54 protein-coding genes (1 of these 54 running past the window's edge) are annotated in these 54,539 nt (G+C 73.5%); 22 read left to right on the top strand and 32 right to left on the bottom strand.

Annotation, left to right across the window (positions count from 1 at the left end):
* Positions 1-1,628, bottom strand: partial view of a discoidin domain-containing protein gene (locus tag ACBI99_RS36530; RefSeq protein WP_375074550.1) — the 5' portion only. It extends 163 nt beyond the left edge of the window; the window shows 1,628 of its 1,791 coding nt (coding positions 1-1,628); the start codon lies at positions 1,626-1,628; the stop codon falls past the left edge of the window.
* A 288-nt stretch (positions 1,629-1,916) separates the two neighbouring features.
* On the opposite strand from ACBI99_RS36530, the gene ACBI99_RS36525 reads away from it, so the two are divergent.
* Both ACBI99_RS36525 and ACBI99_RS36520 read left to right on the top strand, forming a co-directional pair.
* Positions 1,917-2,300 (top strand): hypothetical protein, encoded by a 384-nt coding sequence (locus ACBI99_RS36525; RefSeq protein ID WP_219514840.1) that lies wholly within the window; start codon positions 1,917-1,919, stop codon positions 2,298-2,300.
* Between the two features lie 68 nt (positions 2,301-2,368).
* A complete protein-coding gene (locus tag ACBI99_RS36520; RefSeq protein ID WP_357585827.1) occupies positions 2,369-4,615 on the top strand; it encodes an Orn/Lys/Arg decarboxylase N-terminal domain-containing protein in 2,247 nt (748 codons plus the stop codon).
* Here the strand turns inward: ACBI99_RS36520 and aspT are convergent.
* Positions 4,605-6,299, bottom strand: a complete 1,695-nt coding sequence (gene aspT, locus ACBI99_RS36515; protein ID WP_375074549.1) for an aspartate-alanine antiporter — start codon at positions 6,297-6,299, stop codon at positions 4,605-4,607. The two genes, ACBI99_RS36520 and aspT, sit on opposite strands and share 11 nt — an antisense overlap.
* Complete coding sequence (locus ACBI99_RS36510) at positions 6,296-7,909, bottom strand: bifunctional aspartate transaminase/aspartate 4-decarboxylase (protein WP_375074548.1); 1,614 nt, start codon at positions 7,907-7,909, stop codon at positions 6,296-6,298. The genes aspT and ACBI99_RS36510 overlap by 4 nt, the downstream gene beginning before the upstream one ends.
* A gap of 165 nt (positions 7,910-8,074) precedes the next feature.
* Between ACBI99_RS36510 and ACBI99_RS36505 the strand changes: the two genes are divergently transcribed.
* A complete protein-coding gene (locus ACBI99_RS36505) occupies positions 8,075-9,202 on the top strand; it encodes an alpha/beta hydrolase family protein (protein ID WP_375074547.1) in 1,128 nt (375 codons plus the stop codon).
* Positions 9,203-9,356: 154 nt separating this feature from the next.
* Complete coding sequence (locus tag ACBI99_RS36500) at positions 9,357-10,127, top strand: SAM-dependent methyltransferase (RefSeq protein WP_375074546.1); 771 nt, start codon at positions 9,357-9,359, stop codon at positions 10,125-10,127.
* Between the two features lie 54 nt (positions 10,128-10,181).
* Here ACBI99_RS36500 and ACBI99_RS36495 read toward each other — a convergent pair whose 3' ends face one another.
* The 15 genes from ACBI99_RS36495 to ACBI99_RS36425 all read right to left on the bottom strand — a co-directional run bounded on the left by ACBI99_RS36495 (position 10,182) and on the right by ACBI99_RS36425 (position 26,747).
* Complete coding sequence (locus ACBI99_RS36495; RefSeq protein ID WP_375074545.1) at positions 10,182-11,864, bottom strand: ABC transporter ATP-binding protein; 1,683 nt, start codon at positions 11,862-11,864, stop codon at positions 10,182-10,184.
* Positions 11,865-11,874: 10 nt separating this feature from the next.
* The gene (locus ACBI99_RS36490; protein ID WP_375074544.1) at positions 11,875-13,545 is read right to left on the bottom strand and encodes an ABC transporter ATP-binding protein; all 1,671 of its coding nucleotides are present in this window, start codon (positions 13,543-13,545) and stop codon (positions 11,875-11,877) included.
* Positions 13,546-13,670: 125 nt separating this feature from the next.
* A complete protein-coding gene (locus tag ACBI99_RS36485) occupies positions 13,671-14,444 on the bottom strand; it encodes an ABC transporter ATP-binding protein (protein ID WP_219510630.1) in 774 nt (257 codons plus the stop codon).
* On the bottom strand, positions 14,441-15,484 hold the full coding sequence (locus tag ACBI99_RS36480) for a FecCD family ABC transporter permease (protein ID WP_375074543.1): 1,044 nt from the start codon (positions 15,482-15,484) through the stop codon (positions 14,441-14,443). The genes ACBI99_RS36485 and ACBI99_RS36480 overlap by 4 nt, the downstream gene beginning before the upstream one ends.
* A gap of 2 nt (positions 15,485-15,486) precedes the next feature.
* Positions 15,487-16,515, bottom strand: a complete 1,029-nt coding sequence (locus tag ACBI99_RS36475) for an iron ABC transporter permease (protein ID WP_219510627.1) — start codon at positions 16,513-16,515, stop codon at positions 15,487-15,489.
* Positions 16,516-16,524: 9 nt separating this feature from the next.
* Positions 16,525-17,556, bottom strand: coding sequence for an ABC transporter substrate-binding protein (locus ACBI99_RS36470; RefSeq protein ID WP_375074542.1), 1,032 nt, complete (start codon positions 17,554-17,556; stop codon positions 16,525-16,527).
* 212 nt (positions 17,557-17,768) lie between these two features.
* Positions 17,769-18,740, bottom strand: a complete 972-nt coding sequence (locus ACBI99_RS36465; protein ID WP_375074541.1) for a hypothetical protein — start codon at positions 18,738-18,740, stop codon at positions 17,769-17,771.
* A 46-nt stretch (positions 18,741-18,786) separates the two neighbouring features.
* Positions 18,787-19,380 carry a DNA-binding response regulator gene (locus ACBI99_RS36460; RefSeq protein WP_219510621.1) on the bottom strand — a complete coding sequence of 198 codons (594 nt, stop codon included), beginning with the start codon at positions 19,378-19,380 and terminating at the stop codon, positions 18,787-18,789.
* Positions 19,377-20,459 (bottom strand): sensor histidine kinase, encoded by a 1,083-nt coding sequence (locus ACBI99_RS36455; protein ID WP_375074540.1) that lies wholly within the window; start codon positions 20,457-20,459, stop codon positions 19,377-19,379. The genes ACBI99_RS36460 and ACBI99_RS36455 overlap by 4 nt, the downstream gene beginning before the upstream one ends.
* Before the next feature lie 90 nt (positions 20,460-20,549).
* The gene (locus tag ACBI99_RS36450; protein WP_375074539.1) at positions 20,550-21,830 is read right to left on the bottom strand and encodes a PQQ-binding-like beta-propeller repeat protein; all 1,281 of its coding nucleotides are present in this window, start codon (positions 21,828-21,830) and stop codon (positions 20,550-20,552) included.
* A 100-nt stretch (positions 21,831-21,930) separates the two neighbouring features.
* Positions 21,931-22,965 (bottom strand): hypothetical protein, encoded by a 1,035-nt coding sequence (locus ACBI99_RS36445; protein WP_375074538.1) that lies wholly within the window; start codon positions 22,963-22,965, stop codon positions 21,931-21,933.
* Entirely contained in the window at positions 22,962-23,489 is a 528-nt protein-coding gene (locus tag ACBI99_RS36440) for a SigE family RNA polymerase sigma factor (protein WP_375074537.1), read from the bottom strand. The genes ACBI99_RS36445 and ACBI99_RS36440 overlap by 4 nt, the downstream gene beginning before the upstream one ends.
* Positions 23,490-23,503: 14 nt before the next feature.
* Positions 23,504-25,069 (bottom strand): phosphodiester glycosidase family protein, encoded by a 1,566-nt coding sequence (locus tag ACBI99_RS36435; RefSeq protein ID WP_357585805.1) that lies wholly within the window; start codon positions 25,067-25,069, stop codon positions 23,504-23,506.
* Between the two features lie 133 nt (positions 25,070-25,202).
* Entirely contained in the window at positions 25,203-25,490 is a 288-nt protein-coding gene (locus ACBI99_RS36430; RefSeq protein WP_375074536.1) for an antibiotic biosynthesis monooxygenase family protein, read from the bottom strand.
* Between the two features lie 45 nt (positions 25,491-25,535).
* Positions 25,536-26,747: an MFS transporter gene (locus ACBI99_RS36425; RefSeq protein WP_375074535.1), complete on the bottom strand. Its 1,212-nt coding sequence runs from the start codon at positions 26,745-26,747 to the stop codon at positions 25,536-25,538.
* A 98-nt stretch (positions 26,748-26,845) separates the two neighbouring features.
* Here ACBI99_RS36425 and ACBI99_RS36420 point away from each other — a divergent pair, with 98 nt between their 5' ends.
* Entirely contained in the window at positions 26,846-27,802 is a 957-nt protein-coding gene (locus ACBI99_RS36420) for a GlxA family transcriptional regulator (RefSeq protein WP_375074534.1), read from the top strand.
* A gap of 69 nt (positions 27,803-27,871) precedes the next feature.
* The gene (locus ACBI99_RS36415; RefSeq protein WP_219510612.1) at positions 27,872-28,582 is read left to right on the top strand and encodes a DJ-1/PfpI family protein; all 711 of its coding nucleotides are present in this window, start codon (positions 27,872-27,874) and stop codon (positions 28,580-28,582) included.
* A 9-nt stretch (positions 28,583-28,591) separates the two neighbouring features.
* Here ACBI99_RS36415 and ACBI99_RS36410 read toward each other — a convergent pair whose 3' ends face one another.
* Positions 28,592-29,431, bottom strand: coding sequence for an alpha/beta fold hydrolase (locus ACBI99_RS36410; protein WP_375074533.1), 840 nt, complete (start codon positions 29,429-29,431; stop codon positions 28,592-28,594).
* Positions 29,432-29,548: 117 nt separating this feature from the next.
* On the opposite strand from ACBI99_RS36410, the gene ACBI99_RS36405 reads away from it, so the two are divergent.
* Positions 29,549-30,070: a GNAT family N-acetyltransferase gene (locus tag ACBI99_RS36405; protein ID WP_375074532.1), complete on the top strand. Its 522-nt coding sequence runs from the start codon at positions 29,549-29,551 to the stop codon at positions 30,068-30,070.
* Between the two features lie 28 nt (positions 30,071-30,098).
* Here the strand turns inward: ACBI99_RS36405 and ACBI99_RS36400 are convergent, their stop codons facing one another.
* The gene (locus ACBI99_RS36400; RefSeq protein WP_219510609.1) at positions 30,099-30,677 is read right to left on the bottom strand and encodes a TetR family transcriptional regulator; all 579 of its coding nucleotides are present in this window, start codon (positions 30,675-30,677) and stop codon (positions 30,099-30,101) included.
* A gap of 77 nt (positions 30,678-30,754) precedes the next feature.
* On the opposite strand from ACBI99_RS36400, the gene ACBI99_RS36395 reads away from it, so the two are divergent.
* Positions 30,755-31,687 (top strand): VOC family protein, encoded by a 933-nt coding sequence (locus tag ACBI99_RS36395; protein WP_375074531.1) that lies wholly within the window; start codon positions 30,755-30,757, stop codon positions 31,685-31,687.
* A gap of 7 nt (positions 31,688-31,694) precedes the next feature.
* On the opposite strand, the gene ACBI99_RS36390 is transcribed toward ACBI99_RS36395, so the two are convergent.
* Positions 31,695-32,123: a MerR family transcriptional regulator gene (locus ACBI99_RS36390; RefSeq protein WP_246646204.1), complete on the bottom strand. Its 429-nt coding sequence runs from the start codon at positions 32,121-32,123 to the stop codon at positions 31,695-31,697.
* Positions 32,124-32,205: 82 nt separating this feature from the next.
* On the opposite strand from ACBI99_RS36390, the gene ACBI99_RS36385 reads away from it, so the two are divergent.
* The 3 genes from ACBI99_RS36385 to ACBI99_RS36375 all read left to right on the top strand — a co-directional run bounded on the left by ACBI99_RS36385 (position 32,206) and on the right by ACBI99_RS36375 (position 33,319).
* A complete protein-coding gene (locus ACBI99_RS36385; protein ID WP_219510607.1) occupies positions 32,206-32,601 on the top strand; it encodes a hypothetical protein in 396 nt (131 codons plus the stop codon).
* Positions 32,602-32,661: 60 nt separating this feature from the next.
* Complete coding sequence (locus ACBI99_RS36380; protein ID WP_357585792.1) at positions 32,662-32,790, top strand: hypothetical protein; 129 nt, start codon at positions 32,662-32,664, stop codon at positions 32,788-32,790.
* Positions 32,791-32,872: 82 nt separating this feature from the next.
* On the top strand, positions 32,873-33,319 hold the full coding sequence (locus ACBI99_RS36375; RefSeq protein WP_219510605.1) for a DUF6463 family protein: 447 nt from the start codon (positions 32,873-32,875) through the stop codon (positions 33,317-33,319).
* Here ACBI99_RS36375 and ACBI99_RS36370 read toward each other — a convergent pair.
* The 5 genes from ACBI99_RS36370 to ACBI99_RS36350 form a co-directional block, all read right to left on the bottom strand.
* On the bottom strand, positions 33,285-34,472 hold the full coding sequence (locus tag ACBI99_RS36370) for an MFS transporter (protein WP_375074530.1): 1,188 nt from the start codon (positions 34,470-34,472) through the stop codon (positions 33,285-33,287). The genes ACBI99_RS36375 and ACBI99_RS36370 overlap by 35 nt on opposite strands.
* Positions 34,473-34,525: 53 nt before the next feature.
* Complete coding sequence (locus ACBI99_RS36365; RefSeq protein WP_219510602.1) at positions 34,526-35,293, bottom strand: isocitrate lyase/phosphoenolpyruvate mutase family protein; 768 nt, start codon at positions 35,291-35,293, stop codon at positions 34,526-34,528.
* A gap of 18 nt (positions 35,294-35,311) precedes the next feature.
* Positions 35,312-36,709: a DHA2 family efflux MFS transporter permease subunit gene (locus ACBI99_RS36360; protein WP_375074529.1), complete on the bottom strand. Its 1,398-nt coding sequence runs from the start codon at positions 36,707-36,709 to the stop codon at positions 35,312-35,314.
* Between the two features lie 52 nt (positions 36,710-36,761).
* Positions 36,762-37,787, bottom strand: a complete 1,026-nt coding sequence (locus tag ACBI99_RS36355) for a sigma-70 family RNA polymerase sigma factor (RefSeq protein WP_375074528.1) — start codon at positions 37,785-37,787, stop codon at positions 36,762-36,764.
* Between the two features lie 103 nt (positions 37,788-37,890).
* Positions 37,891-38,535 (bottom strand): TetR/AcrR family transcriptional regulator, encoded by a 645-nt coding sequence (locus ACBI99_RS36350; protein WP_219510637.1) that lies wholly within the window; start codon positions 38,533-38,535, stop codon positions 37,891-37,893.
* A 169-nt stretch (positions 38,536-38,704) separates the two neighbouring features.
* Here ACBI99_RS36350 and ACBI99_RS36345 point away from each other — a divergent pair, with 169 nt between their 5' ends.
* The 4 genes from ACBI99_RS36345 to ACBI99_RS36330 all read left to right on the top strand — a co-directional run bounded on the left by ACBI99_RS36345 (position 38,705) and on the right by ACBI99_RS36330 (position 43,942).
* Positions 38,705-39,928 carry an oxygenase MpaB family protein gene (locus tag ACBI99_RS36345; protein ID WP_364174701.1) on the top strand — a complete coding sequence of 408 codons (1,224 nt, stop codon included), beginning with the start codon at positions 38,705-38,707 and terminating at the stop codon, positions 39,926-39,928.
* Between the two features lie 61 nt (positions 39,929-39,989).
* Entirely contained in the window at positions 39,990-41,204 is a 1,215-nt protein-coding gene (locus ACBI99_RS36340; protein WP_375074527.1) for an oxygenase MpaB family protein, read from the top strand.
* Positions 41,201-43,450: a molybdopterin cofactor-binding domain-containing protein gene (locus tag ACBI99_RS36335; protein ID WP_375074526.1), complete on the top strand. Its 2,250-nt coding sequence runs from the start codon at positions 41,201-41,203 to the stop codon at positions 43,448-43,450. Before ACBI99_RS36340 ends, ACBI99_RS36335 begins: the two co-directional genes overlap by 4 nt.
* Before the next feature lie 12 nt (positions 43,451-43,462).
* Positions 43,463-43,942, top strand: coding sequence for a (2Fe-2S)-binding protein (locus ACBI99_RS36330; protein WP_219510595.1), 480 nt, complete (start codon positions 43,463-43,465; stop codon positions 43,940-43,942).
* A gap of 58 nt (positions 43,943-44,000) precedes the next feature.
* On the opposite strand, the gene ACBI99_RS36325 is transcribed toward ACBI99_RS36330, so the two are convergent.
* The 3 genes from ACBI99_RS36325 to ACBI99_RS36315 form a co-directional block, all read right to left on the bottom strand.
* Positions 44,001-45,731, bottom strand: a complete 1,731-nt coding sequence (locus ACBI99_RS36325; RefSeq protein WP_375074525.1) for an L-aspartate oxidase — start codon at positions 45,729-45,731, stop codon at positions 44,001-44,003.
* Between the two features lie 67 nt (positions 45,732-45,798).
* On the bottom strand, positions 45,799-46,608 hold the full coding sequence (locus ACBI99_RS36320; protein WP_357585776.1) for a glutamate ABC transporter substrate-binding protein: 810 nt from the start codon (positions 46,606-46,608) through the stop codon (positions 45,799-45,801).
* Between the two features lie 53 nt (positions 46,609-46,661).
* Positions 46,662-47,495 (bottom strand): helix-turn-helix transcriptional regulator, encoded by an 834-nt coding sequence (locus ACBI99_RS36315; protein WP_364174691.1) that lies wholly within the window; start codon positions 47,493-47,495, stop codon positions 46,662-46,664.
* Positions 47,496-47,557: 62 nt separating this feature from the next.
* On the opposite strand from ACBI99_RS36315, the gene ACBI99_RS36310 reads away from it, so the two are divergent.
* From ACBI99_RS36310 to ACBI99_RS36295, 4 genes are read left to right on the top strand one after another with little or no spacing between them, the layout of a single operon-like run.
* A complete protein-coding gene (locus ACBI99_RS36310; RefSeq protein WP_375074524.1) occupies positions 47,558-48,559 on the top strand; it encodes an ABC transporter substrate-binding protein in 1,002 nt (333 codons plus the stop codon).
* Positions 48,556-49,371 (top strand): siderophore-interacting protein, encoded by an 816-nt coding sequence (locus ACBI99_RS36305; protein WP_375074523.1) that lies wholly within the window; start codon positions 48,556-48,558, stop codon positions 49,369-49,371. The genes ACBI99_RS36310 and ACBI99_RS36305 overlap by 4 nt, the downstream gene beginning before the upstream one ends.
* The gene (locus tag ACBI99_RS36300; RefSeq protein WP_375074522.1) at positions 49,361-50,344 is read left to right on the top strand and encodes a FecCD family ABC transporter permease; all 984 of its coding nucleotides are present in this window, start codon (positions 49,361-49,363) and stop codon (positions 50,342-50,344) included. Before ACBI99_RS36305 ends, ACBI99_RS36300 begins: the two co-directional genes overlap by 11 nt.
* Positions 50,341-51,390 (top strand): FecCD family ABC transporter permease, encoded by a 1,050-nt coding sequence (locus tag ACBI99_RS36295; protein ID WP_375074521.1) that lies wholly within the window; start codon positions 50,341-50,343, stop codon positions 51,388-51,390. Before ACBI99_RS36300 ends, ACBI99_RS36295 begins: the two co-directional genes overlap by 4 nt.
* A 13-nt stretch (positions 51,391-51,403) precedes the next feature.
* Here the strand turns inward: ACBI99_RS36295 and ACBI99_RS36290 are convergent, their stop codons facing one another.
* A complete protein-coding gene (locus tag ACBI99_RS36290; protein WP_219510593.1) occupies positions 51,404-52,132 on the bottom strand; it encodes a glyoxalase in 729 nt (242 codons plus the stop codon).
* 50 nt (positions 52,133-52,182) lie between these two features.
* On the bottom strand, positions 52,183-52,755 hold the full coding sequence (locus ACBI99_RS36285) for a TetR/AcrR family transcriptional regulator (RefSeq protein ID WP_219510591.1): 573 nt from the start codon (positions 52,753-52,755) through the stop codon (positions 52,183-52,185).
* Between the two features lie 72 nt (positions 52,756-52,827).
* Here ACBI99_RS36285 and ACBI99_RS36280 point away from each other — a divergent pair, with 72 nt between their 5' ends.
* Positions 52,828-53,400, top strand: a complete 573-nt coding sequence (locus ACBI99_RS36280) for a dihydrofolate reductase family protein (protein ID WP_219510589.1) — start codon at positions 52,828-52,830, stop codon at positions 53,398-53,400.
* 12 nt (positions 53,401-53,412) lie between these two features.
* Entirely contained in the window at positions 53,413-53,571 is a 159-nt protein-coding gene (locus ACBI99_RS36275) for a hypothetical protein (protein ID WP_219510587.1), read from the top strand.
* Positions 53,572-53,631: 60 nt separating this feature from the next.
* On the opposite strand, the gene ACBI99_RS36270 is transcribed toward ACBI99_RS36275, so the two are convergent.
* A complete protein-coding gene (locus ACBI99_RS36270; protein ID WP_219510585.1) occupies positions 53,632-53,985 on the bottom strand; it encodes a hypothetical protein in 354 nt (117 codons plus the stop codon).
* A 201-nt stretch (positions 53,986-54,186) separates the two neighbouring features.
* Here ACBI99_RS36270 and ACBI99_RS36265 point away from each other — a divergent pair.
* The coding region (locus tag ACBI99_RS36265; RefSeq protein WP_375074520.1) for a hypothetical protein at positions 54,187-54,539 on the top strand (353 nt) is incomplete at its 3' end.

Below are 54,539 nucleotides of genomic sequence, written 5' to 3'. Positions count from 1 at the left end.
TCGCCGTCGTCGCTCACCTGGACCATGCCCTCCAGCACGGTGCCGTTCATGTTGACGCGCAGCTTCGGCTGGAAGCGTACGGCGGACAGCTCGCGCACCCTGCCCAGGTCCACGGTGATGTGGTGGGGCTGCGGGGGCGGGCCGGGGTAGTAGGAGTGGAAGTCCGTGGTCAGGTTGCCGTCGACCGCGCGGACCGGGTCGCCGGCGCCGGGCTTGAACGTGCTCGCCGTGGCGCTGAGCTCGGCCGGCGGGATGCGGGTGCCGGCCGGCGGGGCGGGCCAGATCTCGCGGCCCTTGCCCGGCTCCTCGCTGACGATGGGCCGGTCGGGGCCGGTGCCCTTGCCCCGGATCACCACGTCGGTGATCACCGCGCCGTGGTCGGAGTAGAACGGGTACGGCCGGTCGAGCCAGCTGTCGCGGTGGCGCGGGAGCCGCCGCACGTCGGAGCGGGAGCCGAGGATGCGCACGTCCTCGCCCTTGGCGAAGACGTAGTCGATGCGGGCGGGCACGGCGCCGAAGCCGCTCAGCGGGCTCCAGGTGCGGCCCGGGTACAGGCCGGCGTCGGGGTTGGCGTGGCGGAAGGTGTCGACGAAGCCCGCCTCGGTGTACATCTTCGTGTACGGCCACGGGAGCACGACGCCGCCGTGGCCGGGCGCGTCGGCGAACTGGTCGGTCCAGTCCAGGTACGACTGGGCGTTGAGGTCGCCGCCCATGAGCACGGGGGCGTCGTCGTCGCCGACGAACGACGGGATCGCCTTCTCCAGGATGGACTTGCCCATGGCGACGCGGCGCAGCCGGTCGGCGTCGAGGATCTGCTCGGTCGTCTTGGTGCGGGGCAGGCCGTGGGTGTTCTGCACGGCCGCGTCGTGGGTGTCGCCGAAGGCGTAGCCGTCGTGCCAGGTCCACACGCTGAACGCGTGCACGTGCTGCCCGTTGGGCAGGCCGAGGCGGGCGCCGCCCAGGTTGAAGGAGGAGATCTCCTCGTCGGCGTAACGCGGGTAGACCTTCTGGATGTCCAGCTTCGTGTAGATCCACAGGTTGTCGCCGTTGACGCTGTAGTCCTCGGGGTGCGTGAGCTGCGCCGCGGAGAACCGGTCGTCCTCGGCCCGGCCGGCGTTCAGGCCCTCCAGGATCTTCTGGCCCGAGCCGTACCCCTCGACCACGAACAGGATGTCCGGGTTGACCTCGTTGAGGTATTCGATCATCTGCTTGAGGTTGTCGCCGGTCGTCTCCTGGCGGTTGATCGTGCCGCCGACGAAGAGGTTCCAGGCCATCAGGCGCAGTGGCGTGCCGGCCTTCTTCTCCGGCATGGAGGTGACCGAGACGTCGACGGTCACGTTCCCGGCGGGCAGGGGGAAGGGGCGGGTGCGGGCCTGGCCCTCGCGCGTGTAGATGGTGTCGCGGGCCCACACCTGCTCGCCGGTCCTGACCGTGGCGACGAACTCCTGCACGTGGTTCGGGCGGCTCTTGCCGCTCGCCACGACCGTGCACGAGCTGCCGGGAGCCTGACCGTCACAGTCGAGGCGGTACGCGGCGGGCCTGGCGCCGGGGTCGGCCGAGGCCGGGCTGGGCACGGTCAGAGCGGCGAGGGCCAGGGCGGCCACCATCGGGGGGATCAGTCTGCGCATGGGGGGTCCTTCCGCGCGGTCACTAAAAATGGTCTGCACGATATCTCGGCCCGGCTCAGCCGCCGCCACCTGGATCATCCGATATCGAGATCATCACCGCAAGAGGAAGAACGATGACTATTTATGGACTCCGAGATAAATAGCGGACGACCTGGGCTCGAACGAGATTTCCCATCGACACGCTCCGTAGTTGCGCCAATACTGCACGTGTACCCTCGAACGCCGTCCCCGGTCCCCCATCCCGCACCATGCGCGTGCGCCGAGGACGCAAACCCGAACGGAGCCCGTATGAAGCTCAACCGAGTGGCACTCACCGGCCTCGCCGCCCTCGCCACCACCGCCTGCCTGGCCTCCGCCGCCCCGGCGACGGCCACCGTCACCGCGGCCACCGCCCAGACCGCCACCGCCCAGACCGCCGCCGCCGCGTCGGCGCTGCCGCCGGGCTACCAGCTCGTCACCCTGCCCAACGCGAACGTGCCCAACTTCCAGCGGCGCACCCTCTACTGCCCCGGCTCCAAGCGCGTTCTCGGCGGCGGCGCCGAGGCCCGCGGCAACCGGGCGATCCTCGTCGGCTCGTTCCCGACCGACGACGGACGCGGCTGGATCGGACTCGGCCGCCAGGACGGCTACAACGACGTCGGCATCAGCGTCTTCGCGATCTGCGCCGACTGACCCCGTGAGCGCTCCCGGCCGCCGCCCGGCGGCCGGGAGCCGCCGTCCGAGCCCCCTGGGAGTGCCACATGGAGCGAACCGTCCTCGCCGCCGTCACCGAACGCCCCGACGCCGACTCGGCGCTCGCCGAGCAGCTGCGCCGCGTGTGCGCCGCCATGGCCGAGGAGGGCCTCCAGGTGCGCTGGACCCACCGGGCCGCCGACGCCCTGGCGGTCGTCAGCTCGGACGCGTCGCTGACGGCGGTGCTCGCCGCCTGGGACGCGCCCGGCGCGGAGGAGCTGCTCGGCGCGGTGGGCAGGCGCTTCCGCGGCCTGCCGGTGTTCCTGATGACGCACGAGCAGGAGCTCCCCCTGTGGGTGTACGAGGTCATCCAGGGCTACGTGTTCCCGCTGGAGGACACGCCGCAGTTCATCGCCGGGCGCATCGCCCACGCAGCCGAGGAATACTCCGAGAAGATCCTGCCGCCGTTCTTCGCCGCCCTGCGCCGGCTGGAGGACCACCACCGCTACTCCTGGCACACCCCCGCCCACGCCGGCGGCGTCGCCTTCCTCAAGTCGCCCGTGGGACGGGCGTTCTTCGACTTCTACGGCGAACGGCTGCTGCGCACCGACCTGTCGATCTCCGTGGGCGAGCTGGGCTCACCGCTCGACCACACCGGCCCCATCGGCGAGGCGGAGCGCAACGCCGCCCGCGTCTTCGGCGCCGACCGCACGTTCTTCGTGGTCAACGGCAACTCCACCGCCAACCGCGTCGTCGGCCACCACGCGATGGCCCGCGACGACACCGTCCTGATCGACCGCAACTGCCACAAGTCGGTCCAGCACGCGCTCGCCATCAGCGGCGCCCGCCCGGTCTACCTCGTGCCCGAGCGCAACGGCCTCGGGCTGGCCGGCCCGATCCCGCCCGCCGCGCTGGAGCCGCCCGCGATCCGCGCCCGGATCACCGCCCACCCGCTCGCCGACGGCGACCCGGCCTACGCGGTGATCACGAACTCGACGTACGACGGGGTCTGCTACGACGCGGTCCGCGTCGGCGAACTGCTCGGCGCCGGCGTGCCCCGGCTGCACTTCGACGAGGCGTGGTTCGCCTACGCCCGGTTCCACCCGCTCTACGCCGGCCGCTACGGCATGGCGATTGACGAGCGCACGCTGCCCGGACCCGGCCGGCCCACCGTGTTCGCCACCCAGTCGACGCACAAGCTGCTGGCCGCGCTGTCGCAGGCGGCGATGGTGCACGTGCGCCCGTCGGAGCGCGCCCCGGTCGACTACGACGCGTTCAACGAGACGTACCTCATGCACGCCTCCACCTCGCCGCTCTACCCGCTGATCGCCTCGCTGGACGTGGCCGCGGCGATGATGGACGGCCCGGCGGGGCCGTTCCTCACCGGGGAGGCCATCGTCGAGGCGGTCCGGTTCCGGCAGGCGATGGTGCGGCTGGCCGACCGCATCCGCGAGGACGGGCAGCGCTCCGACTGGTTCTTCGGCGTCTGGCAGCCCTCCGCCGTCACCGACCCGCGCACCGGCCAGGTGCACTCCTTCGCCGACGCCGATCCGGCGCTGCTGTGCGCCGAGCCGTCCTGCTGGACGATGGAGGCGGGGGCGGCGTGGCACGGGTTCGACGGCATGTCGGCGGGCTACTCCCTGCTCGACCCGGTCAAGGTGACGATCACCTGCCCGGGCGCCGACGCCGTCACCGGCACGCTCGACTGGGGCATCCCGGCCCGGATCGTCGCCGCCTACCTGGCGCGGCGCGGCATCGTGGTGGAGAAGACCGGCGACCACACGCTGCTGGTGCTGTTCTCCATGGGGATCACCAAGGGCAAGTGGGGCACGCTCATCGACGCGCTCACCGACTTCAAGAACGCCTACGACGACGACCTGCCGCTGGCGGAGGTGCTGCCGGGCCTCGGGCCCGCGACGGTGTCGCTGCAGAAGTTCTGCACGCTGGTCCACGAGAAGCTGCGCGACTCCGGGGTGGGCAAGCTGCTGGACGAGGTGTTCACCAGGCTGCCCGAGCAGGTGATGACGCCGGCCGACTGCTACCAGGCGATGATCCGGTCCCGCACCGAGGCGGTGACGCTGGCCGAGCTGCCGGGCCGGATCGCGGCGGCCACGGTGGTGGTGACGCCGCCGGGCATCCCGATGCTGATGCCCGGCGAGGCGACCGGCCCCGCCGACGGCCCGCTGATGACGTACCTGCGCGCCCTGGAGGACTTCGACCGCGCCTTCCCCGCCCTGGCCACGGACATCCACGGCGCCCACCGCGACGCCGACGGCCACTACCGCGTCCAGGTCGTCAGGGCCGCTAGCCGGTGATGGCGTGGGCCAGGGCCACCACGATGGGGCCGAGCAGGGGCAGCACGACGTTCGACAGCGCGTAGACGATCGTGTACGACATCAGCGGCGTGCTGTTGCCGGCCTGCGCCTGCACGGCGGTGATCGCCGGGGTGGAGCACTGCTGACCGGCGACGGCGCCCAGGGCGAGCGGCGGCGCCAGCTTCATCACCTTGAACGCCACCAGCAGCGACACCGTCGCCGGGACGAGCGTGACGAGCACGCCCGCGATCGGCAGCGAGATGCCGTACTTGCCGACGAGCGCGACGGCCGCGGGCCCCGACGACAGGCCGACCGCGCAGATGAACGTGGCCAGCCCCAGGTTCTTGATCACCGTGGCGGCGGCGGAGTCGAACTGGCCGATGGTGGGCCGTCTGGCGCGGATCCAGCCGAACAGCAGCCCCGACAGCAGGCAGCCGCCGCCGGTGCCGAGCGACAGCGGGATGCCGCCCAGCGGCACCGTGATCTTCCCGATGAGCATGCCGAGGATGACGCCGAGCGCGATGAAGATGAAGTCGGCCTTGACGCTCTGGTCGAGCCGGACGCCGAAACGCCCGGCGAACGCGCGCACGTCCTTGCCGGCCCCCGTGACGCGGATGACGTCGCCGGGGTTGATCGTGGTGCCCGGCTGCACCGGCAGCCCCTGCTCCATGCGGGTGATGCCGGTGACGTAGACGCCGTGCCGCTGCTCGGCCGGGATCTCGCGCCGCAGGTCGCCGAGCGGGGCGGCGGCGAACTCCTTGCGCGTCAGCAGCACGTCGGCCTGGTCGAGCTCCAGATCGAGGGCGCCGGTGCCGGACACCTCCGGGCCGACCACGTCGTCGGCGCGCACCAGGTCCTCGCGCCGCCCGAACAGCACGAGCACGTCCCCGTCGGCGAGCACGGTGCCGGGCCGCAGGTCGATGCTCCGGTCGCCGCGCCGCACGCGTTCCACGGTGGCGCTGCCGCCGAGCGCGGTCTCCACCTCGGCGACGGTGCTGCCCGCGGCGGCGGTCACCCGCTGGGCACGGCCGACGACGCCGGGCAGCGCCGTCGTGGCGTCCTCGCCGGGCTGCCCGCCGCTGATGCGCCGCCACAGCTTGTCCGCCTCGTCCTTGAGGCTGAACCGCAGCACGGCGGGGGCGATCTGGCTGGTCAGCAGCACGATCGTGATCAGGCCGCAGATGTAGGAGATGGAGTAGGCGGTGCCGACGTTGGCCTGGAGCGCCCGGATCTCGGCAGCGGGGAGCGGCAGCCGCGAGATCGCGTCGGTGGCCGTGCCGACCACGGCCGACTCGGTGGCGCCGCCCGCCATCAGCCCGGCGGCGGTGCCGACGTCCAGGCGCAGCAGCAGGATCGCCAGCGTCGTCACCGTCAGCACGGCGACGACCTCGATCAGCGTGAACCAGCCGTAGCGCAGGCTCCGGCGGTTGAGGCTGGCGAAGAACGACGGGCCGCTCATGTAGCCGAGCGTGAAGATGAACAGGGCGAAGGCGATGTTCTTCACCTGGTCGCTCAGCGTGACGCCGCTGAACATGCCGACGAAGATGGCCACGATGAGCGTGCCGGCGATGCCGCCCAGCGAGAGCCCGCCCACTCTGACCTTGCCGATCGCGTACCCGAGCGCCAGCGACACGAACAGCGCCATCTCCGGCGTGCCGCGCAGCAGCTCCTTCAGCCAGGTCATGACGCGTCGAACTCGGCCTTGTAGCCGTCGACGATCTCCTTGAGCCAGCCGCCGATCTTCAGGTAGGCGTCGTGGTCCAGGTTGGCCAGGCTCACCCGGACGCTCCACTGCGGGCCGTCGAAGCCGCCGCCGTTCAGCAGCACCACCGAGCCCTTCTCGGCCAGGCGGAAGACCGGGTCGACCGGCTCGTACGTGAGCTGCAGCCAGTCGGCGAACTCGTTGCCGTACGTGCGCCGGACGAAGCTGAGGATGTCCAGCTCGACGTAGTAGTGGGCGGCGAGCGGGTCGTCGGGGATCGGCACGCCCATCCCCTCGGTGAGCGCGTCCAGCCGGCGGGCGATGACCGCGCGGCAGGTGTCCCGGTACGAGCCGTCGGCGTCGAGCAGCGACGACAGCGCGAACAGCGTCATCATCGTCTGCTGCGGCGTGGACAGGCCGGCGGTGTGGTTGAGCGCCACCTGGCGGGAGTCGGCCACCAGCCGGTCGATGAACCTGATGTCGCCGGGCCGCAGGCTGATGGTGCCGTAGCGGTCGGCCAGCCGGTCCAGATCCGGCCGGGGCAGCCGGGCGAGCCGTTCGTCGAAGACGTTGTCCTGGTTGACGGCGATGACGCCGAGCCGCCAGCCGGTGGCGCCGAAGTACTTGCTGAAGGAGTAGACGCCGATCGTGTTGCGCGGCACCGCCGACATCAGCGACCGGAACCCGGGCACGAACGTGCCGTAGACGTCGTCGGTGATGATCGCCAGCTCCGGGTTGGAGGTACGGACGATCTCCGCGATGCGCTCCAGCGACTCCTCGGCCAGCATCACCGAGGGCGGGTTGGACGGGTTGACGAGGAACAGCGCCTTCACCGACGGATCGGCGAGCTTGTCCAGCTCAGACCGGTCGTACTGCCAGGTGTGCAGGCCGGCGCGGTTGGTCTTGGCCGCCTGGATCTCGACGGTCTTGAACCGGTAGCGCTCCAGGTGCGGGATCTCCAGATAGGGCGAGAAGATCGGCGTCATCAGCGCGATCGTGTCCTCGGGGCGCAGCAGGCCGTTGATGACGCAGGTGTCGAAGACGTAGCACATCGCGGCGGTGCCACCCTCGACGGCGAACAGGTCGTACGGCCGCCGCGGGGTCCGGCCGCCGCACATCTCCTGGACCAGGTAGGCGTGCACGACCTGCTCGGCGTGCCGCAGCATGCGGGCGGGCTCGGGGTAGTGGTCGCCGGTGACGGCGTCGGTCAGCTCCCACACGAACGCGTCGGCGTCGAAGCCGAGCCGCCCGGTCCCGTACTCGACGCTGTCGCGCAGCAGGCTCGCGCCCGGCCGGTCGGCGTGCTCGCCGAGGAAGGCGGTGAGCCGGCCGGCGATGCCCTCGCGGCCCGGCAGGCCGCCCAGGCCGGGGAACTCCGACCAGGTGCGCCTGGACTCGGTGACGGCGAACTGGCCCAGCAGGAAGAACGCCTCGCGCGGCTCGGTGGCGGTCCAGTTGGGGTTGCCTCGGCCGGCGTTCAGCATCGTGACGGCGTTCTCGCGCTGGCTCTCGCCTGCCAGGGCGATGAGCTCGTCCTTCAGCTCGAACGGGCTCAGCGACTCCCAGCGTCGTTCCTCGTCGCGGCCGGTCATGACGCTCCCCCTTCGCGTGCGGTGGGGGATCGTGAGGTGTCTGCCCTGGCGGGAAACGGGTGAAACCGGCAGAGAGCGCGGCACGGCACCCCCTACGAAAGTCGTGGGCAGGCGAGGACTTTCGCCGGGGACGCCCCGGGGCGGTCACGCGGCACGGTTGATCCCATGAAGAAGACCGTCGCCGCGAGCGTCCTCGCGCTCTCCGCTTCCCTGACGACCCCGCTGATCGCTCCCCCGGCCGCAGCCGCCGCGCCGGTGACCTCGCTGCCCGCGCCGACCGGCGACCACCGGGTGGGCAAGCAGGACCTGCACCTGGTCGACACCTCCCGGCCCGACCCCTGGGTGCCGACCGCGAAGGCGCGGGAGCTGATGGTGTCGCTGTGGTACCCGGCACGCGCGGGCGGCGGAAAGCCGTCCCGCTACCTGACGCCGAAGGAGTCGGAGCTGCTCATCAGGAGCGAGCCCCGGCTCAAGGACGTGCCGCCCGGCACGCTGGCCGAGACCCCCACCCATTCCCGGACCGGGGCGCCCGCGCTGAAGCGGAAGGGCGGCTGGCCGCTGGTGGTGATGTCGCCCGGGATGACGATGCCCCGCGCGACGCTGACCTCGCTGGCCGAGGAGTTCGCCAGCCGCGGCTACCTGGTGGCGGGGATCGAGCACACGTACGAGTCGCTGGCGACCACGTTCCCCGACGGCCGCACCACCACGTTCGAGGCCGGGAAGGCCGGTCAGACGGAGGAGACCGGCCGGAAGGTGGCCCGGGTGCGGGCGGCCGACACCGAGTTCGTGCTGCGGCGGCTCGAAGCCGACAAGCGCTGGAACCGGCTGATCGACGAGAAGCGGATCGCGATGGTGGGCCACTCGGTCGGCGGCCAGAGCGCCGCGCACCTGCTGTCCGGGTCGCGCCGGGTCCGGGCGGCGGTCAACCTGGACGGCACCTACAACCCGAAGACGCCGGCCGAGCCGCTGGACAAGCCGTTCATGATGATCGGCAACCCCCGGCACCAGCCGGACTCCGGCGGCCGGGACGGCTCCTGGGACCAGTTCTGGCCGCACGTGAAGAGCGACTGGAAGCGCTGGCTGACCGTGACCGGCGCCGAGCACATGAGCTTCGTCGACTACGGGGTGCTGCTGCCGCAGCTCGGGCTGCCGGAGTTCCCGATCGACGGCGAGCGGGGGATCGCGATCACCCGGGCGTACGTCACGGCGTTCCTCGACACGCACCTCAAGGGGCGGCACCGGCCCCTGCTGGACCGGCCGTCGGCCGATTATCCCGAGGTGAGGTTCTGGTAGGCCGCCGGGGATCAGCAGATCTCCGACTGCCGTAGTCGCGCCACTTGGCGGCTTGATCGATCGCGCGACGCCGATATATGGCAGCATTTCCTGAAGAATCATGAAATGGCTGGGGGACTCAGTGCGAGAAGACGGACGCTCGGCTGTGCCTGGGGTGGACACCAGCATCCCCAACGGGGCGCGCATCTACGACTACCTGCTGGGCGGCAAGGACAACTTCGCGGCGGACCGCCAGGCCGCCGAGGCCATGCTGGCCCAGAACCCGCAGGCGTCGCAGACCGCCCGCGACAACCGGGCCTTCCTCGGCCGCGCGGTCCGCTACCTGGTCGAGGAGGCCGGCATCCGCCAGTTCGTCGACATCGGCGCCGGCCTGCCCACCCAGCAGAACGTGCACGAGGTGGCCCGCTCCGGCGCCCCCGGCACCCGCGTCGTCTACGTCGACTCCGACCCCACGGTGGCGATCCACGCCAGGGCGCTGCTGGCCACCGACGACGACGTCGCGGTGGTCGAGGCCGACCTGCGCAGCCCGGGCGACGTGCTCGGCCACCCGCTCACCCGCGAGCTGATCGACTTCGGGCAGCCGGTCGCGGTGCTCATGGCCGCGATCCTGCACTTCGTCTCCGACGAGGAGAACGCGGCCGGCATCGTCGCCGAGTACCGGCGGGCGCTGGCGCCCGGCAGCCACCTGCTCGTCTCGCACACCGCCGACGAGTCGCCGGAGCACGTCATGGCGACGGCCAAGCAGGGCTTCCGGATGGCGGGCACGGCGCTGACGCCGCGCAGCCGCACCCGGATCGGCGACTTCTTCGGCGATTTCGAGCTGGTCGAGCCCGGTCTCACCGACGTGCGGAGCTGGCGGTCCCCGCTGAACGGCCTGCCCGCCCTGCCGTGGGTGATCGTCGGCGGCCTGGCCCGCAAGCCGTAACGCGGCCCCCGGGTGAACGCGGGCCGAGTTGCGGGGCCGTAGCCCGGCCGCGGGTCACCGCGTCACGGCCTGGCGGTAGTGCTCGTCGGCGGCCAGCAGGTCGCGGTGGGCGCCCTCGGCGGTGACCATGCCGCCGTCGAGGACGAGCACCCGGTCGGCCGCGTCCAGGAACGCCGGGCTGCTGGTGATCACCACGGTGGTGCGGCCCCGCCGCAGGTCCGCGATGCCGCGGGCGATGAGCTGCTCGGTGACCGCGTCGACCGCCGTCGTCGGGTCGTGCAGGACGAGCACGTCGGTGTCGGCGGCCAGGGCGCGGGCCAGCGAGAGCCGCTGGCGCTGCCCGCCCGACAGGTTCGCGCCCCGGTCGCGCACGCCGTGGTCGAGGCCCTCGGCGTGCAGGGCGACGACGTCGGTCAGCATCGACGCCGCGACGGCCTCGGGCACCAGGCGGCCGCGTCCCGACGGGTCGATGTTGCTGCGCAGGGTCCCGGCGAAGATCTCCCCGTCGTACGGGTTCACGAGCAGGTGCTCGCGGACCGCCTCGACCGACAGGTCCGCCACCGCGCGCCCGCCGATCCGCACCACGCCCTCGTACGCGCCGGGCGGGACGCGGAGGGAGAGCACCGCGGCCAGGTCGGCGGCGGCGCGCGGCTCGTAGGCGGCGATCGCGACGAACTCGCCGGGCGCCACCCGGAACTTCAGCTTGCGCAGCGCCCCGTGGCGGACGCAGTCGACCTCCAGGTCCCCACCCGGCGCGGGGCGGTCCCGGCCGGGCGTCATGACCGGCGGCGCGGCCAGGACGAGCGCCATCCGATCGGCCGACGCGCGGGCGACCATCACGTACTTGGGCATCTCCGAGAACAGCTTGAGCGGTTCGATGATGAACTGGGCCAGCCCCACGGCCATGACGAGCTGCCCGATCGTGATCTGCCCCTGGAAGGCGAGCCAGCCGGCGGCGAGGGTGACGACGGCGGCGAGGATCGCGTTGAGCCCCAGCGCGGCGCCCGCGTACGCGCCGTTGGCGCGGGCGACGACGATCGACTGGTGGCGGGCCTCCCCGCTGACCTTCCGGTAGGACAGGAAGGCCGCGGCGTTGCCGCCGAAGCCGTGCAGCGGGCGCAGGCCGGTGATCAGGTCGGCGACCTTCGCGCCCGCCCGCGCGACCCGGGCCTGCTGCTCGCGGGTGCCGGCGCCGATCCGGCGCGACAGGACGCTGAGGGTCGTCAGGATCGCGACGGTCCCGACGATCACCAGCAGGCCGAGCCACACGCTGGCCAGCCCGAGCGCCACGGCGCTGATCAGCACCGCAACAAGGGAGCTGACCAGCAGCGGCACCACCTCGATGATGTCGGCGGTCTGGTCGGCGTCCTCGGTGGCGATGGTCAGCACCTCGCCGGACCTGAGGTCGGCGTCCCTGGCGACCGGCTGCAGCCCGCAGGCGGCGACCTCCACCCGCCAGCGGTGCGCCTCGGTGACGTTCGCCTTCTGCAGGATGCGCATCCCGAAGCGCCACGACAGCGACACGGTCGTGATGATCACGAGCAGCGCGGCGATCGACAGGCCGAGCGAGCCGAGCGTGCGGTCCCGCATGGTGTGCTCGACGATCAGGCCGAGCGCGATGGGGAACGCGGTCTCGCCCGCCTGGTAGAGGCCCATGAGAACGGTGCCCCCGGTCATGGCGCCGAGGTTGCGCCGCAGCGCGGTCCGCAGGATGACGGACCCCGTGAGGGACGACATGCGCTCGCTCCTAACTTCCCGCACGCCAGGCCCGCCACAGCCGCGCGTAGCGTCCGCCCAGGGCCACCAGCTCCTCGTGCGTGCCCTGCTCGACCACGCGCCCGGCGTCCAGGACGGCGATCCGGTCGGCGGTCATGGCCTGGGTCAGCCGGTGCGCCACGAGCAGCGTGGTGCGGCCCCGGCAGGCGGCCCGCACGGCCCGCTCCAGTTCGGCGGCGCCTTCGCTGCCCGCCTCGGCGGTCGACTCGTCCAGCACCACGACCGGCGAGCGGGCCAGCACCAGCCTGGCCAGCGCGATCCGGGCGACCGTGGTGCCGTCCAGACGCTCGCCGCCCTCGCCGACCTTGGTGGCGAGCCCGTCGGGCAGCGCCTCGGCCCAGCCGTCGGCGCCGGCGACCCGCAGCGCGGCCATCAGCTCCTCGTCGGTCGCGCCGGGCGCGGCCAGCCGCAGGTCCTCGGCGAGCGGGCCGGAGAACACGTGCGTCTCCTGCGTCAGGATGCTCACCAGGGCCCGCGCCCCGGCCTCGTCCAGGTCCGCGAGGTCGGCCGTACCGACGCGCACCGACCCGGCCTGCGGGGTCCCGATGCCCGCGACGAGCGCGGCGAGCGTGGTCTTGCCCGCGCCCGTCGCGCCCACCAGCGCGAGCGACCCGCCCGCCGGGATCGTCAGGCTCACGTCCCGCAGCACCGGCTCGCTCGCGCCGGGATAGCCGAACGTCAGCCCCTCGACCGTCACCGGGTACGGGGTGACGTCCGCCGATGCGGGGGCGGCGCTGCCCACGAGCCGGTCCTCGGCCGCCTCGCCCAGCACGCCGACGAGCCGCGTCAGGCTCGCGCCGGACTTCTGCGCCTCGTCGAAGGTGAACATGATGGAGCCCAGCGGGTTGAACAGCCGGTGGAACAGCAGCGGCGCGGCCGACACCTCGCCGAGCGTGGCGGCGTCGGCCTCCAGCAGGGCGTAGCCGACCACGATGATCAGGGTGAGGCCGATGAACTCGGCGCGGTTCTCCCGGCCGACGAACCTGCCGAAGAAGCGGAACACCTCGATGCCGAGGTCGCGCACCCGCCACGACTCGCGCGTGACCTGCTCGCGGAAGTCCTCCTCCAGGCGGTAGGCGCGTACGGTGTCGATGCCGTTGAGGCCGCTGATCAGCGCCTGCGCGCGGTCGGCCTGGGCTTCGCGCTGCCGCTTGTAGAGCGGGGCGGACCGGGGCAGATACCAGCGCAGCGCCAGCGCGTAGGCGGGCAGCGCGCCCGCGCCGGCGAGGCCGAGCCGCCAGTCCAGCCCGAACATGCCGGCGGTGGCGATGACGACCAGCACCCCGGCGGAGAACACGGTGGGCACGGCCGTGCGGATGCCCTTGGACAGCACGGCCACGTCGTCGCCGACCCTGGACAGCACGTCGCCGCGGCCGACCTGCTCGACCCGCGCGCTCGGCATCCCCAGCACGGCCCGTACTGCGGCCTCCCGCAGCCCGGCCAGCAGGTCCGCGCCGAGCCTGCCGATCAGGTACGTGGACGCGGCCGTGGCGGCGGCGCCCAGCAGCGCGGCGGCCACCATGAGCACGCCGATCGTGACCAGGATGGACTGCGGCTCTCCTCCGACGACGCCGTCGACCACCTGCCCGAGCAGGAGCACCGGGAGGACGGCGAGCCCGGCCCCGGCCACGGTGCTGAGCACGGCCCCGGCCGCGAGCCAGGGCGAGCGGCGGCAGTGCGCGGCGACCCAGCGGGTGGCCTCCCGGCCGGTCGCCGTGCGCAGCGCGGCCGCGGGGGCGGTCGCCGGTCCCGCCGTCGTCGTCGTGGTCAGGACGGCACCACCATCGGCGTGCCGGCGACCGGGTCGGGCACCACGACGCAGGACAGGCCGAAGACCTTCTCGACCAGCTCGGCGGTGATCACCGCGGTGGGCTCGCCCTCGGCGACGACGGACCCGTCGGCCATCGCGATCACGTGGTCGCAGAAGCGGCAGGCGAGGTTGAGGTCGTGCAGGACGACCACGATCGTCTTGCCGGACTCGGCGTTCAGCTTGCGCAGCAGCCGCAGCAGCTCCACCTGGTGGTTGATGTCCAGGTAGGTGGTGGGCTCGTCGAGGAGCAGCAGGTCGGTGTCCTGGGCGAGCGCCATCGCCACCCACACGCGCTGCCGCTGCCCGCCGGACAGCTGCCGGATCGGCCGGTCGACCAGGGCGGCGGTGCCGGTGGCCTCCAGGGCGCGGGTGACCGCGTCGTCGTCGCCGTCGGTCCAGCGGCGGAACCAGCCCTGGTGCGGGTAGCGTCCGCGCGAGACCAGGTCGGCGACGGTGATGCCGTCGGGGGCGACGGGCGTCTGCGGCAGCAGCCCGAGCGTCTTGGCGACCTCGTGCGTGCCCAGCTCGCTCATCGCCTTGCCGTCGAGGAAGACGGCGCCCGCCCGGGGCTTGAGCAGCCGGGCCAGGCCGCGCAGCAGCGTGGACTTGCCGCACGCGTTGGCCCCCACGATCGCGGTGACCTTGCCGTCGGGGATCCGGACGTCGAGGCCGGTCACGATCGGCTGGTCGTCGTATCCGAGGGTCACGCCCTCGGCGTGCAGTCGGGTCATCCACCCGCTCCTTGCCGGTTGGTGGTGGCCAGCAGCCACAGCAGGTAGGGCGCGCCGACCGCGCCGGTCACCACGCCGGTGGGCAGCGGCGTCGGCAACAGGTGGACGGCGACGAGGTCGGCGACGAGCACCAGCGTCGCGCCGACCAGCGCGGCGGGCACGATCCCGCCGGTGGCCGGGCCGAGCAGCCGGTTGGCGATCGGCCCGGCGACGAGCGCGACGAAGATCATCGGCCCGGCTACGGCGACGGCCAGCGCCGTCAGCACCACCGCGGTGGCGAGCAGCCCGGCGCGGCTGAGCTCGGTGCGGACGCCGAGCGCGCGGGCGGCGTCGTCGCCGAGTTCGAGCCCGCGCAACTGCCGCTGGAGCAGCAGCGCGACAGGCAGCAGCACGGCCACGGCGGCGAGCAGGAGCCGCAGCTCGGCGGCGTCGGCCTGGCCCACGGAGCCGGTCAGCCAGTGCATCGCCTGCTGGGCGTCGTTGAGCCGGGCCCGGGTCAGCATGTAGCCGATCAGCCCGTCGAAGAAGAGCGCGGCGCCGATGCCGATGAGGATGAACCGGTAGCCGGCCACGCCGTCGCGCCAGGCGAGCACGTACATGAGCAGGGCGGCGACGATCGCGCCGGCGAGCGCGAGTGCGCTCACGGCCAGGCCGCCGGCCTGGAGCAGCACGATCCCGGTGATGGCGGCGAGCCCGGCGCCCGAGTTGATGCCGACGAAGTCGGGCGAGGCGAGCGGGTTGCGCAGCAACTGCTGGAAGATCGTCCCGGCGGCGCCGAGGGCGAGGCCGACGGCCAGCGCCGCCGCCGCCGTGGGCAGCCGCAGCCCCCGCACGACGAAGTCGACGCTCGGGTCCTCGCGCAGGTGCAGCACCGAGGCGATGACCTCGCCCGCGGTGAGCTGGAAGCTGCCCACCATCATCGTGAGCACGAACAGCGCGCCGACGGCCAGGGTCAGCGCGCACGTCACCACCAGCGCGCGGGCGTTCCTGCGGCGGCGGATGGCGCGGAACGCGCCGGTGGTCGAGACGGTCGTGGTCATGCTCACGCCTCCGACATCCGGCCGTAGCGGACGATGGCCACGAACGCCGGCGCCCCGAGCACGCCCAGGACCACGCCGACCTGCAGCTCGTCGGGCGCCACCACCACCCGGCCGAGCACGTCGGCCAGCAGCAGCACGATGGGCGAGAGCAGCATGGAGTACGGCAGGATCCACCGGTAGTCAGGGCCGCACAGGAACCGGGCGACGTGCGGGACGACCAGCCCGACGAAGACGATCGGCCCGCAGGCCGCCGTGGCGGCTCCGGCCAGCACGGCGACCACGACGAACGCCGCCACCCGGGTCCGGGTGACGTGCTGGCCGAGGCCGCGGGCCAGGTCCTCGCCGAGCGCGAGCCCGTTGAGCGTGCGCCCGAACGCCAGCGACGCGATCAGGCCGAGGATGAGGAACGGCGCGACCCCGGCGAGGATCGGCGCGTAGCGGCCGGCGAGCGAGCCCACCTGCCAGAAGCGCAGCTCGTTGAGCGCGTCCACGTTGGTCATCACGACCCCGGTGGTGACCGAGGCCAGGCCCGCGGTGACGGCGGCCCCGGCCAGGGCGAGCTTGACCGGGGTGGCGCCCTCCCTGCCGAGCGACGCGATCGCGTACACGAGCACGAGGGCGGCGATCGCCCCGGCGAAGGCGAACCACACGTAGACGCCGGCGCCGCGCACGCCGAGCACCGTGATGGCGAAGACCACGCAGACGGCCGCGCCGGAGTTGATGCCCATGATCCCGGTGTCGGCCAGCGGGTTGCGGGTGACGCCCTGGAGGATGGCGCCGGCCACGCCGAGCGCGGCGCCCGCCAGGATGCCGATCAGCGTGCGGGGCACGCGCAGCTCCAGCGTCACCGTGCTGTTGAACGACGCGTCGGCGTCCATGCTGCCCAGCGCGCTCAGCACCTCGGGCAGGCCGATCGAGCGTGAGCCGAGCGTGACGCTGAGGAAGGCGATCAGGGCCAGGAGCACGCACAGCAGGGCGAGCCCCGGCCCGAGGGCCGAGGCTCGTCGTCCGAGAGAGGTCGAGCTGCTCATCGTCGGCGGTCAGTCGCCGATGTTCTCGTCCGCGGCCTTCACGGCCGCGGTCAGGCTCTCCAGCTCGGTGGCGAAGTCCTCGTACGTGTGCAGCCAGTACGCCGGCCACGACACGACGGCGCCCGCCTTGGCCGCCTTGACCTTGAACCAGGTGGGCTGCTTCTTGCCCCACTCCTCGTTGGAGGTCGGCTTGTAGCTGCGGCCGTCGTACAGGACGAGGTCGGGCTGGTACTTGTCGGCGTTCTCCCAGCTCAGGTTCTCCCAGTAGGGGAAGCCGGGGTCGGGGCTGTCGGGGTTGATCACCTTCAGGCCCCAGTTCTGGAAGTCCAGCAGCTCGGGCGCGTACTCGGGGTTGGCCACGTACAGCTTGTCGTCGGCGGGAAGCATGGCGGCCGCGGTGAGGCCGGGCTTGGCGGCGACGGCCTCCTTGAAGGCGGTCACCGCCTCCTCGAAGCGCTTCTTGTGCGCGACGATCTCCGGGGCGTCGACCTTGGCGCCGAGGCTCTTGGCCAGGTCCTCGTAGCCCTTGGCCAGGGCGACGATCGACTTGCCCTGGGCGACGCCGACGATGGGGGCGAGCTCGGTGAGCTTCTTGCTCTTCTCGTCGGCGCCTTCCTCCAGGCCGCTGTAGGCCTTCTCGGCGGGCCACCAGTCGCCGACGATGAGGTCGGGGCGCAGGGCCGCGGCCCTCTCGACGTCGATCTTGCCCCATTCCTCGCCGAGGATCTCGATGCCGGTCAGGTCGAGGTCCTTGAGGTTCGCGTCGGTCTTGACCGATTCGTCGGCGTAGATGCCGACGGGCTTGAGGCCGAACGACATCAGCGCGGCCGCCTCGCCGGCGTGCGCGATGATCCGCGTCGGGGTCTTGTCGGCCTTGACGACCTTGCCGGACCCGTCGGTGAACTGCCAGGGACCGGCGGGCGCGGCGGAGGCCGCCGCCGTGCCGGTGCCCGCGGCGTTGCCGCCGGTCTCCGCGGAACCGCAACCTGCGAGCACGACGCTTAAAGCGGCGAATGCCAGGATCGGACGCCATGCGCGCATGGTGGTGCTTCCATTCTCGTGCCGGGATTCAACAGTTAGGCAAGGCTAACCATAGTCTGCCCATCTGGCTACCCGGTTGTGATCGGACTCACGCGGCGCGGGGGCCGTACCGGGGAGCCCGTGAGGCGGAGCGGCTGGAACAGCGAGGCGAGCGGGTGGGGCGTGGCCGGACGCATCCACTTCGCACCCTTCGGCGAGGGTTCCGGGCCCGATCAGGCCGGGGCGGCGGGCTCCCGGGAGCGTAGGCGGGCCGCGGCCACGGCGAGGAGCGCGAGCGCGGCCAGCGCGAAGGCGGTGTTCCCGGCGAGGTCGACGGCCGGATCGGCGGGCACGGCCGGCGGCTGCGGGAAGCCGTGCCAGGCGTAGGTGAGCACACCGCCCGCGGCCAGCGCGAACACCTGGGCGCGGCCCCAGCCCTCCCTCCTGGACCAGCGCGCCACCTGGGCGCAGACCACGGCGTAGACGGCGACGTTGACGGCCACGAGCAGCCACGCGGCGACCGTCCAGGCGGCCATCGCCGCACCCCAGAACACCGCCCCCGCCACCAGCGAGAAGCCGAGCACCGGCCACGGCCCCGGCGCCCGCCCCGGCGACGCGGCGGCCGGGCCCCGGCGGCGCAGGCCGAGCACGACCAGCAGCCCGGCCAGCGCCACCACGCCCGCGAGCCGGGCCACGGACGGCTGGTACGGAGCCGGGTCGAACAGCGCGCTCGCCGCCGCCCCCAGCAGGAACAGCACCCCCGCCGTCACCAGGCCCGGCAGCCGCAGCCACGGCTCCGAGGCCCTGGCGGGCACCAAGGCCTCCATCACCGCGATCGGCACGCAGATGCTGCCCACGGCGTGCACGCCGCCCAGCACGAACGTCACCCACCAGGCGCTCACCTCCAGACCCGGGATCCACGCGTACGAGGCGAGGTCCATGCCGGCGTAACCGGGGTTGAACAGGGACCGGGTGACCAGCCCCTCCTCCACGAGCCCGTAGGCGACGGCGAGCAGGACGATGCCCGGCCAGCCCGCCCCCCGGCGCCGGGCCAGCTCGCGGACGAGCAGCGCGCCGCCCCCGTACAGCGGGGCCAGCGTGATCAACGCGACCAGCATGGTCACCGGCAGGTTGCCCAGCAGGAACTCGCCGATCAGCGGCGACAGGAAGAACAGCCCGAGCGCGGGCGCGATGCGTTTCACCATGCCTCCAGCCTCGCGAGAGGCGTGGTGCGGCCGGTAGTGACGTTCGTCAGAGCCAGCCCTTGGACTCCGCGGCGCGCGCCGCCTCGGCCCGGTTGCGGGCGCCGAGCTTGCCGATGGCCGACGACAGGTAGTTGCGCACGGTGCCGTCGGACAGGTGGAGGCGGCGGGCGATGTCGGCGATGGTGCCGCCCTCGGTCGCGGCGCGCAGCACGTCGCGTTCGCGGCCGGTGAGCGGGTTCGCGCCGGCGGAGAGGCTGGCGGCGGAGAGCTTGCGGTCGAACACCCGCTCCCCCGCGTGCACCCGCCGCACCGCGTCGGCCAGCTCCCCGGCCCTGGCGTCCTTGACCACGTAGCCGTCGACCCCGGCGTCCATCGCCCGGCGCAGGTAGCCGGGGCGGCCGAACGTCGTCAGGATGATCACGCGCACGCCGGTGAGCCCGGCCGCCGCGGTGAGGCCGTCGCAGCCGGGCATCTCGATGTCGAGCAGCACGACGTCCGGATCGAGCCGGGCGACCGCCCCGGCCACCTCGTCGCCCCGGCCCACCTGCCCGGCGACCTCGATGTCGGGCTCCAGGCCGAGCAGCGCCGCCAGCGCCTCGCGTACGAGATGCTGGTCGTCGGCCAGCAGGACGCGGATCACGCCCGCTCCGCCACGGGGACGCGGGCGCTCACCAGGAAGCCGCCGCCCTCGGCGGCGCCGCCGTACAGGGTGCCGCCCGCGACGTGGACGCGCTCGGCGAGGCCGCGCAGGCCGTTGCCGTGCGTGCCCGTGTGATCGGCGGGGCCGCGGCCGTCGTCGCGGACCTCCGCGTACGCCTCGCCGCCGGTCACGCCGAGGCGGATGCGGCAGCGGCGGGCGCCGCTGTGGCGGACGACGTTCGTGGTGGCCTCCCGGACGACCCAGGCGAGCACCGGCTCGGCGTCGGCCGGCAGCGGGTCGGCGGCCACCTCCAGCCGCACGCCCGCGGTGTCGAGCGCCCGGCGCGCGCCGTCCAGCTCGCCGGGCAGCGACAGCTCCCGGTAGCCCGCGATCGCCTCGCGCACCTCCGACAGCGCCTGCCGGGACAGCTCCTCGACCTGCTCCATCTCGGCCCTGGCCCGGTCCGGGTCGGCGGTGGCGATCCTGGCCGCGAGCTGGCTCTTCACCGTCATCACGGCCAGGCTGTGGCCGAGCAGGTCGTGCATGTCGCGGGCGAAGCGCAGCCGCTCGTTGTCCACGGCCAGCCGCTCGACCTCGGCCCCGGCCTTGCTCAACGCCCGGTTGGCTGCGTTGAGCTGCAGGAAGGCGCGGATGGCGGCGGTGAACACCACGGCCTGGAGCGGCAGCCACCAGTATTCGGCCAGCGACCTGCCCAGGAGCGGCAGGGCGAGCGTGACGGCCGCGACCGTGGCCCCGGCCGCCACCGGCAGCGCCCGCGCGGGCAGCGCCGCGGCGACCGCGGTGATGAGGAAGTACGACACCGCGAACACCCACATCTCGCCCAGCGCCACGGTCATCGCCGCGGCGACCACGTAGAGGAGGATCAGCGCGTACGGGGTGGCGTTGCGGTGCGGCCGGTCCAGTGCGGTCCACACGACCCGCAGGTAGAGCGCGACGAAGCCCGCCAGCCCGGCGGTCACCAGCCCGATCGTGAGCCCCGGCGGGGAGGCCGCCAGGAACCCGGGCAGCGGCCACACCAGGACGACGAGGTAGACGGAGGTCCAGAGCCGGCCCTTCATGCGTTTCACACTATCCACCCCGGCCTCCCGCCCACCCCTGACGAATGTCACACAAGCGGCGGCCGACCTGGCTCAGCCTCGGGGGGCGGCTCAGTCGAAGCCCATCAGGCCGTCATGGTTGTAGATCACGATGCGCCCCGCCGCCGCCACCACCCGGCCGCCGCCGCGCGGCGTGAACTGGTGGGCGAACGTGACCTTCCCGGTCGCCGGGTCCACGATCTCCACCCCGTGCCCCAGCCCGAACAGCGTGCCGTCCGCCACGCCCATCGTCCGCGCCCGGTCGATCCGCGCCTCGGCCTTGCGCGGCTCCAGCGTCCACAGCCGCTCCCCGGTGCGCAGGTCATGGCCGACGAACCGCTGCTCATGGTTGCGCGAGCCGTCCAGGACCGGCACCACACCGCGCACCGGCGGGCCCACGTACTGCGACTTCCCCAGCGGCCGGCTCCACAGCCGCTTGCCCGTCCGGGTGTCGAAGCCCCACATGTGCGGATTCGTACCGCCGCCCTCGCTCACGACCGCGATCGCGCCACCGGTGATCACCTCGGTGGCCTCGGTGCCCTTCGGCAGGTCCGCCTGGTGCACGGGGGTGAGCTCCGGGCTCAGCACCGCCAGGCTGCGAACGGTGCCGTCCACGCCGTCGACGTGCTTGAACGGGTCCGGCCTGACCAGCACCACCAGCCGCTCCCCCGCCCGCACCGGCCCCGCCACGGCCAGGTGCGACCTGCTCGTCCGCCGGTGCACCACCTTGCCCGAGACCAGATCGCGCCCGTACAGGTGCGGCCCGTCGGCGTAGTAGAAGACGCCGTCCAGGATCGCCCCCTGCGCCGGGGCCGGCAGGTAGAGGTGCGACGTCATGAACGCCCGCTGCCGCACCCTGACCCGCCACCGCTCCTCCCCCGTCGCGGTGTCCAGCGCCACGAACTGCCCCGGCCGCTCCACCCGGTTGTCCACCTCGGCGCCCAGCGGGACCACCACCGTGCCGTCCTCGGCCACCGGCGCGCTCGCACCGCTCCAGCCCAGCTCCCGCCGCCACAACCGCTTGCCCGACGCGCCGTCGTAGCCGGTCAGCTCGCCCGCCGCGCCGCCCTTGATCTCCTTGCGCAGCGCCACCACGCGCGTCCCGTCGGACACCAGGCCGTGATGCTGGGGCGTCTCGTCGATCTGCTCAACCTTCCACACCGGGTTCAGCCCCACCCAGTGGTGCGAGGCGCCCCCTCCCCCGTCATCGGCGCCGGCCGGAGCCTCGACCGGTACCCGGCGCGGCCCCTCGGCCGGGCCGGGCTCCTTCGGGGAACCGGGCAGCACCCCGCAGCCCGTCGAGAGCGCAAGACAGAGCACCGCGACGGCGCCCGTGATCCGGATGGAAATCATGAGTCCGAGATTCTCGTGTCGATCCCCGGCCAAGGCAACCGCTTCCCCAAGATCCACACCAGAGCGGCAGGCTGTTCCCTGTGCTGGGGCCCGCAGGAAGCTAGCCGGGTGGGACGGCGGCCAGGTTGAGTGCGCGGACGCCGCCGTCCACGGGCCAGGAGACGACGCCGCCGCCCTGCGACCACCGGCCGGCGCCGAACGACACGGTGGTGCCGGTGCGGGCGTCGTGGATCCGGCCGGCGCCGGTGATGAACCGGTCGCGGTACGGGTAGCCGGTCAGCCAGTCACGGTGGGTACGGCTCCAGGCTCCGTCGGTGCGCTGCACGAGCGCGTCCCCTCCCCGGTGGGTGCCGGTGCACCAGGTGGGGCCGCAGCGCAGCCCTTCGGCTCCCGGTACGGGCCGGACCTCGATGACGCGCCGGGTCTCCAGGTTGACGACCTTCGTGGGGTTCGTACGGGCGTCGAGGGGTTCGTCGGTTGCCCACGGCCACTCGACGAGCTGCAGCCCCCTGCCCCCGGGCACCCGCTCGGGAGCGCCGCCGTCGAGGCCCGCCCGCCACACGCCGTCCAGCGGTGACGACCAGACGACGTGACGCGCGGTGAGCGCGAGCCGGTCGACGTGCTCTCCCCGGACCGGACCGACTCTCCCGGCCCTTCCGCCGGTGCGTACGGGGGCGACCCAGGCGTGTCCGTCGCCGGTCAGCCAGGCCACCCGTTCGGCGTCGGCGGCCCAGAGCCGGGGAGGCCGCGCGAGGGAGGCGACCGGCATCGACCGGCGGGCGGCCGTGTCGTGGATCTCCAGGGTCCCAGGCTCGGTCCAGACCAGCACCTTGGTGGCGGTGATCGCCTCCAACGGGCGCGACCCCACCGGCAGGGTGAACACGGCCTGGGGCCACACCCGTTCGACCGCGTCGCGCGGTTGCCGGGGTGCGTCCGCAGGACGCGGAACCGGCCCGCCCCCACCCCAGCCCAGGACCGCCGCGCACCCCACCACGCAGGCCGCGGCCAGCGTGCCCGCCGCGCGCCTGCGCCGCCGCGCGCGTCGCTTGGCGCGCACGCCGGTCAGGACGTCCCGGTCCTCGGCCCGGTCGGCGATCGTGCGCAGGGCCCCGGCCAGCTCGTCCTCGGTGATCATCGCCGCCTCCCGGTGAATGCTCGTGCCCGGACGCGCAGCGTGGCGAGCGCCCGCGAGGCCTGGCTGCGGACGGTCGCCGGCGAGATCCCGAGCCGCGCCGCGATCTCCTGGTCGGACAGGTCCTCGTGGTAGCGCAGCACCAGCACCGCGCGCTGCCCGGCCGGCAGGGCGCGCAGCCGCTGCCAGATCTCGCCGAGCTCGGGCTCGTCCTCGTGGACGGGCGACGGCACCTCGGCCGTGAGGTGTTCCCGCCACCGCCGACGCCACCAGCTCACGTGCTGCCGCGCCATGATCGTCCGTACGTAGCCCTCGGGGTCGTCCTTGTTGCGCACCCGCCGCCAGGAGGAGCCCAGCTTGAGCAAAGCCTCCTGGACCAGGTCGGCCGCGTCGTCGGCGCTGCCGGTCAGCACCAGGCCGTAGCGCAGCAGCGCGTGGCTCCTGGCGCGGACGAACTCCTCGAACTCCACCACCCAGGGACGCGGCGGCGGGCGTCGTTGTTGCAAGAACTTCTGGACGCCGCTCACGCGTCCCTGGTCGGTTACGGGCGGACCAGTAGGACGTTGCCGAGGGAGCGCTGGCCGGCGGCGTCGGAGGGCCGGTTGACGATGCCGCCGGGGGTGACCATGACGCTGGAGCCGCCCCCGTCGAGGTTCATCGCCTCGCGGGCGCCGAGCAGCTTCATCAGCTCGGCCGTCTGCGCGATCCCGAGTCCTTCGCTGTAGCCCTCCTGGCGTCCGTCGACGACCACGAGCATGAGCCGGCCCCGATCGTCCATGCCGATCATGGATCGGGGGTTGGCGCGTACGGTCCAGTTGTAGGTGAAGGTCTGGTCGGCGCCCTCGCGGACGAGGCCGTCGGCGGCGGCGTTCACGGAGACGCGGCCGTCGCGGACGAGCGTGGGGCCGACCTGGAGGATCGTGGTGTCGCGGGTGAGCGGGACCCGCCGGCCCCGGCTGTCCTCGACCCGCTCGCTCACCCGCAGCCGCTCGCCCGGCTTGACGTGGGCGAGCAGCCAGGCGGCGCTGTCGCCGATGGCCTGGACGGTGGATCCGCCGGCGGGGACGGCGGCGCCTCGGGAGGCGTTGACGGCGGTGACGGTGCCGCGCGCGTCGAGGACGGCCTCGGCGCCGGCGCCGGTGGGCGGGGTGCCCCATTCGGGCGTGAACAGGACCAGTTCGCTGTCGTCGGTGCACTTCAGGTCGTGCTGCGGCTTCTCGGTCGGCTGGTCGCCGCCCACGCCGCCGCAGTTCCAGATCTCGCCCGGCACCCGGTTGACGCCGTCGATCTCGGCACTCGTACGTCCGGCGCGCAGGGTGACGCGGGCCGTGTAGGCGTCCACGTCGACCGAGCGGCCGCCCCGGGTGATCTTGATGCCGCCCCGGCCCTGGGTGGCGGAGCCGATGAGCTTGCCGTCCTTGACGTACATGCCGCCGGGCGCGCTGTTGTAGAACCACTGCGCGTTGATCCCTGCCACCGCGCCCGCGGCGGCGGCGAGGTCGGTCAGCTTCTCGGTGCCGTTCAGCGACGGGCCGAAGTCGGTGCCGACCGTGCCGCCGAAGGCGCGGAAGTCGACGCGGAGCACGTGCACCTTCTGCGGCGCGCCGGGGTCGGCACCGTCCTGCGCGGTGTAGCGAGTGCCGCCGGCGAACCCGGCCGCGCGGAGCCGGGCGAGCTCCGCCGCCGCCTCCGCGCTCGTGGCGTGGCGGCCGACGCGGACGGTCCAGCCGAGCGTGCCCGCGGGGCGGTCGGCGTACGCGGGCGTGACGACCTCCTCGACACGCGGCTCGTACCCCTTGCCGCGCACGGCGGCGGCGACCCGGTCGGCGATCTCGCGCGGACCCAGGGCGGTGGCCGCCTTGTCGAGCGGCCCGTCGGCGGTGTGCGGCAGGTAGACGTGCACGGTCCAGAAGTCGTTCTCGTCCTTGGCCCCGAGCGACATCGACGTGAGCGTCACGCCGGGCGCCACGGTGGTGGTCACCGGCTGCGCGCTCAGCGGGAGCCGTCCGCCGAAGAAGGAGTCGGGCCGGGTGTCCGCCAGGGCGGGCGCGCTCGCGGTCAGCATGATCGCGGCGGCGGCCACGGCGGAGAGAGTGTTGCGGTGCATGTACGTCCTCGGTCCGGAACAAGATGGTGCCCGGGCAGTCAACGGCCCGCCCGTGACCCGGGACCGAACGCCGGGCGCTCGCGGCGCAGCGCCCAGGTGAACAACGCGGCCAGGCCGCGATCAGATAGCGCGGCTACGCCACGGTGCCCTCCTCGGCGCTGACCAGCTCGGCGATGGTGGCGAAGAACGCCGCGACGCCCGGCAGGTTGGCGCCCTTGGCGCGGGAGGCGGCATAGTCCTCGGGGGAGCGCCAGTCGACGACGTCCAGCCATTCGCCGCCGGGCAGGCGGATCAGGCGGGCGCCGAGGAAGCCGTCCCGGTCGGCGCGGAAGTCGGCCAGCATCGCGGGCCGCGCGGCCAGCATCTCCTCCTCCCGGTCGGGCGACACCTTGAAACGGGTGAGTTCGACGGTGATGCTCATGGGGGTGTCCTCCTGGATTCGACCGGTACGAAGAGGACCATATAGTCACTCTTTCTGATAGTCAAGATTAGTGACTATACAGGCGACCATGCCTGCGCCGACGAGCACCGCGGCCCCCGCCAGCGTGACCGGGTAGCCCACGGCGGCGGCCACCGTCAGCGTCACCGCCCCCACGCCGAACGCCACCACGGACCCCGCGCTCGACATGGCGCTGTAGTCCGCGCCCGCCGTCGCCGGGCGGGACAGCCGCATCGTCTCGGCCGAGACCACCGTGGCCGCCGCCGCGTAGGCCACCTTGAACAGCAGGATCGCGCCCCCGGTCAGCACCGGCCAGCCCGCCCCGCGAGCCACCGGCAGCAGCGCCACCACGCTCACCAGCAGGGCCGCACCCGACCCGGCCAGGCAGGCGCGCGTGCCGAACCGCGCGACCAGGCTTCCGGCCAGCAGCGCGCCCGCGATCGCCACCGTGTCGCCGAGCAGGCTCGTGACCAGGCCGATCGACGACAGCGACCAGCCCGCGTCCACCAGCATGGGGCTGACCAGGGCGTACGCGGCGAAGATCCCGGCCAGGAAGCACGGCTGCACGAGCAGCGTCCACCGCGCCCTGCGGCGGTCGGCGAACACGCCGAGCAGCGCCGCGTACCGTTCCCGCAGGCCGGGACCCCCGGCGGGCGGCGGCCCCTCGGCCAGCCGCAGGATCTGCACGGCCGGCAGCACGGTCAGCGCCGCCAGCGTGAGCAGCGCGCAGGCCCAGCCGAACTCGGCGTAGACGAGCAGGGAGACGCCGCCGCCGACCAGGCTGCCGACGTAGCCGCCGGCGACCTGGATGCCGTTCGCGATCCCGCGCTGCCCGGGGCGCAGCAGCCGGACCACCAGCGCGTCGACGGCGATGTCCTGGGTGGCCGAGAGCACCCCGGCGGCAGCGGCGGCGAACAGGACGAGGCCGAGGTCGTCGACCGGGTCGAGGGCGACCAGCATCAGCAGGGTCAAGGCCAGCGCCGGCTGGAGCACCAGCAGCCAGGACCGGTAGTGCCCCCGGCGGGCCGAGCCGAACCGGTCCACCAGCGGCGCCCACAGCATCCGCAGCGCGGTCAGCATCCACACGGCCTGCAGCAGCCCCAGCGCCTCCAGGCCGGCGCCGCGCTCGCGCAGGATCGAGGCGAGGGCGGTGCCGAAGAAGGCGGTGCCGAGGAACTGCGTGGTGTAGAGCGCCGCCAGCAGCGGGTATCCGGCCCGTGGTGTCTCTGCCCCTGACATGCGGCACATTCTGGGCGCGCCACCGCCCGGCGATGGCGGCATATGTCCTCAATCCTGGGCGTTAGGTCCGGTAAAGGGACGCCGGGCAGAGGAGAAGCGTGAACCGCCGTGTCGTCATCGTCGGCTATCCCGACGTCGAACTGCTCGACGTGGCCTCGCCCGGCGACGCGTTCGCCTCGGCCAACCGGGCGGGCGCGCGGCCCCCGTACACGGTCGAGCTCGCCACGGTCGCGGCGGCCACCATCCGCAGCTCGTGCGGGATCACGCTGGTCGCGCAGCGGGAGCTGGAGCGGATCACCGGCCCGGTCGACACGCTGATCGTCGCCGGCGGGCACGGGCACGTGGCCGCCCGCGAGGACCCGCGCCTGGTGGACGAGGTCCGCAGGATCGCGCGCGGCAGCAGGCGCGTCGTGTCGATCTGCACCGGCGTCTCGGTGCTCGCCGCCGCCGGGCTCCTCGACGGCAGGCGGGTGGCCACCCACTGGCGGCACGCCGCCGAGATCGCCGCGCGCTTCCCGGCCGTCACCTTCGACCCGGTGCCGCTGTACATCTCCGACGGCCGGCTCCACACCTCGGCCGGGGTGACCAGCGGGCTCGACCTCAGCCTCAGCCTCATCGCCGACGACCACGGCCCGACGCTGGCCAGGAAGGTCGCCCAGACACTGGTCACGTACCTGCACCGGCCCGGCGACCAGGCGCAGATCAGCATGTTCCTGTCCACCTCGCCGCCCGGCAGCCGGGTGGTGCGGGACCTGGTCGCGTACATCACCGGGAACCTGGACGCCGACCTGTCGGCGGCGGCGCTCGCCGCCCGCGCCGGGATCAGCGTGCGGCACCTGCGCAGGCTGTTCACCGGACAGCTCGGCACCACGCCCGGCCGGTACGTGCGCGCGGCGCGCACCGAGGCGGTCGCGCACCTGCTGGCCTCCAGCGACCTGCCGCTGGACACGATCGCCCGGCGCTGCGGGTTCGGCTCGACGGAGACGCTGCGCGAGGCCTTCCGCGACCGGTACGGGACCAGCCCCGCGCGCGGGCGGCAGGCCGCCGGGCGCTGACGGGACGCGTATCGCGGAAATCCGGCCAGGGACGGCGACGGGCGGCGCGCCGGGGGTCAGGATGCGGGTATGGCTACCGAGAAGACGATCGCGTTCGTGCTCTACCCCGGCTGCACCATCCTCGACCTGGTGGGCCCGCTCCAGGTGCTCTCCACGCTCGCGGCGATCCGCCCGGAGTTCCGGGTGGTCGTGGTCGCCGAACGGCTGGACACCGTCGAGACCGACACCCCGCTCCAGGTACGCGCCGGGCACACGTTCGAGCAGGTGCCCGCGCCGGACGTGCTCGTGCTGCCCGGCGGCGAGGAGGCGACGATGCGCGCCACCGCCGACGAGACCCTGCTCGCCTACGTGCGCGCCGCCGCCGCGACCGCCCGGCCGGTGGTCTCGGTGTGCACCGGCTCGTTCATCCTCGGCGCGGCCGGGCTGCTCGACGGGCGGCGGGCCACCTCGCACTGGTCGATGGTGGACGCGCTGGCGGAGTTCGGCGCCGTGCCGACCCGCGAGCGGTGGGTGGCCGACGGGCCCGTGCTCACGGCCGCCGGCGTCTCGGCCGGCATCGACATGGCGCTGCACCTGGCCGGCGAGCTGGCCGGCCCGGAGACGGCGCGGGCCGTGCAGTTCGCCATCGAGTACGACCCGGAGCCGCCGCAGGGCACGCTGGACTGGGACCAGGCGCCCCGCGCGGCCTACTCCTTCGTCACCCGCAAGTGGGTGCGCGACGCGCTCGGCGAGACCCCGCTCGCCGACCGGCTGATCGCGCGCCTGGGCGACGGCGGCTGAGCCCCCGGCTCAGCCGATCCCGCCGACGATCTCGGCGACCCGGCCCGGCTGCGACAGGAACGGCGAGTGCGAGGCGTCGAGCCACACCGTGGCGGTCGGGTCGTCCGGGAACGCGGCGTCCGCCTCCGCCACGAACTTGTGCTGCAACGGCGGCCTGATCGTCATGTCGCGCGCGCAGCCGACGTACGTGCGCGGCACCGAGCCCCAGCCCTGCCGGGTCAGCGTCGTGGTGCCGAGCGCGATCCCGGCCGGGGCGTCGGGCGTCATCAGCGCGATCGCCGCGTCGGCGGCCTCCGGGTCGATGTCGCCGTAGAACGTCTCGCGGAGCTGCTGCCGGTAGGCGTCGTCGGAGGAGGCCACGTCCAGCCGCAGCGCCCCGACCGCCGCCGGGTCGGCCCGCACCGACGGCCCGATGAGCTCGCCCTCGTTCTCCGGCATCAGGGCGTAGTCGAACGCGGGCACCCCGGAGGCGGGCATGAACGCGGCCAGGTACACCGCGTGCGCCACCAGCTCGGGGGCCTGCTCGGCGGCCCTGGTGAGCACCGTGCCGCCCATGCTGTGCGCCACGACCGTCACCGGGCCGCCGCGCCCCAGCCGCTTGAGCTGCGCGACCAGGTGCTCGCCCGCCTCGTCCAGAGTCACCCCCGCCACCGGCGACGGCTCCGTCGCCAGGTGGGCGGGGTCGAACGGGCGGCCGGTCACCGACCGGGGCCGCCGGGCGCGCAGCCCGTGCCCCGGCAGGTCGACCGCCAGGGCCGGCCGGCCCGTCTCGGCCACGCGGGCCAGGACCTCGCTCCAGCACCAGGTGCCGTGCCAGAAACCGTGAACGAACAGCAGCGGAGTGCGCATCGATGCTCCTCGGCGTCGGGAATGTGTGCCGCTAGGGGAGACGACCGCCCGTCTGCGTCTGTGACTCAGGCCAGGCGTGTCCTGGCTCACACCGGGCGGTGATGCCATGACGATCACATGACCGTCCGCCAGGCCACCCCCGCCGACGCCGAGGCGATCGCCGGCATCCACGTACGCTCCTGGCAGGCGGCCTACCGGGGCCTGATGCCGCAGGATTACCTGGACGGCCTGGACCCCGCCGCCCGCCTCCCGAGGTGGCGGCGCCTGCTGGGCGAGACCGCCTGGCCGAGGAGCGGGATCCTGGTGGCCGAGGACGACGGCGGCGTCACCGGCTTCACCGGCTTCGGGCCGGCCCGCGACCCGGATCAGGACCCGGCGTCCGTGGCCGAGATCACCACCCTCTACCTGGCGCCCGAGGCGTGGGGACGCGGGATCGGCGGCGCGCTCCTGGGCACGGCCGTGGACGCGCTGACCGGGGCCGGCTACGGGCTGGCCACCCTCTGGGTGCTCGACACCAACGCGCGTGCCAGGCGCTTCTACGAGGCGCTCGGCTGGCGCGGCGACGGGACGGTCAAGCCCGACGACCTGCGGGGCTTCCCGCTCACCGAGGTCCGCTACGCGCTCGCGCTGCGCACGTGAGCACGACGCCGCCGAGCGGGGCGTGCGTCTATGCGGTGAGGCCGGACTCCAGGCGGGCCAGGGCGCGGTCGACCTCGGCGGGGGCGTCCATGCCGGCGTCGTGGGCCCACTCCAGCCAGATCAGCGCCACGACGCCGAACACCGCGCCGACGGCGTCGCGGACGCGCGGGTCGCCGGCGTCGCAGCCGGCCTTGGCGGCCACCAGGTCGCGGACCTCGCCGACCAGGCCGGGGCTCCTGCGCAGGTTGGCCACCAGCAGCTCGGGCACGGTGGCGGCGAACACCTCCCGCGCGTGCCCGGCGGCGAGTTCCTCGGCGGTCAGCTCGGCGAACGCCTCGCGGAACGCGCCGCGCAGCACGGTGAGCGGCGGGCCAGGCGGCTGCGCGGCCAGGGCCTCGACGAGCGGCGGGAACCGGTCGAGCGTGACCAGGTGCTCCTTCGTCGGGAAGTAGCGGAAGAAGGTCGCGGGCGAGATCTCGGCCGCGTCGGCGATCTGCTCGACGGTGGTGGCGCCGTAGCCGCGCTCGCGGAACAGCCGGAACGCCTCGCGCAGGATCGCCTCCCTGGTCTTGGCCTTCTTGCGCTCGCGGAGCCCGCCGTCAGTCATGCGCCCGACTCTACCGCGCCCCCAAATGATAGTCTCCTCTCAAACAAGAGTGAACTATCGGAAACTGGAGGCCCGACATGGGCGACGTCAACGGCCTGCACCACGTGGGGCACATCGTGCGTGACATGGACGAGGCGATGGAGCGCTACCGGCGGCTGGGCTTCACGGTGGCCGAGCCCGCCTACCCCGAACTGCCGGGCATGGCCGAGCCGGTCGGCGTGGTCAACACGCACGTGTACTTCCCGGGCGGCTTCGTCGAGCTGGTGTCCGCCGGTCGCGTGCCCGCCGGGGCTCGACCGATCCCGCTGCGGGTGCCCGACGACAAGCTGCCGGGCCTGACGGCCGCCGTCCGCGCGACGGCCGCGAACATCGCCGCCTTCCTCCGGCGCTTCCAGGGCCTGCACATCGTGATCGCCGACACGCCGGACATCGACGCCGTCGCCGCGCGGCTGACGGCGGCCGGGGTCGGCCACGGCGGCGTGCACGCCGTCCAGCGGCCCGTCGAGACCGCCACGGGGACCCGGATGGAGCCCGCCCGCTACCTGGAGCTCTCCCACCCCGGCCTGCCCGCGGGCCGCGTGCCGGAAGGCCGGGTCGGCTTCGCCCAGAACGCGCCGGTCGACGACGAGCGGCACCCCGAGCACGCCAACGGCGCGACCGCCCTGACCGGGTGTCTCCTGCACGTCGCCGCCCCGGACCTGGCCGAGGTCCGCCGCCGCTACGCCACCTACTTCGGCCCCGCCACACAGGCCACCGCGCCGGACAGCGCGCAGGACAGCGCTCAGGCCGCCGCGCCGGACCGCGCGGGCGTCACCGTCACGTCGGCGCCGCAGTCCGGCGGGGCGCCGCCCGCCCTGCCGGGGTTCGCCGGCTTCACGGTGTCCGTACGCGACCTCGACGCCACCGTGCGGCACCTGGGCGGCAACGGCGTCGCGTTCACCCGGACCGGCAGGCAGGCGGCCGTGCCCGTCCTGGGCACGACGATCGTCTTCCGGCAGGAGGCCGGCTGACGCGCCCTCAGACCACGCAGCCGTCGTGGTGCGGATCCGGAAGCACGACCGCACTCTCCGCTATACGCCGATAAGTCGGGCACTGGGTGAAGTCGTCGGCCGTGCACCGCATCAGGTGCTCGATCAGCGCCTTGGACGCCGAGATCTCCTGGAGCCGCCGTTCGAGCTCGGCGTGGTGCCGCTGGAGGAGGGCGTGGCGTTCCGCCTGGCCGGTGACGCCGAGGATTTCCCGGATCTGCTCCAGGCTCATGCCCGCCGCCTTCGCCCGGATGATCGTCATCACGTGGATCAGGTGGTCCTGGGTGTAGCGGCGCCGCCCGTTGACCCGGGCGGCGGGCGCGATCAGCCCCATCGCCTCCCAGTGCCGCAGGACGTGGGGAGCGAGGTCGAACCGCTCGGCCAGCTCCCCGATCTGCATCCACTCGCTCGACTTCATGTTCACATTAACTTGCAGAACCGTGCCCGAAGTCAAGCGGCCAACTATGCAACCGATCGGTCGTTAATATAGTTTGAGCCGCATGACGAACGACGACAGGCGGGCGCCGCACTTCAGGTCCCGCTGGATCACCGGCCCGGCGAGCGGCAGCACCGGCCCGCTGGTGGCGGCCCTGACCGACTACCGGGCGCAGCGGCTGCTCGACCTGCCCGGCATCGCCCGCCGCGCCCGGTCGCTGAGCCGCCTGTGGCCGGGCCTGACGGGCGCGGTCGGCATGTGGCTCTGGGCCGACGTGCCCAGCCGCCGTGTCGGCTCCCTGTCGGTGTGGCGCAGCGAGGAGGATCTCCGGGCATTCGTCCGGGTCCCGGAGCACGTGCGGATCATGCGCGACTACCGCCACCGGGGCACGCTGGACTCCCGCACCTGGCAGGTCGACACCCTCGACCGGGCCGCCCTGTGGCGGGTGATGACCGAGTGAGCCGCGCCCCGAACCCGGGGTGGCACAGTGGGCGGTGAGCGAGACGAACGGAGCGCCACGATGAGCCGCCACTTCCAGGTCACCTTCGACGCCCACGACCCGAAGGCGCTGTCGACCTCAAGAACCGCGTCCATCTGGACGTCCGCGCCGCTCCCGGGCTGGTGGGTGCGGAGCGGATGGCGGCGCTGAAGGCCACCCTCACCTCCACGGGGGAGCCGCCTCCTCTCACGGGGGGAGGCGGGCCGGGGGCGGCGCGGACACGATGGCTGCCATGAGCCTCACATCCGCGTCCCGCCCGTCCGCGCCCGCCCGGCTCACCGTGTGGGCCGGCCGGGCGATGATCCTGATCGCCGCCGCGCACACTCTGATGTTCGCCCCGCTCGCCCCCTGGTCGAGCTGGTTCGCCGGGGAGCTGCGCGACCGTTCCGCCGGGAGCGAGTCCCTGGTCACGTTCTGGGCGCTGCCCGGCGGCTTCGTCGTGGTGCTCGTGCTGCTGGGGCTCCTGGTGGCGCGGGCCGGGCGGCAGGGGCACACCGTGCCCGCGTACGTCGGCTGGGCCGTCCTGGCCTGGGGGGCGTTCGCCGTCGCGCTGCTCGGGCCGAGCGGCTTCCTGACGGCGGTCGTTCCCGCCGGGCTGCTGATAGCGGCCGACGTGATCGCCAGGCGGGCCGCCCGCCCCGGGCTCAGGAGGGCGGGAGCGGGCGGCGCATCGGCGTGAGCAGGCCCGACAGCGACACCAGCACGCAGCCCGCGCCGGCGACCACGGTCACGGTGGCGACGCCGTACTCCGCCGCGCCGAGCGTGAGGAGCGCGGCGCCTGCCGGGCCCAGCACGTAGTGGACCGTCCAGAAGGCTGCGGTGACCCGGCCCAGCAGGTGGCTGGGCGTCACCTCCTGGCGGAACGACTGCGAGCAGATCCCGGCCACGGCCGTGCCGAGCACGAACAGCGCCATCAGCACCGCCACCGCGGGCACGCCCGTGGCCAGCCCGACGCCGCCCATCGCCAGCCCGGACAGCGTGGTGGCGCTCACCCAGGTGTTGCCGAACCCGATCGCCTTGCGGATGCGGCCGATGAGCGGCGCGCCCACGATGGCGCCGACGGCCGCGCAGGCCAGGACCAGGCCGACGGCGTCGTCGTTCTGGCCGAGGTCGTGCTTGAGGTGGTAGATGAGCACGTCGTCCACGCCCGCCGTCAGGAAGATGAAGAACGTCAGCAGGATCGTCAGCGAGCGCATCACCGGGTGCCGCCACAGGAACCTGGCGCCTTCGAGCAGGCCGCCCCGGTCCGCCGGCGCCGCCGCCGCCGGGCGCAGCCGGATCAGCATGAGGCCGAGCGCGGACACCACGAACGTCACGGCGTCCACGCCGATCGCGACCACCGGCCCGAACGCCTGGGAGATCACCCCGACCAGCGCCGGGCCGCCGATGCCACCCACCGCGTAGATGGCGTACAGGCGGCCGTTGGCCTGGGTGATCTGGTCGGGTTCGACCAGGCTGGGCACCACGGCCACGTAGGCGACCTGGAAGACCATGCCCAGCGCCGCCCCGAGCGGGACGATCACGTACAGGAGCCAGATCTGCGGGCCGGCCATCCACACGAGCGGGATGGCGGCGTAGAGGGCGGCGCGGGCCAGGTCGCAGCCGATCAGCAGGCGGCGGCGGTCCACCCGGTCGACCAGGTGGCCGGCGAACACCCCCGTCACCAGTGAGGCCGCGCCGGACAGCCCGGTCAGCAGGCCCATCTGCACGACGGAGCCGGTCGCGTGCAGGACCAGCAGCGGGATGGCCACCGTCGAGAACGAGTCGCCGGCCACCGACAGCGCCTGGACCGCCAGGAAGATGTTGAAGTTGCGGTTGCGGAAGAGGTTCATCGGCTGCCGATCCTGCCGGATCACCGCCCCGCGCCCGCCGCCGGGGCCCCCGGTCAGCGGGCGAACGGGTTCCCGCCCGACGCGACAGCCGCGAACAGCGCGCTCCCGTACGTGTCGTACAGGTGCCGTTGCAGGGCCGGGCCGAACGTCACCCGCGCGACGCCGAGCCCGGCCAGCTCCGCCGGTGAAAGCGCGCCGCCCCCGTAGGCGACGTTCACCGGCCCGGGAATGCCCTTCGTCAGCGCCCGGATCACCTCGGGGTCGCCGGCGCCGATCGGGTAGACGCAGTCGGCCCCGGCCTCCAGGTAGCGGGCGGCCCGGTCGAGCGCGGCGGCGAGCTGCGCCTCCGGCGGCCCGGACCGGCGCAGGAACACGTCGATGCGCGCGTTGACGACCAGGTCCGCGCCGATCGACGCCGCCGCCTGGCGGACCGCGGCCAGGAAGCGGGCCTGCTCGGCGGCGTCGGCGAGCTCGCCGGTGGCGGGGTCGGAGTCCTCCAGGTTCAGCCCGGCCGCGCCGGTTGCGGCGAACCGCTCGGCCAGCTCGGCGGGGTCGAGCCCGTAGCCGCGCTCGAAGTCGACGGTCACCGGCGCGTCCACCGCCCGGACGATCCGCGCGGCGGCGGCCAGCACCTCGCCGACGGGGGCCGCCTCGCCGTCGTCGTAGCCGAGCACCGCGGCGGTGGCGGCGCTGCTGGTGGCCACGGCCGGGAACCCGGCCGCCACCGCCAGCCGGGCCGAGGCCGCGTCCCAGGCATTGGGCAGCACCAGCGGCGCGCCGGGCACGTGCAGCGCGCGGAGTGTCGAAGCGTCACGGTTCACGGGGTTCCTCCGGGGTCGTCATCGAACGGTCTCCGGCCTGGGCACGGAGGTCAGGGCGGTCCGCCCGCGCGGCATGCCGAGGGCGGTGAGCAGCCCGGCGAGGGCGAGCGCGGTGACCGCGCCCATCGCCGCCGCGAACCCGGCGCCGAACTCCGCGGGCGAGGCGTAGCCGCCGGTCGCGGCGAAGACCGCGACCGAGACGGCGACGCCGAGCACCCCGCCGAAGATCCGCAATGTCATGAACGCGCCGGACGCCTGGCCGATCTCGTGCGGCAGGACCGCGCCGACCGCCGCCTTCTGCGCGGCGGGCATGGCCATGGTCAGCCCGGCCCCGCTGGTGATCAGCGCGGGCAGCAGTTCGAGGTAGCCGGCGCCGGGCCCGGCGGCGAGGGCGATCCAGCCCATGCTCACGCTCTGCAGCAGCAGCCCGCCGGCCACGAACGTCCGCTCGCCCACCCTGTCGGCCAGCCGCCCGGCGATCGGCGCGCACACCATGAGCGTCGCCGTCCACGGCATGAGCCGCAGCCCCGCGCCGAGCGGCCCGTCGCCGTGCACGATCTGGAAGTACTGGGCGAGGAAGAACATCGTGCCGTAGAGCGAGGCGAAGACCAGGAAGTTGGCCGAGGCGGCGGTGGCGAACGCGCGCAGCCGGAAGAACCGCATGGGCAGCATCGGCGCCTCCGCACGCCGTTCCCAGGCCACGAAGGCGATCAGCAGCGCGACGCCGAGCAGCAGCGTGCCCAGCACCTCGGTGCTCCCCCAGCCCGCCGCGTTCCCGCGCACCAGCCCCCACACGACGCCGAGCGCGCCGAGCGTCACCAGCGCGACGCCGCCCAGGTCGAGCCGGTTGCGCGGGCCCGCGCTCTCCTCGACGCGGCGGACGGTGAGCGCGATCGCGGCCAGCCCGATCGGCAGGTTCAGCCAGAAGATCCACTGCCAGGCGAGCCCTTCGGCGACGACCCCGCCGACGAACGGCCCGCTGAACGTGGCCAGGCCGGTGAGGCCGAGGTACAGCCCCATCGCCCGGCCCCGCCGCTCCGGCGGGAACGCCACGGTGATCAGCGTGAGCGACAGCGGCAGCACCATCGCGCCGCCCGCCCCCTGGAGCGCCCGCGCCGCGATCAGCGTGCCGATGTCCGGCGACAGCGCGCACGCCGCCGACGCCGCCGTGAACACGGCCAGCCCGGTGACGAACACCCGCCGCCGCCCGAACCGGTCCCCCAGCGCCGCCCCCGTCAGCAGCAGGACGGCGAACGTCAGGCTGTAGGCGTTGACGGTCCATTCGAGCGACTCGATCGAGGCCGCCAGATCCTGCCGGATCGTGCCCAGCGCGGTGGTCACGACCAGGCTGTCCAGGGCCATCATGAACGACGCCAGCGAGGCCAGGCCCAGCACCCATGCCTGTCCGGGCGTCATCCGCCCTCCGTCGACACGCACGTATCCCCCTATGTCGGTAAAAGTGTGGCCGTCAGTCGCGCAGCGACCGGGGCAGCCCGAAGGACGCCAGCAGCGCGTTGTCCAGGAAGCGCGTCACCACGGCGATCCGGTCGCCGGTCAGCGTCAGCACGAGCACGCCGTGCGCGTGCAGGATCGGCGTGCGCGGGTCGCGCTGGTAGCAGCCGAACGCCGGCTGCCCGTTGGCCCGCGTCGGGATCAGCACGTACTCGCGGCCCCCGCACATCGCGACGGTGGCCAGGAAATGACGGATGACCTCCGGGCCCTGATACTCCAGCGGCAGCGGCGGCATGGTTAGCCACGCGTCGTCGGTCAGCAGCGCCACGACGGCGTCCACGTCGCCGGCCTGGAAAGCCCGCGCGAACGCGTCGACCAGCCGCCGCTCGCGCGCCGAGCCGGGCAGCGGGGCGCTCTCCCGCCCGGGCAGCTCGCCCGCGAGGGTCGTCCTGGCCCGCTTCAGCGCCATCGCGACGGCGTTCTCGGTGGCGCCGATCATGCCCGCCACCTCGCCGGCCCGGAAGCCCAGCACGTCGCGCAGCACGAGCACGGCCCGCTGTCTGGGCGGCAGCCGTTGCAGCGCCGCGAGGAACGCCAGCGACACCGACTCGCGCAGCTCGTAGCGGGCCTCCGGGCCGGGCATCCGGTCGGCGAGCTCGTCGAGCAGCGCGTCAGGGTAGGGCTCCAGCCAGCTCGGCTCGTCCCGGCGGTGCGACGGCTCGGGCAACGTGACCTCCACGCGGTAGGCCCGCCGGTCCTGCGGACGCCGCGATCCGGCCCGCAGGGCGTTGAGGCAGCGGTTGGTCGCGATGCGGTAGAGCCAGGTGCGCACCGAGGCGCGCTGCTCGTAGCCGTCCATCCCGCGCCAGGCCGCCAGCAGCGTCTCCTGGACCAGGTCCTCGGCGTCCTGCACCGAGCCCAGGATGCGGTAGCAGTGCACCTGGAGCTCGCGCCGGTACGGCTCGACGAGCTCGCGGAACGCCTCGCCGTCGCCGCCGCGCGCCAGCGCCAGCAGCTCGGCCGCCGACGGACTCCCTCGCATGGTGGCTCCTTCTCTCCGGTGGCGCCCGCCGAACTGCCCGGTGACGCCTGACGAAGGGATGGACACCGCCGGAGCCGGAAAGTGGTCGGCCGCCGGGCGGACGTCAGCGCGGGGTGAGCATGGGCACGAGGAAACGCCTGGCCACGGCCGCGAGCTGGTCGTCGTCGTCGAGGTCGACGATCCGGCTCGGCGTCGCCAGGAAGGAGGCGGAGACCCGTACCATCAGCTCGGCCACGAGCTCGGCGTCGAGGTCGGCGGAGACGTGGCCGGCGCGCTGCTCGCGGCGGAGCTGGCCCGCGACGAACTGCCGGACGGTGGCGAGGGTCTGCCCGCCGTCGCTGATCATGGAGGGGACCACCAGGTCGGGCTCGGCGGCGATGAGGCCGCCGATGAGCGGGTTGCGGCGGATGGCGCGCAGCGAGCTCACGAAGCCGAGGACGACCCGGTCGGCGGCGGTGCGGGCGTGCTCGATGTCGACGAGGAACTGGTCGAAGTAGCGGCGGAACTCGCGCCGTACGACGTGCTCGACGAGGGCGTCCTTGGTGGCGAAGCGGCGGTAGACGGTGATGCGCGAGACCCCGGCGCGGCGGGCCACGTCCTCCATGGTCGAGCGGCGGATCCCCATGCGGCAGAACTGCTCGTAGGCCGCGTCGAGGATGCGCGCGCGGGTCTCGTCGACGGCGTCGACCCGTTCGACGGCGTCGCTGTAGGCGCGGTCCAGCAGCGACTCGGAGTCCGTCGGCGTCATGAGCACGGACAGCGCGGATTCCACGATCACCTCCCGTGAGTGATTCTGCCTCCATCACCTGGGTCTTGTGAGGGCCAGGACACTGTGCTGTGATGATACGCAGAACCAGATTTTGTTTCATCGTATCAGGAGGTGCTCTCGGCCTCGATCGAGGGAGGAGAACGCAAGCGTGGACAAGGTCAGCAGACGCTACGTGCTCAAGGCCGGCGGGGCGCTGGGCGCGCTCGGCGCGCTCGGCATCGCCACCCCCGCGCGGGCGCAGGCGCCGTGGACGTGGTCGCCCACGGGCTCCGTCGGAGGCGCCGGCGCGGGCGCCGACCCCCGCTGGGTGTGGGACGAGGAGGCCGACCCGCTGGTCGCCTCCCTCCTCGACCGGGGCGACGTGCCCCGCGTCAACGAGCTGTTACGGACCTGGACCAAGAACGACCAGCCGCTGCCCGCCGGGCTCCCGGCCGACCTGCGCGACTTCATGGAACGGGCCCGGCGCCTCCCCGCCTGGGCCGACCGGGGCAGGCTCGCCCCCGTCGTCGAGTTCAACAAGAAGCGCGGGCTCTACCTCGGCCTGCTGTACGGGCTGGCCAGCGGCATGATGAGCACGGTCATCCCCAAGGAGGCCCGCGCCGTCTACTACTCCCAGGGCGGCGCGGACATGAAGGACCGCATCTCCAAGACCGCCAAGCTCGGCTACGACATCATGTCCGCCGACGCCTACGACCCCCGCGGCGAGATGATCGTCACCTGCGTCAAGACCCGGCTGGTGCACGCCGCGGTACGCCACCTGCTGCCGCAGTCGCCCTACTGGGCGCAGGTCGCCGACGAGGAGATCCCGATCAGCCAGCGGGACATGATGGTCACCTGGCACAGCCTGCCCACGACCGTCATGCAGAAGCTCACCGCGTGGGAGGTGCCGATCCCCGCCGCCGAGTCCGACGCCTTCCTGCACTCGTGGCAGCTGTGCGCGCACCTGCTCGGCATCAGGGACGAGTACATCCCCGCCTCGTGGGCCGAGGCGAACTCCCAGGCCGCGCAGGTCCTCGACCCGGTGCTCGCGCCGACGCCCGAGGGCGTCAAGCTGGCCGACATCCTGCTCAACCTCGGCTCCGGCGTCGACGGCGGCATCCTCGGCAAGCCCATCCTCGGCGCGTTCACCCGCTTCATGCTCGGCGACGAGATCGCCTCCTGGCTCAGGATCCGCCGCGAGCTGGTCTGGGACCCGCTGCTGCGGGTGAGCTGGAAGCCGTTCATCGCCGTACGGGAGGGCCTGCTGCCCTTCCCTGCCGCGCCCGAGGCGTACTGGCTGTTCGACGAGTTCCTCCGCAAGGCCGCCCTGCTCTTCCTGTCGGAGGCGCGGCCGATCAGCATCGAGATCCCCGACACCAACCGCCCGTCCTGATCAGAAGACGCCGTGCCCCGGCCCGAGCGGCCGGGGCACGGCTCGGAGAGGAGTTCCCGGCATGGCGGAGCTGAGCAGGCGCAGGATGTTGATCTCGGGCGGGGCCCTGGGCGCGCTCGGCGCGCTCGGGATGGCCACCCCCGCCGGGGCCCGCCCGTGGACGTGGGCGGCGGCCGGATCGGTCGCCGGCTCCGGAGCGGGCGCCGACCCGCGCTGGGTGTGGGACGAGGAGGCCGACCCGCTGGTCGCCTCGCTCCTCGACCGCGGCGCCGTCCCCGAGGTCAACCGCCTGCTGTGGGACTGGACCCGCAACGACCAGCCGCTGCCCGCCGGGCTGCCGGCCGACCTGCGCGACTTCATGGAGCGCGCCCGCCGCCTCCCGCCGTGGGCCGACCACGGCAAGCTCGGCACCGCCGCCGAGTTCAACAAGGCCAGGGGACTGTACCTGAACCTGCTCAACGGCGTCGGCGGCGGCATGCTGAGCACCGCCATCCCCAAGGAGGCGCGGGCCGTCTACTACTCCAAGGGCGGCGCCGACATGGAGGACCGCGTCGCCAAGACCAGCATCCTCGGGTTCGCCGTCGGCTCGCTGAACGCCTACCGGCCCGACGGCGCCTGCGTGGTCGAGTCGGTCAAGACCCGGCTGGTGCACGCGGCGGTCCGGCATCTGCTCAAGCAGGTGCCGCACTGGCCCTACGGCATCCCGATCAGCCAGGAGGACATGCTGGTCACCTGGCACACGCTGCCGACGTTCGCGATGCGCAGGATGCGCGAGTGGAAGGTGCCGATCAGCGCCGCCGAGTCGGAGGCGTACCTGCACGTGTGGCAGGTGACCGCGCACCTGCTCGGCATCAGGGACGAGTACATCCCCGCCACCTGGGCCGACGCCGAGGCCCAGTCGGACCAGGTGCTGCCGCGCAACATGGGGCCGACGCCGGAGGGCGTGGCGCTGACCGACATCCTGCTGGACCAGCTCGCCGAGCAGACCAGCCCCGGCAGCGTCAGCCGGCCCCTGTGCAACGCGCTGGCCCGCTACCTGGTCGGCGACCAGGTGGCCGACTGGGACGGCATCGAACGCGAGCCGGTGTGGGACCCGCTGGTCAGGTCCGCCTGGCCGAAGCTGGTGCGGTTCCGCGAGGGCCTCGTGCCGCTGCCGCTGGTGCCCGAGATCGCCTGGGTGATCGACGAGGCCGCCCGGCGGTACATCATGTTCTTCCTCACCAAGGGCCGGGAGACCAGGATCGAGATCCCGACGACGAACCGTCCCGGCACATGACGGCCATCGGGCGGCGGCGCTTCCTCGGGTACGTGCTGGCGGCCCCGACGCTGGTCACCGCCGCCGGGCCGGACCCCGGGCTCCCGTCGCCGGAGATCACCGACCTGCTCGACCTCAACGACCTGATGACCGCGGCGGCGCTGCCGACCGCGAACCTGATCACGGTCGAGGTCGGCCCCGACGGCACGGTGTCGTTCGCGCTGCCCCGGGCCGAGGTGGGCCAGGGCATCACCACCTCCACCGCCATGCTGATCGCCGAGGAGCTGTCCGTACCGGTCGGGCGGGTGCGGGTCACGCTCGCCGACGCCCGCCCGGAGCTGGTGTTCAACCAGCTCACCGGCGGATCGAACACGACGTTCGCGACGTACGTCCCGATCCGGGTGGCGGCCGCCGTCGCCCGGAGCCGGCTGATGCAGGCCGCCGCCGCCGAGCTCGGCGTCGCCCCCGCCGACCTGACGCTGAAGGACGGCGTGATCAGCGGCCGCGTAGGCCGCAGCGTCGGCATCGGGGAGCTCTCCGGCAGGGCCGCCACCACGCGGACGCTGCGGGTGCCGGTCGAGCTCGCCGCGCGCGAGAGCTTCACCGTCATCGGCCGCCCGCACAACCGGATCGACGCGCTGGACGCGGTGACCGGGCGCAAGAAGTTCACCCTGGACCTGGACGTCCCGGACGCGAAACCGGCGATGGTGTGCCGCCCGCCCACCATCAACGGCAAGGTCGGCTCGGTCGCCAACCTCGCCGAGGTCCGCGCCATGCCGGGCGTCACCGACGCGGTCGTGATCTCCACCGGGGTGGCGGTCCGCGCCGCCACGTTCGGCCAGTGCGTCGACGCCGTACGCGCCCTGCGCGTCACCTGGAGGCCCGGCACCGCCGAAGGCAAGTCCGACGAGTCCGTGCTCCGCGAGCTGCGCGCCGCCGAACCGCCGCTCGGCCTCCGGCCGCCCACCCCCGTCGTCGAGGGCTCGTTCACCTTCCACTTCCGCAGCAACAGCGCGCTCGAACCCAACTGCGCGATCGCCGACGTACGCGCCGACCGCGCCGAGATCTGGTCGTCGCTGAAGTCGCCCATCGTCGCCCAGCAGGCCATCGCCGCCAGGCTCGGGCTGCCGCAGAGCTGGGTCACGGTGCACGTCACCGAAGGCGGCGGCTCCTTCGGGCGCAAGCTGTTCTTCGACGCCGCCCTGGAGGCCGCCGAGCTGTCACAGCGCGTCGGCAAGCCGGTCAAGCTCCTGTGGCACCGCGCCGACGACTCCCGCCAGGGCCGCACCCACCCGATGGCCATCTCACGGGTACGCGTCTCCTACCTCGGCGGCACCGTGCTCGGCTACCAGCAGCGGCACACCAGCGTCTCCACCGACCTCGGGCACGGCCTCGGCGAGATCATCACCGCCCTGGCCGCCCGGCTCCCCGGGGGCGACCTCAGCTTCGCCCAGACGTTCTTCCAGCTCAGTCAGACGATGCCCTACCAGTTCGGCGTCGGCGGCCGGCTGCTCAACGAGACGGACCGGGGCTTCAACACCGGCAGCATGCGCAACGTCTACTCGCCCGACGTCACCTGCGCCCGCGAGCTCGTCGTCGACCGGCTCGCCGCCCGCATGGGCCGGGACCCGCACCGGTTCCGGCACGACTTCCTGCGCGACGAGCGCTCCCGCGCGGTGCTGGCCGCGGTCGCCGAAGCGGGCGAATGGGGCAGGCCGATGCCCGCCGGCACCGCGCAGGGCATCGCCTTCCACAGCGAGTACAAGTCCGTCAGCGCCGCCCTCGTCGAGATCGACTGCCGCCCGGAGACCGTCGAGCGGCCGCTCCGCGACGGCGTGACCGGGCCCCGCGTCACCAAGGCGGTCTTCGCCGTGGACGCCGGGCTCGCCGTCAACCCGCGCGGCCTGGAGGCGCAGATGATGGGCGGCGTCATGGACGGGATCGCGCTGGCCCTCACCTCCAGCCTGCACCTGCGCGACGGCCACTTCCTGGAGGCGAGCTGGGACGACTACTTCTACACCCGGCAGTGGAACACCCCGCCCGACCTGCGGATCATCGTCATGCCCAGCACCTCCGACCGGCCCGGCGGCGCGGGCGAGCTGGGCGTCGCCGCCTCGATGGCCGCCGTCGCCTGCGCGTACGCGCGCGCGACCGGCGCCATGCCGACCACGTTCCCGATCAACCACGGGACGCTGTCCTTCACCCCCAAGCCGACCGTGCCCCCGATCCCCCCGTCCCCGGCCGACGGCCTGGACCACGCCCGCTGAAGGAGGACCCGAGTGCCCGAGCACACTTTCCGCGTCAACGGCGAGCAGGTCACCGTGGAGGTGGCGCCGGACGTGCGCCTGCTGTGGGTGCTGCGCGACCTGCTCGGCATCACCGGCCCCAAGTACGGCTGCGGCATCGACGTGTGCAAGGCGTGCACCAGCCACCTCAACGGCAAGGCCGTCAGCCCGTGCGCGATCCCCGTGGGGGAGCTGCGGCCGGACGACGAGGTCACCACCATCGAGGGGCTGGCGGCCACGTCCGGCCAGGAGCTGCATCCCATGCAGCGCGCCTGGCTCGACCACGACGTGTCCCAGTGCGGCTACTGCCAGCCGGGCCAGATCATGGCCGCCGTCGCGCTGGTCCGGCGCGTCGCCGAGGAGGGGCGTGCCGTCACCGACGCCGACCTGGACGGGTTGCGCAACATCTGCCGGTGCGGCACCTACCCGCGCATCCGCGACGCCATCAGGGCGGGCGCCGAGGCGATGCGCTGAGGTCGTCCCAGGAGGCCGGCGCGTCGCGGAAGAACGCGTCCATCCGGAAGCCGGGCGGCTACTCGACGAGCTTGCCGTCGGTGGAGACCTCGCGCATGAGCGCCGCGATCCCGGCGGGGATCGGCGGGATCGGCTCCCGCTCGATCGAGCCGGGCCCGGACCACACGAGGTTGACCTGGAGGGCGGGGTCCAGCCCGGGGTGGTCGGAGCGGTTGTGGCAGCCCCGGGTCTCGCGCCGCTCCAGCGCGGCCTCCATCGTGGCGCGGGCGGCGAGCGCCGCGGACTTCAGGTCGAAGGCGTGCGCCAGGTCCTGGAACCCGGCGATGTCCGGGTGCACGCCGACGTCCTCGATGCGCGCCTCGACGGCGGCGAGTGCGTCGAGCCCCTTGAGCAGCCCGGCCTCGTCACGCACGACGCCGGCGTGCTCGGTCATGATGTCGCGCAGCTCGCGTTGCAGCGCGCGGACGTTCTCCGGGCCGTCGGCGGCGAGCAGCCCGTCGGCCTCGGCCCGCGCCTCGCCGACCGCGTCGGCCGAGCGGCGCTGGGCGTCGAGGGCGGCAGAATACTCGGCCGCCGCCTGCCCGACGATGCGGCCGAAGACGAGCAGCTCGATGAGGGAGTTGCCGCCGAGGCGGTTGGCCCCGTGCAGGCCGCTGGCCGCCTCGCCGATCGCGTACAGGCCGTCCACGCCGGTGCCGTGGTCCTCGGGCCGCACCCAGACGCCGCCCATGGAGTAGTGCGCGGTCGGCGCGACCTCGATCGGCTGCTTGGTGATGTCGAGCATCTGCAGCTCCATCAGCGTCTGGTAGACGCGCGGCAGCTTCGTCATGATCGTCTGCCGGGGCAGGTGCGACACGTCGAGCCAGACGCCGCCGTCCGGCGTGCCGCGCCCCTGCTTGATCTCGGTGTAGGCGGCGAGGGCGACGCGGTCGCGGGTCGACAGCTCCATCCGCTCGGCGTCGTAGCGGGCCATGAACCGCTCGCCGAGCCCGTTGCGCAGCATCCCGCCCTCGCCGCGCGCCGCCTCCGACACCAGCGTGCCGGCCGCGTTCTCCGGGTGGAGGAGCCCGGACGGGTGGAACTGCACCAGCTCGGGATCGCGGATGCGGCCCCCGGCGAGCACGGCGAGGCGGAAGGAGTCGCCGGTGTTCTCGTCGCGCCTGGAGGAGGTGCGCCGCCAGATCCGGGTGTGGCCGCCGGCCGCCAGGATCACCGCGTCGGCGTGGATGACGTAGCGGCTGCCGTCGGTCAGGTCGAACCCGTACGCGCCGAAGACCGAGTTGTCGCGGACCAGGATGCGGGTCACGTACACGGTGTCGAGGACGGGCACGTCGAGGCGGGCGGCGCGGTCGATCAGCGTGCGCTGGATCTCCAGGCCGGTGTAGTCGCCGGCGTAGGCGGTGCGGCGGTAGGTGTGGGCGCCGAAGAAGCGCTGGGAGATGCGGCCGTCGGCCTCGCGGGCGAACGGCATGCCGTAACGCTGCAGGTCCTCGATGCCCCGGGCGGCGCCTTCCGTGACGATGCGCACGGTCTCGGGGTTGGCGAGCAGGTAGCTCTCCTTGAGGGTGTCGGCGGCGTGCTGCTCCCAGGTGTCGTCAGGGTCCATCGTGGCGAGTGCCGCGTTGATGCCGCCGGCCGCGAGCGAGGTGTGCGCGTCCGCCTTGGGCCGCTTGCCGACGGCCAGGACGCCGACCCCGCGTTCGGCGAGCTCGATGGCGGCCCGCAGGCCGGCCCCGCCCGTGCCGATGACCAGGACCGACGTGGCGATCCGCTTCTCTGGCGCGTACATGGCTGTTCCCTTCCGCCCGACACCGTTCCAGACATACGACTGAATAGCGGGGCGTTTTGTGACAGGGTCAGTCCACGCAGCCCTCGAACTCCGGCACGTACGGCGTCAGCCGCAGCCCGCTGCCGCCGAACCACTTCTCCAGCAGCCGGGCCGCCGTGCCGTCCTGGTACATGTCCGTGATCGCGCGGTTGACCTGCTCGCACGCCGCCACGTCCCCGAGCGGCAGCGCGATGCCGTACCTCTCGTCGGTGAAGGGCGCGTTCACGATGGCGAACGCGCCGCGCTCGCGGGCGGCGAACCCGGCGAGGATCAGGTCGCCGGTGGAGACCGCCTCCACGGCCCCCGCCCTGAGCAGGTCGACGCACTCGCCGTAGGTCCTGGCCGGGACCAGCTCGGCGGCGATCCGGCGGCCGTCCACGATGCGCGAGGTGGAGATCGAGCCCTGCGCCTCGCACAGCCTGCGCCCTTCGAGGTCGCGGACGCCGCGGATCCGCCGATAGCCGGCCCGGACCAGGATGTCCTGGTGGGAGACGTAGTACGGCCCGGCGAACGTCACCTGGGCCTTACGTTCGGGGCTGATGGAGTAGGTGGCCACCACCATGTCGGCCACGCCGTCGCGCAGCTTGGCCTCGCGGCCCTCCGAGGTGGTCTCGACGAAGGAGACCTTCTTGCCCAGCCGGGCGGCCACGTAGGCGGCCACGTCGACGTCGAAGCCCTCGAACGCGCCGCCCGGGGTGCGCACGGCCAGGCCGGGCTGGTCCGACTTCACGGCGACGACCAGCTCGTCCTTGTCCAGGATCGACGGGGCGCCGTCGAGGCCGGTGGCGCATCCGCACAACAGCGCTGCCGCGGCCAGGGCCGGGGCCATCTTCCGCATGAGCGCTCAGCGTAGGCAGCGCCCGTGACGTGCCGGTGAACGCCGGATGGCCGTCACGTCGCGGCGTAGCGGCCCGGGGTGCAGCCGTACTCCTTGGTGAAGGCGCTGATGAACGCCGACGGGCTGGAGTAGCCGACCCGCCGCGCCACCTCGGCCACCGGCTGCGTCTCCAGCAGCACCCGCGACGTGCTGAGCCGCAGCTTGGTGCGCACCCGCGAGTACGGCATGCCGAACTCGCGCTCGAAGTCGCGCTGCAACGTCTTGACGCTGACATGCAGCCGTTCGGCCCACTCCTCCAGGCGGGCGGCGTCGCCCGGGTCGTGCGAGAGCGCCCGCGCCACCGTCATCGCGAAACCGGTGCCGGTGGCGTGGTGGCCGACGAACTCGGCGGTGCTCGTGCCCAGCCCGGCCATGATGACGTCGCGGGCGGCCAGCCCCTCGGCCTCGTCGAGGCCGGGCCTGGCGATGGCCTCGATGAGCCGGGCGGCCTCCCGCCCGACGGAGACGGCCCCCGCGCGCAGCCCGGCGAGCGCCGGGGGCACCTCGCGCAGGCAGATCCGGTAGACGGTCTGCCGGTCGGCCGCGCGCACCTCGTGGGTGACGGCCCGGTGCGCCCAGAACGCCTCCCGGTGGCCGACGAACTGGGTGCGCGCGCCGTGCCTGGTGGCCAGCATGCCGTCGGGCGACCAGTAGAGCTGGTGCAGGAAGTCCTGGCGGCTCTCGGCGAACTCCAGCACGGCCGCCGAGCGGTACTTGAGCACGAGGACGCCGTCGAGGCGGCCGAGCCCGTAGCCGAACTCGTCGCAGCGCAGCGGGTCGGTCCCGACAGGGTCGGTGACCGTCACGGAGTGGCGTCCCAGCGACATCGGATGGCCTCCCAGCGACATCAGAAGCAACTTTGGTAAGGGTAACCTAACTAGGTCTCATCCCTGGTGAAGGACCCCTTCTGATGCACTCTGCCCAGCTCCGGCGTGCCGCCGGAGTCCCGCTTCTCGCGCTCGCCCTGGTCGCCGGGTGCGGCTCGGCCCCGTCCGGCGAGCAGCCGGCCGCCGCCGCCGCCGCGACCCGCGTGTTCGCCGCCGACAACGGCCAGGTCACCATCCCCGCCGACCCCCAGCGGGTCGTCGCCACCGGGTACGCCGTGCCCGCGCTCATCGAGGCCGACGCCGCGCTCGTCGGCGTCTCCCTGTGGAAGCGCGGCCTGCCGCTGATGTCGCAGGAGCACCGGGCCACCTACGACCGGCTGGAGAAGATCGCCGGCGAGACCGCGGCCGAGACCAACTACGAGGCCATCGCCAAGGTCAAGCCGGACCTCATCGTCATCGGCGTCCCCGCCCCGGTGCTGGCCGACGTGGACATGGACCGGCTCGAGTCCATCGCCCCCGTCGTCGCCATCGGCCCGACCGTCCCGTCCGCGTGGCGCGAGCTGTCGCAGCGGCAGTCCGACGCCGCCGGCCGCGCCGCGAACTTCGGCCAGGCCAAGGCCGCCTACGAGAAGAAGGCCGCCGAACTGGCCGCCAAGTACCGGGAGGCGCTGGCGGGCATGAAGTTCGGCCACGTCGGCTCGTACGGGGAAGCCGCGAAGGGGACGTTCCAGCGCGAGTTCGCCGGCTCCTGGGGCACCAACATCGCCCAGGACGTCGGCGTCACCTACTACGGACAGGTCAAGAAGAAGGGCGGAGGGAGCAGCGACGTGTCGGAGTACCCGTCGATCGAGGAGCTGCCGGCCAGTCTCGGCGAGGCCGACGCGATCACGTACTCGGTGCGGCCCGACGGCACGCCGAACGAGTCGGTGAAGTACGTGCTCGACTCCCCGCTGTGGAAGAACCTCCCGGCGGTCAAGGCCGGGAAGGCGTTCCCGATCCGCTACACCGAGGCGGCCACGTACGACTCGGCGCTGATGACGCTGGACGCCGTCGACCAGGCGCTCGCGCCGCTGGCGGCGTCATGAGCGCCGACCGCCGCGACCCCGGCCCCAAGGTCGCCGCCCACCACGCCGCCGGGACCGGCCTGATCCGCGTCCCGTACCCGATCGGCGTGCGCACCGTCCGGGTGGCCGCCCGCGAGCTGGTGACGCCGCGCATGCTGCGGCTCACCCTCAAGGGGCCGGAGCTGGACGGCTTCCACACCTACCAGGCCGACGACCACGTCAGGATCGTCTTCCCCGACCCCGACGGCGCCCACCGCGTCCCGGTGCCCAACGACAGGCTGATGCTCGACTGGCCCCGGCCGATGCCGCCGACGCGCAAGTACACCGTGCGGCGCCACGACGCGGCGGCCCGCGAGCTGGACCTGGACATCGTGCTGCACGACGGCGGCCTGGCGAGCGGATGGGCGGCCTCCGTCGCGGTCGGCGACCCGGTGACGGTCGCCGGGCCGCCGGGGGCCAAGACGTTCCCGCACACCTACGGCCACTACGTGTTCGCCGTCGACGCGACCGCGCTGCCGGCGGCGGCCCGCTGGCTGGAGGAGTCGCCGCCGGACGTCTCCGCCCACCTGGTGATCGAGACCGACGACGCCGTCGAGCACGGCTACCCGCTCGCCGAGCGGGCCGGCGTGGAGGTCGTCCGGCTCGTCCGCGAGCACGGGCGCTCGGCGCTGGCTGAGACCGTCCAGGGGCTGAAGCTGCCGGACGTCCCCGCGTTCCTGTTCGCCGCCGGGGAGACGGGCGACCTCAAGCCGCTGCGCCCGTGGAGCGAGGGCCGGCTGGACGCGCTGTTCACCGGCTACTGGAAGCGCGGAGTCGCCGGGCTTGAAGACTGAGTACCGCCCGGCCGTCCTCGCCGCGTCGGTGGTGCTGCTGCTCGCCGTGGCGGTCGCCAGCCTCTGCGTCGGCGCGCAGGCGCTCACCCCGGCTGACGTGTGGCGGGCGCTCACCGGCTCCGGCGGCGGCGACGCGTACCTGATCGTGAACGAGGTGCGGGTGCCGCGCACCGTCCTGGGCGTCTGCGTCGGCGCGGCCCTCGGCACCGCCGGCACGCTGGTCCAGACGCTGACGCGCAACCCGCTCGCCGAGCCGGGCATCCTGGGCGTGACGGCGGGAGCCGGGTTCGCGATCAACGTCGGCGGCGTGCTGGGCCTGGCGTCCGGGCAGGCGGCGCAGCTCGCGCTCGCCTCGCTCGGCGCCGTGCTCGCCGCCCTGCTCGTGTACGCGCTCGGCTCGGCCGCGCCGCTGCGCCTGGTGCTGACCGGGGTGGCGCTCAGCGCCGTGCTCTCCGGCGTCTCGCTCGGGCTGCGGCTCATGTTCCCCGACGTGTTCGACCGGTTCAGGTTCTGGTCCGTGGGGTCGCTGGCCGGGCAGGAGCAGCTCCCGCTCGCCCTGCCCGCCGGGGCCATCGCCGTCGCGCTGGTGTGCGCCATCCTGGTCACCAGGCCGCTGAACGCGCTCATGATGGGCGAGGAGGTCGCGCGGGCGCTCGGCGGGCACGTGCTGCGCACCCGCGTGTCGGTGCTGGTGCTCGTGACCCTGCTGGCCGGGGCCGCCACCGCCGCCGCCGGGCCGATCGCGTTCCTCGGGCTGATGGTGCCCCACCTGGCCAGGCGGCCGGCGGGCGCGTCGATCCCGTGGCTGATGGCGTACACGATGGTGCTGGGGCCGGTGCTGCTGCTCGCCTCGGACATCGGGGCGCGCGTGCTGCTGCCGACCGGCGAGGTGCCCGTGGCCGTGGTGACGGCGTTCGCGGGCGCGCCGGTGCTCATCTGGGCGGTACGGCGGCGCGGGGCGGTGCCGGCATGACCGGCTCCCCGGCGGCCCCGGCGCGGCGTGCGGGCGCCCACCTGGTGCTGCGCGCGGGCCCGTACTCGGTCAGGACCGGGCGCAGGACGCTCGCGGTGTCACTGGCGCTGGTGCTCACGGCGCTCGGGCTCGGGCTGCTGGGGCTGTGCGCGGGCGGGTCGTGGACGCCGCCGACGGAGGTGCTGGCGGCGCTGGCCGGGCACGGCGACGAGGTCGTGGTGGTGCGCGAGTGGCGGCTGCCCCGGGTGGCCGCCGCGCTGGTGTTCGGCGCGGCGCTCGGCCTGGCGGGCGCGGTCTTCCAGAACCTCACCCGCAACGCGCTCGGCAGCCCCGACGTCGTCGGCCTCGACGCGGGCTCCTACACCGGGGCGCTGTTCGCCATCACCGTGCTGGGCGGCACGTCCACGCAGCTCGCGGCCGGTTCGATCGCCGGTGGCCTGGCCGCCGCCGCTGCCGTGTACGCGCTGTCGCTCAGGTCCGGCCTGAGCGGCATGCGCCTGGTCGTCGTCGGCATCGCCGTGAACGCGATGCTGACCGCGCTCAACGCGTGGATCGTGCTGCGCGCCGAGCTGGAGATCGCCATGGCCGCGACCGGCTGGAGCGCGGGATCGCTCAACGGCGTCGACTGGGACGAGCTGGCCCTGCCGTTCGCCGTGGTCGCCGCGCTGGCCGGGCTGCTGGCCGTGCTCTCCCCCGGCCTGCGGCAGGCGGCGCTCGGCGACGACCTCGCGGTCGCCTCCGGCGTGCGGCTGAACCGGCTGCGGCTGCTGCTCGTCCTGGCGGGCGTCGGCTGCACGGCCACGGTGACGGCGGTGGCGGGGCCGATCGTGTTCGTCGCGCTGGCCGCGCCGCAGATCGGGCGGCTGCTGACGGGCGCCGCCGGGGTGGCGCTCGCCCCGGCGGCGCTGGCCGGGGCGGTGCTCCTGCTGGCCGCCGACCTGGCCGCGCAACTCCTGCTGGCGCCGGTCGCGCTGCCCGTGGGCGTGGTGACGACGGTAATCGGCGGCTGCTACCTGATCGGCCTGCTCGTCCGGCGGGCCCGCTGACGAGCCGCGCGGCTCACGGCAGCCAGGCGGGGAGCGCGGCCAGATGCCCGAGCTCCGCCTCGACGCGCCGCCGGTCGTCCTCGGTGAGCGTCAGGCCGCGCAGCTCGGCGATCCACGGCTCGGCGGGCTCCCCGAGCGCCGTGGCCAGGTCGGCGAGGTTCCCGAGGGCGACGGCCCGCTCGGCCGCGCCGGCGACCGCGCCGTGCCTGCGCATCCCGGACTTGAGCGCCCGGTACGCCTGAAGGTCGTCGTTCTTGAACTCCCGCAGGATCCGCGCGTTGTCGATCACCTTGGCCAGGCCGGTCAGCTTCTTCGAGCCGCCGTACTCCAGCTCGTCCGGCTCGTCACGCCGGACGAAGGTGATCACATTGCCGGACGGGTCGACCAGCGTGAACCGGGACGCGCCCGGCCGGTAGCGGGTGATCCTGGGCAGTCCGCTGTCCAGCACCTTCCCGTACGCCCGGCGCATCGCCGCCGCGAACGCCGCGTGGTAGGGCGCCACCTCGTCGACCAGGACCAGGCAGTGGGCGGACTCCTCCCGGGCCGGGTCCAGCCCCCGGGGCGCCGGTCCGAAGCGCAGCTGGAACCCGCTCCACTCCAGCGCCAGGTACACGTACGGCTTGCTCTGCCTGTAGACCGCCCTGAACCCCAGCGTCTCGTAGAACGCCAGGGTGTCCTCCATCGACGCGCACGGCATCAGCGGCACGGTCGTCTCGTTCGGCCTGACCTCGGGCTCGCTCATCCTCCGATGCTCACACCGTTCGGCGGGGCTCGCACATGGACCGTTCCGGCTCAGGGGTGCAGCGATCTGCGCACGGCGGCGTCGATCAGGTCGTGGACCTGCTCGTCGGTGAAGATGTCCGGCAGCGTCAGCTTCTCCACGATGAGCCAGTTGAGCGCCAGGTAGAGCAGCAGCACCGAGGTCGGGTCGCCGGGCAGCCCGGAGGCGGCGTGGTAGGCGACGTTGGCGTCGATGTCCTGGCGGATGCGCTCGGTCAGCACGGCGCGCAGCTCGGGACGCCGGGTCGACTCCAGCCGCAGCTCCAGCAGGGCCAGGTAGCCGGTGTTGAAGGCGGAGATCCGGTCCACCAGCTCGTGCATGAGCGCGGCGTAGCGGGCCTGGTCCTGGACGCCCTCCTGGGCGCGGGCGACGGTCGCCGCGTCGGGCAGCAGGCGCTCGTAGATCCGGCCGCCGACCTGGGTGAACAGATCATCGCGGGTGGGGAAGTAGTTGGAGGCGGTGCCGACGGGCACCCCGGCCTCGGCGTCGACGGCCCGGAACGTCAGCCCTCTTGCGCCCTCCCTGGCCAGCACCTCGATGGCCGCGTCGATCAGCGCCAGCCGGCGTTCGGGATTCGTACGCACTTGACACCACTCCACTTGTAGTACTACGGTGAAACCACTTCAAACATAGTACTACATCCGGAGTTGAGCGGTATGCGAAAGCTTGTCTACTACATCGGCGTCTCCCTTGACGGCTACATCGCCGGCCCCAACGCCGAGTTCGACTTCTATCCCGTGTCCGACCAGATGATCGCCTGGATCAACGAGCGCTACCCGGAGACGCTGCCCACCCACATCCGCAAGCTCGTCGGCCTGGAGAACGCGCCCAACCAGGTGTTCGACACGCTCGTGATGGGCCGCGGCACGTACGAGCCCGCGCTGGAGGTCCCCACCACCAGCCCCTACTCCCACCTGCGCCAGTACGTGGTCTCCAGCACGCTGAAGATCGACGACCCGACGGTGACGGTGGAGACCGGCGACCCCGTCGAGCTCGTCAAGCGGCTCAAGGCCGAGGACACCGGCATGGACGTCTACCTGTGCGGAGGCGGCAAGCTCGCCGCCACCCTGCTCCCGGAGATCGACGAGATCATCCTCAAGAGCTATCCCGTGGTGGCGGGCGCGGGCGTCCCGATGTTCTCCGGCGCGTTCCGGCCCACCCTGTTCACGCCCGCGCAGCGCAAGTCCTTCGACAACGGCACCCAGGTCACCTGGCTCACCCGAGCCTAGACAGGAGCACGCATGCACATCCGCCTTCCCGACTCCATCACCGGCGACCGGACCGGCGACCGGGCCCGCACGCCGTACCGGCACGGGCACCCGGCGCGCGACCTCAAGCCCGCCCCTCGCCCTCCGCTCCCCCGCCGCCAGTCCGCCGCCCCACGCCGCACCGGCTACTGACCGCGCCCACGCCCGTCGGGCCGGCCTCCGGAAACTCCCGGAGGCCGGCCCGACGAGGATCTAGCAGAGGCTGTTCCAGTCGATCGCCTTGCCCGCAGCGGCCTTGATCATCCGGCACGCGATGGCGGCCAGCCCGCCCGTGTAACCTCCGACGATCGTGCACACCGCCATGCCGAACAGCTGATAGACGGCATAGACGGCGCCGGCCCGCCAGCACCTGAAGCCGTCCACCGCCGAGGCGTCCGGCGGCATCGCCGGCGACTGCGGGATCGCCTGGATCTGCTCGGCGTTCAGCCCCGCCGCCAGCTCGTCCAGCACGGCGTCCGCGCCGTCCCCGAACTGCGCCAGCACCTCGGCCACCGCCGGGTGCTCCCGCAGCGCCGTCTTCCTGTCCTCGTCGCTCATGAGCGTCATGTGACGTCCCTCCTCCATGCCGATGCGCGCACCGCCTGCCGGTTCGCGCCCCGCCACCCAGACAAGCCGGGCCGCCGGGGTGTCCAACAGGGCGTCGGACGAAGCCGTCCGGACCCGGACGGCCGGCGACCATTCGTCGGACACTCTCGGTCACGGTTCATACACTGGACGTCACACGGACCGTCAAGAGGAGGGGATGCGATGAGCGAAGACCTCACGCAGGCTCCCGGGCCCGCGCTGGAGCGGGTGAACTGCCACGAGAGCCTGGTGAAGGCGCTGGCCGAGCAGTTCGCCCGGGCCGACGTGTCGCTGCGGGAGCTGCAGGCGCGGGCCGACCGGGCGGGCGGGGCGCGGCTGCCGCGCGCCACCTGCGCCGACATGCTCGCGGGCCGGCGCTTCCCCAAGAAGGCGGTGATGGTGGCGTTCCTGCGAGCCTGCCGGGTGCCCGAACCGCACATCCCCGCCTGGGAACGCGCCTGGGAACGCGTCCGCCTCAACCGCCTCCCCCTCACCCACCCCCCGACCCCCCAGTCCCCTACCGGCCAGCTCCCACC

The organism is Nonomuraea sp. ATR24 (assembly GCF_041950485.1).
Classification (GTDB): domain Bacteria; phylum Actinomycetota; class Actinomycetes; order Streptosporangiales; family Streptosporangiaceae; genus Nonomuraea; species Nonomuraea ceibae.
The sequence above is the reverse complement of the archived record's forward strand: the minus strand, read 5'-3'. Positions and strand labels throughout refer to the sequence as shown.

What these genes read in the sequence shown, in the direction of transcription:
- ACBI99_RS36525 (WP_219514840.1), top strand. Translation starts at nt 1,917, where the DNA reads ATGAAGCTCAACCGAGTGGCACTCACCGGCCTCGCCGCCCTCGCCACC.
- ACBI99_RS36520 (WP_357585827.1), top strand. Translation starts at nt 2,369, where the DNA reads ATGGAGCGAACCGTCCTCGCCGCCGTCACCGAACGCCCCGACGCCGAC.
- aspT (WP_375074549.1), bottom strand. Translation starts at nt 6,299, where the DNA reads ATGACCTGGCTGAAGGAGCTGCTGCGCGGCACGCCGGAGATGGCGCTG.
- ACBI99_RS36510 (WP_375074548.1), bottom strand. Translation starts at nt 7,909, where the DNA reads ATGACCGGCCGCGACGAGGAACGACGCTGGGAGTCGCTGAGCCCGTTC.
- ACBI99_RS36505 (WP_375074547.1), top strand. Translation starts at nt 8,075, where the DNA reads ATGAAGAAGACCGTCGCCGCGAGCGTCCTCGCGCTCTCCGCTTCCCTG.
- ACBI99_RS36495 (WP_375074545.1), bottom strand. Translation starts at nt 11,864, where the DNA reads ATGTCGTCCCTCACGGGGTCCGTCATCCTGCGGACCGCGCTGCGGCGC.
- ACBI99_RS36485 (WP_219510630.1), bottom strand. Translation starts at nt 14,444, where the DNA reads ATGACCCGACTGCACGCCGAGGGCGTGACCCTCGGATACGACGACCAG.
- ACBI99_RS36480 (WP_375074543.1), bottom strand. Translation starts at nt 15,484, where the DNA reads ATGACCACGACCGTCTCGACCACCGGCGCGTTCCGCGCCATCCGCCGC.
- ACBI99_RS36475 (WP_219510627.1), bottom strand. Translation starts at nt 16,515, where the DNA reads ATGAGCAGCTCGACCTCTCTCGGACGACGAGCCTCGGCCCTCGGGCCG.
- ACBI99_RS36470 (WP_375074542.1), bottom strand. Translation starts at nt 17,556, where the DNA reads ATGCGCGCATGGCGTCCGATCCTGGCATTCGCCGCTTTAAGCGTCGTG.
- ACBI99_RS36465 (WP_375074541.1), bottom strand. Translation starts at nt 18,740, where the DNA reads ATGGTGAAACGCATCGCGCCCGCGCTCGGGCTGTTCTTCCTGTCGCCG.
- ACBI99_RS36455 (WP_375074540.1), bottom strand. Translation starts at nt 20,459, where the DNA reads ATGAAGGGCCGGCTCTGGACCTCCGTCTACCTCGTCGTCCTGGTGTGG.
- ACBI99_RS36450 (WP_375074539.1), bottom strand. Translation starts at nt 21,830, where the DNA reads ATGATTTCCATCCGGATCACGGGCGCCGTCGCGGTGCTCTGTCTTGCG.
- ACBI99_RS36445 (WP_375074538.1), bottom strand. Translation starts at nt 22,965, where the DNA reads ATGATCACCGAGGACGAGCTGGCCGGGGCCCTGCGCACGATCGCCGAC.
- ACBI99_RS36435 (WP_357585805.1), bottom strand. Translation starts at nt 25,069, where the DNA reads ATGCACCGCAACACTCTCTCCGCCGTGGCCGCCGCCGCGATCATGCTG.
- ACBI99_RS36430 (WP_375074536.1), bottom strand. Translation starts at nt 25,490, where the DNA reads ATGAGCATCACCGTCGAACTCACCCGTTTCAAGGTGTCGCCCGACCGG.
- ACBI99_RS36425 (WP_375074535.1), bottom strand. Translation starts at nt 26,747, where the DNA reads ATGTCAGGGGCAGAGACACCACGGGCCGGATACCCGCTGCTGGCGGCG.
- ACBI99_RS36415 (WP_219510612.1), top strand. Translation starts at nt 27,872, where the DNA reads ATGGCTACCGAGAAGACGATCGCGTTCGTGCTCTACCCCGGCTGCACC.
- ACBI99_RS36410 (WP_375074533.1), bottom strand. Translation starts at nt 29,431, where the DNA reads ATGCGCACTCCGCTGCTGTTCGTTCACGGTTTCTGGCACGGCACCTGG.
- ACBI99_RS36405 (WP_375074532.1), top strand. Translation starts at nt 29,549, where the DNA reads ATGACCGTCCGCCAGGCCACCCCCGCCGACGCCGAGGCGATCGCCGGC.
- ACBI99_RS36400 (WP_219510609.1), bottom strand. Translation starts at nt 30,677, where the DNA reads ATGACTGACGGCGGGCTCCGCGAGCGCAAGAAGGCCAAGACCAGGGAG.
- ACBI99_RS36395 (WP_375074531.1), top strand. Translation starts at nt 30,755, where the DNA reads ATGGGCGACGTCAACGGCCTGCACCACGTGGGGCACATCGTGCGTGAC.
- ACBI99_RS36390 (WP_246646204.1), bottom strand. Translation starts at nt 32,123, where the DNA reads ATGAAGTCGAGCGAGTGGATGCAGATCGGGGAGCTGGCCGAGCGGTTC.
- ACBI99_RS36385 (WP_219510607.1), top strand. Translation starts at nt 32,206, where the DNA reads ATGACGAACGACGACAGGCGGGCGCCGCACTTCAGGTCCCGCTGGATC.
- ACBI99_RS36380 (WP_357585792.1), top strand. Translation starts at nt 32,662, where the DNA reads ATGAGCCGCCACTTCCAGGTCACCTTCGACGCCCACGACCCGAAGGCG.
- ACBI99_RS36375 (WP_219510605.1), top strand. Translation starts at nt 32,873, where the DNA reads ATGAGCCTCACATCCGCGTCCCGCCCGTCCGCGCCCGCCCGGCTCACC.
- ACBI99_RS36370 (WP_375074530.1), bottom strand. Translation starts at nt 34,472, where the DNA reads ATGAACCTCTTCCGCAACCGCAACTTCAACATCTTCCTGGCGGTCCAG.
- ACBI99_RS36360 (WP_375074529.1), bottom strand. Translation starts at nt 36,709, where the DNA reads ATGACGCCCGGACAGGCATGGGTGCTGGGCCTGGCCTCGCTGGCGTCG.
- ACBI99_RS36355 (WP_375074528.1), bottom strand. Translation starts at nt 37,787, where the DNA reads ATGCGAGGGAGTCCGTCGGCGGCCGAGCTGCTGGCGCTGGCGCGCGGC.
- ACBI99_RS36350 (WP_219510637.1), bottom strand. Translation starts at nt 38,535, where the DNA reads ATGACGCCGACGGACTCCGAGTCGCTGCTGGACCGCGCCTACAGCGAC.
- ACBI99_RS36340 (WP_375074527.1), top strand. Translation starts at nt 39,990, where the DNA reads ATGGCGGAGCTGAGCAGGCGCAGGATGTTGATCTCGGGCGGGGCCCTG.
- ACBI99_RS36335 (WP_375074526.1), top strand. Translation starts at nt 41,201, where the DNA reads ATGACGGCCATCGGGCGGCGGCGCTTCCTCGGGTACGTGCTGGCGGCC.
- ACBI99_RS36325 (WP_375074525.1), bottom strand. Translation starts at nt 45,731, where the DNA reads ATGTACGCGCCAGAGAAGCGGATCGCCACGTCGGTCCTGGTCATCGGC.
- ACBI99_RS36320 (WP_357585776.1), bottom strand. Translation starts at nt 46,608, where the DNA reads ATGCGGAAGATGGCCCCGGCCCTGGCCGCGGCAGCGCTGTTGTGCGGA.
- ACBI99_RS36315 (WP_364174691.1), bottom strand. Translation starts at nt 47,495, where the DNA reads ATGTCGCTGGGAGGCCATCCGATGTCGCTGGGACGCCACTCCGTGACG.
- ACBI99_RS36310 (WP_375074524.1), top strand. Translation starts at nt 47,558, where the DNA reads ATGCACTCTGCCCAGCTCCGGCGTGCCGCCGGAGTCCCGCTTCTCGCG.
- ACBI99_RS36305 (WP_375074523.1), top strand. Translation starts at nt 48,556, where the DNA reads ATGAGCGCCGACCGCCGCGACCCCGGCCCCAAGGTCGCCGCCCACCAC.
- ACBI99_RS36295 (WP_375074521.1), top strand. Translation starts at nt 50,341, where the DNA reads ATGACCGGCTCCCCGGCGGCCCCGGCGCGGCGTGCGGGCGCCCACCTG.
- ACBI99_RS36290 (WP_219510593.1), bottom strand. Translation starts at nt 52,132, where the DNA reads ATGAGCGAGCCCGAGGTCAGGCCGAACGAGACGACCGTGCCGCTGATG.
- ACBI99_RS36280 (WP_219510589.1), top strand. Translation starts at nt 52,828, where the DNA reads ATGCGAAAGCTTGTCTACTACATCGGCGTCTCCCTTGACGGCTACATC.
- ACBI99_RS36275 (WP_219510587.1), top strand. Translation starts at nt 53,413, where the DNA reads ATGCACATCCGCCTTCCCGACTCCATCACCGGCGACCGGACCGGCGAC.
- ACBI99_RS36270 (WP_219510585.1), bottom strand. Translation starts at nt 53,985, where the DNA reads ATGACGCTCATGAGCGACGAGGACAGGAAGACGGCGCTGCGGGAGCAC.